Source organism: Pseudomonas syringae group sp. J254-4 (assembly GCF_032586855.1).
In the GTDB taxonomy this organism is placed as follows: Bacteria; Pseudomonadota; Gammaproteobacteria; order Pseudomonadales; family Pseudomonadaceae; genus Aquipseudomonas; species Aquipseudomonas amygdali.
On sequence record NZ_JAWHOO010000009.1, the window covers coordinates 57,863 to 115,033 of the forward strand.

General features: G+C 57.9%; 52 protein-coding genes and 1 pseudogene (2 of these 53 only partly in view). 34 read left to right on the forward strand and 19 right to left on the reverse strand.

Features of this window, described 5'->3' with window-relative positions:
• A protein-coding gene (locus tag RYB09_RS13220) for a hypothetical protein (RefSeq protein ID WP_057402539.1) crosses the window boundary here: on the forward strand, positions 1-25 show its 3' portion. It extends 320 nt beyond the left edge of the window; only the last 25 of its 345 coding nucleotides appear in the window; its start codon lies off the left edge, out of view; it ends in the stop codon at positions 23-25.
• A 70-nt stretch (positions 26-95) separates the two neighbouring features.
• Here RYB09_RS13220 and RYB09_RS13225 read toward each other — a convergent pair whose 3' ends face one another.
• Positions 96-1,013, reverse strand: a complete 918-nt coding sequence (locus RYB09_RS13225) for a LysR family transcriptional regulator (protein ID WP_005731822.1) — start codon at positions 1,011-1,013, stop codon at positions 96-98.
• Between the two features lie 157 nt (positions 1,014-1,170).
• On the opposite strand from RYB09_RS13225, the gene RYB09_RS13230 reads away from it, so the two are divergent.
• The 3 genes from RYB09_RS13230 to RYB09_RS13240 all read left to right on the forward strand — a co-directional run bounded on the left by RYB09_RS13230 (position 1,171) and on the right by RYB09_RS13240 (position 3,856).
• Entirely contained in the window at positions 1,171-1,926 is a 756-nt protein-coding gene (locus tag RYB09_RS13230; RefSeq protein ID WP_057402540.1) for a 5-oxoprolinase subunit PxpA, read from the forward strand.
• Positions 1,927-2,012: 86 nt separating this feature from the next.
• Complete coding sequence (locus tag RYB09_RS13235) at positions 2,013-2,885, forward strand: 5-oxoprolinase subunit B family protein (protein WP_058409491.1); 873 nt, start codon at positions 2,013-2,015, stop codon at positions 2,883-2,885.
• Positions 2,882-3,856: a biotin-dependent carboxyltransferase family protein gene (locus RYB09_RS13240; RefSeq protein WP_316888827.1), complete on the forward strand. Its 975-nt coding sequence runs from the start codon at positions 2,882-2,884 to the stop codon at positions 3,854-3,856. Before RYB09_RS13235 ends, RYB09_RS13240 begins: the two co-directional genes overlap by 4 nt.
• A gap of 6 nt (positions 3,857-3,862) precedes the next feature.
• On the opposite strand, the gene RYB09_RS13245 is transcribed toward RYB09_RS13240, so the two are convergent.
• On the reverse strand, positions 3,863-4,435 hold the full coding sequence (locus RYB09_RS13245) for a TetR/AcrR family transcriptional regulator (protein ID WP_058409492.1): 573 nt from the start codon (positions 4,433-4,435) through the stop codon (positions 3,863-3,865).
• Positions 4,436-4,642: 207 nt separating this feature from the next.
• Between RYB09_RS13245 and RYB09_RS13250 the strand changes: the two genes are divergently transcribed.
• The 3 genes from RYB09_RS13250 (at position 4,643) to RYB09_RS13260 (ending at position 7,482) form a co-directional block, all read left to right on the forward strand.
• Complete coding sequence (locus RYB09_RS13250) at positions 4,643-5,650, forward strand: aldo/keto reductase (RefSeq protein WP_316888829.1); 1,008 nt, start codon at positions 4,643-4,645, stop codon at positions 5,648-5,650.
• A gap of 312 nt (positions 5,651-5,962) precedes the next feature.
• A complete protein-coding gene (locus RYB09_RS13255) occupies positions 5,963-7,147 on the forward strand; it encodes an L-dopachrome tautomerase-related protein (protein ID WP_316888831.1) in 1,185 nt (394 codons plus the stop codon).
• Between the two features lie 26 nt (positions 7,148-7,173).
• Entirely contained in the window at positions 7,174-7,482 is a 309-nt protein-coding gene (locus tag RYB09_RS13260; RefSeq protein ID WP_122281004.1) for a putative quinol monooxygenase, read from the forward strand.
• Positions 7,483-7,578: 96 nt separating this feature from the next.
• On the opposite strand, the gene RYB09_RS13265 is transcribed toward RYB09_RS13260, so the two are convergent.
• From RYB09_RS13265 to RYB09_RS13280, 4 genes are all read right to left on the reverse strand, one after another.
• Positions 7,579-8,052 (reverse strand): hypothetical protein, encoded by a 474-nt coding sequence (locus RYB09_RS13265; protein ID WP_316888834.1) that lies wholly within the window; start codon positions 8,050-8,052, stop codon positions 7,579-7,581.
• A gap of 126 nt (positions 8,053-8,178) precedes the next feature.
• The gene (locus tag RYB09_RS13270) at positions 8,179-9,510 is read right to left on the reverse strand and encodes an OprD family porin (RefSeq protein ID WP_016981677.1); all 1,332 of its coding nucleotides are present in this window, start codon (positions 9,508-9,510) and stop codon (positions 8,179-8,181) included.
• Between the two features lie 72 nt (positions 9,511-9,582).
• The gene (locus RYB09_RS13275; protein ID WP_316888925.1) at positions 9,583-11,181 is read right to left on the reverse strand and encodes an MFS transporter; all 1,599 of its coding nucleotides are present in this window, start codon (positions 11,179-11,181) and stop codon (positions 9,583-9,585) included.
• A complete protein-coding gene (locus RYB09_RS13280; RefSeq protein WP_044318788.1) occupies positions 11,153-12,361 on the reverse strand; it encodes an aspartate transaminase in 1,209 nt (402 codons plus the stop codon). The genes RYB09_RS13275 and RYB09_RS13280 overlap by 29 nt, the downstream gene beginning before the upstream one ends.
• 276 nt (positions 12,362-12,637) lie before the next feature.
• Here RYB09_RS13280 and nac point away from each other — a divergent pair, with 276 nt between their 5' ends.
• The 13 genes from nac to RYB09_RS13345 all read left to right on the forward strand — a co-directional run bounded on the left by nac (position 12,638) and on the right by RYB09_RS13345 (position 24,198).
• Positions 12,638-13,549 carry a nitrogen assimilation transcriptional regulator NAC gene (gene nac / locus RYB09_RS13285; protein ID WP_058402878.1) on the forward strand — a complete coding sequence of 304 codons (912 nt, stop codon included), beginning with the start codon at positions 12,638-12,640 and terminating at the stop codon, positions 13,547-13,549.
• A 115-nt stretch (positions 13,550-13,664) separates the two neighbouring features.
• Entirely contained in the window at positions 13,665-14,111 is a 447-nt protein-coding gene (locus RYB09_RS13290; RefSeq protein WP_316888837.1) for an acetyl-CoA carboxylase biotin carboxyl carrier protein subunit, read from the forward strand.
• A gap of 54 nt (positions 14,112-14,165) precedes the next feature.
• Positions 14,166-15,518, forward strand: a complete 1,353-nt coding sequence (accC, locus tag RYB09_RS13295; RefSeq protein ID WP_316888839.1) for an acetyl-CoA carboxylase biotin carboxylase subunit — start codon at positions 14,166-14,168, stop codon at positions 15,516-15,518.
• Complete coding sequence (gene pxpB, locus RYB09_RS13300) at positions 15,515-16,180, forward strand: 5-oxoprolinase subunit PxpB (RefSeq protein WP_316888841.1); 666 nt, start codon at positions 15,515-15,517, stop codon at positions 16,178-16,180. Before accC ends, pxpB begins: the two co-directional genes overlap by 4 nt.
• On the forward strand, positions 16,177-17,148 hold the full coding sequence (locus tag RYB09_RS13305; RefSeq protein ID WP_057402549.1) for a biotin-dependent carboxyltransferase family protein: 972 nt from the start codon (positions 16,177-16,179) through the stop codon (positions 17,146-17,148). The genes pxpB and RYB09_RS13305 overlap by 4 nt, the downstream gene beginning before the upstream one ends.
• Positions 17,148-17,555, forward strand: a complete 408-nt coding sequence (locus RYB09_RS13310; RefSeq protein ID WP_057402550.1) for a biotin/lipoyl-containing protein — start codon at positions 17,148-17,150, stop codon at positions 17,553-17,555. The genes RYB09_RS13305 and RYB09_RS13310 overlap by 1 nt, the downstream gene beginning before the upstream one ends.
• A gap of 4 nt (positions 17,556-17,559) precedes the next feature.
• Positions 17,560-18,330 carry a LamB/YcsF family protein gene (locus tag RYB09_RS13315; protein ID WP_122259938.1) on the forward strand — a complete coding sequence of 257 codons (771 nt, stop codon included), beginning with the start codon at positions 17,560-17,562 and terminating at the stop codon, positions 18,328-18,330.
• Positions 18,331-18,457: 127 nt separating this feature from the next.
• Positions 18,458-19,210, forward strand: a complete 753-nt coding sequence (locus tag RYB09_RS13320; RefSeq protein WP_005731845.1) for an SDR family oxidoreductase — start codon at positions 18,458-18,460, stop codon at positions 19,208-19,210.
• Positions 19,211-19,331: 121 nt separating this feature from the next.
• Complete coding sequence (locus RYB09_RS13325) at positions 19,332-20,033, forward strand: amino acid ABC transporter permease (RefSeq protein ID WP_060411793.1); 702 nt, start codon at positions 19,332-19,334, stop codon at positions 20,031-20,033.
• Between the two features lie 6 nt (positions 20,034-20,039).
• Complete coding sequence (locus RYB09_RS13330; protein ID WP_316888848.1) at positions 20,040-20,780, forward strand: amino acid ABC transporter permease; 741 nt, start codon at positions 20,040-20,042, stop codon at positions 20,778-20,780.
• A 19-nt stretch (positions 20,781-20,799) separates the two neighbouring features.
• The gene (locus RYB09_RS13335) at positions 20,800-21,528 is read left to right on the forward strand and encodes an amino acid ABC transporter ATP-binding protein (protein WP_193601305.1); all 729 of its coding nucleotides are present in this window, start codon (positions 20,800-20,802) and stop codon (positions 21,526-21,528) included.
• A 65-nt stretch (positions 21,529-21,593) separates the two neighbouring features.
• A complete protein-coding gene (locus RYB09_RS13340; RefSeq protein ID WP_057420497.1) occupies positions 21,594-22,427 on the forward strand; it encodes an ABC transporter substrate-binding protein in 834 nt (277 codons plus the stop codon).
• Between the two features lie 106 nt (positions 22,428-22,533).
• Entirely contained in the window at positions 22,534-24,198 is a 1,665-nt protein-coding gene (locus RYB09_RS13345) for an intermembrane transport protein PqiB (protein ID WP_316888849.1), read from the forward strand.
• 16 nt (positions 24,199-24,214) lie between these two features.
• Here the strand turns inward: RYB09_RS13345 and RYB09_RS13350 are convergent, their stop codons facing one another.
• Both RYB09_RS13350 and RYB09_RS13355 read right to left on the reverse strand, forming a co-directional pair.
• The gene (locus RYB09_RS13350) at positions 24,215-25,489 is read right to left on the reverse strand and encodes a glucarate dehydratase family protein (protein WP_058402886.1); all 1,275 of its coding nucleotides are present in this window, start codon (positions 25,487-25,489) and stop codon (positions 24,215-24,217) included.
• Positions 25,490-25,507: 18 nt separating this feature from the next.
• Entirely contained in the window at positions 25,508-26,851 is a 1,344-nt protein-coding gene (locus RYB09_RS13355; protein WP_193601306.1) for an MFS transporter, read from the reverse strand.
• Positions 26,852-26,990: 139 nt separating this feature from the next.
• On the opposite strand from RYB09_RS13355, the gene RYB09_RS13360 reads away from it, so the two are divergent.
• A complete protein-coding gene (locus tag RYB09_RS13360) occupies positions 26,991-27,890 on the forward strand; it encodes a LysR substrate-binding domain-containing protein (protein ID WP_058402888.1) in 900 nt (299 codons plus the stop codon).
• A gap of 138 nt (positions 27,891-28,028) precedes the next feature.
• The gene (locus tag RYB09_RS13365) at positions 28,029-28,721 is read left to right on the forward strand and encodes an ATPase (protein ID WP_219169023.1); all 693 of its coding nucleotides are present in this window, start codon (positions 28,029-28,031) and stop codon (positions 28,719-28,721) included.
• A gap of 18 nt (positions 28,722-28,739) precedes the next feature.
• Here RYB09_RS13365 and RYB09_RS13370 read toward each other — a convergent pair whose 3' ends face one another.
• A complete protein-coding gene (locus RYB09_RS13370; RefSeq protein ID WP_058402889.1) occupies positions 28,740-29,738 on the reverse strand; it encodes a nucleoside hydrolase in 999 nt (332 codons plus the stop codon).
• Positions 29,739-29,986: 248 nt separating this feature from the next.
• On the opposite strand from RYB09_RS13370, the gene RYB09_RS13375 reads away from it, so the two are divergent.
• On the forward strand, positions 29,987-31,957 hold the full coding sequence (locus RYB09_RS13375; RefSeq protein WP_058402890.1) for a putative bifunctional diguanylate cyclase/phosphodiesterase: 1,971 nt from the start codon (positions 29,987-29,989) through the stop codon (positions 31,955-31,957).
• Positions 31,958-32,030: 73 nt separating this feature from the next.
• Positions 32,031-32,741 (forward strand): GntR family transcriptional regulator, encoded by a 711-nt coding sequence (locus RYB09_RS13380; protein ID WP_058402891.1) that lies wholly within the window; start codon positions 32,031-32,033, stop codon positions 32,739-32,741.
• Here the strand turns inward: RYB09_RS13380 and RYB09_RS13385 are convergent, their stop codons facing one another.
• The 3 genes from RYB09_RS13385 to RYB09_RS13395 form a co-directional block, all read right to left on the reverse strand.
• Positions 32,742-33,692, reverse strand: coding sequence for a PDR/VanB family oxidoreductase (locus tag RYB09_RS13385; RefSeq protein ID WP_058402892.1), 951 nt, complete (start codon positions 33,690-33,692; stop codon positions 32,742-32,744). It abuts the gene before it with no gap.
• A 73-nt stretch (positions 33,693-33,765) separates the two neighbouring features.
• Positions 33,766-34,830, reverse strand: a complete 1,065-nt coding sequence (locus RYB09_RS13390) for an aromatic ring-hydroxylating oxygenase subunit alpha (protein ID WP_058402893.1) — start codon at positions 34,828-34,830, stop codon at positions 33,766-33,768.
• Positions 34,831-34,977: 147 nt separating this feature from the next.
• The gene (locus tag RYB09_RS13395) at positions 34,978-35,865 is read right to left on the reverse strand and encodes a LysR family transcriptional regulator (RefSeq protein ID WP_058402894.1); all 888 of its coding nucleotides are present in this window, start codon (positions 35,863-35,865) and stop codon (positions 34,978-34,980) included.
• Positions 35,866-35,992: 127 nt separating this feature from the next.
• On the opposite strand from RYB09_RS13395, the gene RYB09_RS13400 reads away from it, so the two are divergent.
• Together RYB09_RS13400 and RYB09_RS13405 are read left to right on the forward strand one after the other, a co-directional pair.
• Positions 35,993-36,748 (forward strand): gamma-glutamyl-gamma-aminobutyrate hydrolase family protein, encoded by a 756-nt coding sequence (locus tag RYB09_RS13400; protein ID WP_058402895.1) that lies wholly within the window; start codon positions 35,993-35,995, stop codon positions 36,746-36,748.
• 127 nt (positions 36,749-36,875) lie between these two features.
• Positions 36,876-37,424, forward strand: a complete 549-nt coding sequence (locus RYB09_RS13405) for a cupin domain-containing protein (RefSeq protein WP_002553494.1) — start codon at positions 36,876-36,878, stop codon at positions 37,422-37,424.
• A gap of 56 nt (positions 37,425-37,480) precedes the next feature.
• On the opposite strand, the gene galE is transcribed toward RYB09_RS13405, so the two are convergent.
• Complete coding sequence (gene galE, locus RYB09_RS13410; protein ID WP_058402896.1) at positions 37,481-38,509, reverse strand: UDP-glucose 4-epimerase GalE; 1,029 nt, start codon at positions 38,507-38,509, stop codon at positions 37,481-37,483.
• A 418-nt stretch (positions 38,510-38,927) separates the two neighbouring features.
• On the opposite strand from galE, the gene RYB09_RS13415 reads away from it, so the two are divergent.
• The 5 genes from RYB09_RS13415 (at position 38,928) to RYB09_RS13435 (ending at position 45,565) form a co-directional block, all read left to right on the forward strand.
• Positions 38,928-40,112, forward strand: coding sequence for a glycosyltransferase family 1 protein (locus RYB09_RS13415; protein ID WP_058402960.1), 1,185 nt, complete (start codon positions 38,928-38,930; stop codon positions 40,110-40,112).
• A complete protein-coding gene (glf, locus tag RYB09_RS13420) occupies positions 40,100-41,281 on the forward strand; it encodes a UDP-galactopyranose mutase (protein ID WP_316888855.1) in 1,182 nt (393 codons plus the stop codon). The genes RYB09_RS13415 and glf overlap by 13 nt, the downstream gene beginning before the upstream one ends.
• A gap of 2 nt (positions 41,282-41,283) precedes the next feature.
• Positions 41,284-42,441, forward strand: coding sequence for a beta-glucosidase (locus RYB09_RS13425; protein WP_316888857.1), 1,158 nt, complete (start codon positions 41,284-41,286; stop codon positions 42,439-42,441).
• A gap of 126 nt (positions 42,442-42,567) precedes the next feature.
• The gene (locus tag RYB09_RS13430; protein ID WP_057402378.1) at positions 42,568-44,172 is read left to right on the forward strand and encodes a hybrid sensor histidine kinase/response regulator; all 1,605 of its coding nucleotides are present in this window, start codon (positions 42,568-42,570) and stop codon (positions 44,170-44,172) included.
• Between the two features lie 373 nt (positions 44,173-44,545).
• Positions 44,546-45,565, forward strand: a complete 1,020-nt coding sequence (locus RYB09_RS13435; protein WP_058402899.1) for a hypothetical protein — start codon at positions 44,546-44,548, stop codon at positions 45,563-45,565.
• 273 nt (positions 45,566-45,838) lie between these two features.
• Here RYB09_RS13435 and RYB09_RS13440 read toward each other — a convergent pair whose 3' ends face one another.
• From RYB09_RS13440 to RYB09_RS13455, 4 genes and pseudogenes are all read right to left on the reverse strand, one after another.
• Complete coding sequence (locus RYB09_RS13440; RefSeq protein WP_058409519.1) at positions 45,839-46,915, reverse strand: YncE family protein; 1,077 nt, start codon at positions 46,913-46,915, stop codon at positions 45,839-45,841.
• A 6-nt stretch (positions 46,916-46,921) separates the two neighbouring features.
• A pseudogene (locus RYB09_RS13445) lies at positions 46,922-49,391 on the reverse strand (TonB-dependent siderophore receptor).
• A gap of 62 nt (positions 49,392-49,453) precedes the next feature.
• A complete protein-coding gene (locus RYB09_RS13450; protein WP_316888863.1) occupies positions 49,454-50,434 on the reverse strand; it encodes a FecR domain-containing protein in 981 nt (326 codons plus the stop codon).
• Entirely contained in the window at positions 50,431-50,976 is a 546-nt protein-coding gene (locus tag RYB09_RS13455; RefSeq protein ID WP_316888865.1) for a sigma-70 family RNA polymerase sigma factor, read from the reverse strand. Before RYB09_RS13455 ends, RYB09_RS13450 begins: the two co-directional genes overlap by 4 nt.
• A 292-nt stretch (positions 50,977-51,268) precedes the next feature.
• On the opposite strand from RYB09_RS13455, the gene RYB09_RS13460 reads away from it, so the two are divergent.
• On the forward strand, positions 51,269-52,570 hold the full coding sequence (locus tag RYB09_RS13460) for a HAMP domain-containing sensor histidine kinase (protein ID WP_316888867.1): 1,302 nt from the start codon (positions 51,269-51,271) through the stop codon (positions 52,568-52,570).
• Here RYB09_RS13460 and RYB09_RS13465 read toward each other — a convergent pair.
• Positions 52,563-53,366, reverse strand: a complete 804-nt coding sequence (locus RYB09_RS13465; RefSeq protein ID WP_122259924.1) for a phosphatase PAP2 family protein — start codon at positions 53,364-53,366, stop codon at positions 52,563-52,565. The two genes, RYB09_RS13460 and RYB09_RS13465, sit on opposite strands and share 8 nt — an antisense overlap.
• A gap of 259 nt (positions 53,367-53,625) precedes the next feature.
• Here RYB09_RS13465 and RYB09_RS13470 point away from each other — a divergent pair, with 259 nt between their 5' ends.
• The gene (locus RYB09_RS13470; protein WP_316888929.1) at positions 53,626-54,300 is read left to right on the forward strand and encodes a histidine phosphatase family protein; all 675 of its coding nucleotides are present in this window, start codon (positions 53,626-53,628) and stop codon (positions 54,298-54,300) included.
• Positions 54,301-54,419: 119 nt separating this feature from the next.
• Here RYB09_RS13470 and RYB09_RS13475 read toward each other — a convergent pair whose 3' ends face one another.
• Positions 54,420-56,351, reverse strand: a complete 1,932-nt coding sequence (locus RYB09_RS13475; RefSeq protein ID WP_316888871.1) for an LTA synthase family protein — start codon at positions 56,349-56,351, stop codon at positions 54,420-54,422.
• Between the two features lie 326 nt (positions 56,352-56,677).
• Here RYB09_RS13475 and RYB09_RS13480 point away from each other — a divergent pair, with 326 nt between their 5' ends.
• Positions 56,678-57,171, forward strand: partial view of an ArnT family glycosyltransferase gene (locus tag RYB09_RS13480; protein WP_316888873.1) — the 5' end (the start) only. The gene runs 994 nt beyond the window's last position; 494 of the gene's 1,488 nt are visible here — the first part of the coding sequence; it begins with the start codon at positions 56,678-56,680; its stop codon lies off the right edge, out of view.

A 57,171-nucleotide genomic window follows, 5' to 3' on the forward strand; every position in this document is an offset into this window, starting at 1 on the left:
CGTGGTACCGATCCGCAGCAGCTGAGCTACCGGCTAGTTGCGTGCAGTTTCCGGCAATCTGGCAATCACCTTGATTTCAATAATTCCTGCCCGGCTCAACGCCGCGCCGACAGCTGCTGCGGTGCCAGAAACGCATCGTGAAAATAGTTACGAAACGCTTGCATCGCCGGGCTCAACTCGCGCTCGCGGTGCCAGGCCAGGCCGACGCTCATTGGCGTTACCGAGTCGGTGACAGTCAACGTTTCAATACGTTTGCCTTCAAGCGACCAGGGACGATGCACCAGGTCGGAGAGAATCGCCACGCCGCTGCCGTTGGCGACCATGCTGCGCACTGCCTCCACGGAGCTGGTGCGCACTCTGACATTGGGTCGTTGGCCGGCCAGTTCCCAGTAGCGCATTGCACTTTGCTCCGCTTCGTCGACGGTCAGCAGGATATAGGGCTCTTGTGCTACATCGGCAAGGCTCACGGCGGCGCGCTGGCACAGCGGGTGATGGCTGGACAGCCATAGACGGCGTTCGGAGTTGAACAGTGTCTCCGAAACGATATCCGGGTGAGTGATGTTGGCTGTCAGCACCACCGCCATATCGAAGCGCCCCTCCAGCAGACCCTGTTCGATGGCTTGCCGTTCGCGTTCATGAACCTCGATGGCTACATCGGGGTGCCAATGTTCCAGACGTTGCAGGTGGTGAGGCAGAAAGTAGCCAATCACGGTGTAGCTGGCGGCCAAGCGCAATACGCCGCTGGCGCGAATATCGGGTAGCGGGCTGTTCAGCGCATCATCGACGCTGCGCAGGATCACGTAGGCGCGGTTGAGAAAATGTCGACCCGCTTCGGTCAGGCTCATGCCCTGAGCCGAGCGCTGGAACAACAGCGTGCCGAGCATGCTTTCCAGTTCCTTGATTGCCGTGGTCACCGCAGACTGGGAGATGTTCAGGTGAATGGCCGCCTGCGAGATTTGCCCGATCTCGGCCGTTGCCACGAAATAACGAACCTGGCGCAACGTCAGGGACATAAGCACTCCAATTGGTGGGTATCTGTTTTTCAGAAGATGATGTATCTGTAAATAGATCTACCCAAGGGGTGCGAGCGAATCTAACGTGTTTTGCAGGAAGCCGGATAGCTTCTTTTCCGGATTGACCCTTGACTCGATAGCCTCAGGAGCAAACGCCATGCAGGTGGATTTCAACTCGGACATGGGTGAAAGCTTCGGCGCGTGGACCATTGGTGACGGCGTCGATAACGAATTGATGGCCTTCATCAGTTCCGCCAACGTCGCTACCGGTTTTCACGCGGGTGACCCCGGCACGATGCGCCGTACCATAGAACAGGCGAAACAGCTGGGCGTTGCCATTGGCGCGCACCCCGGGTTCCGCGATCTGGTCGGCTTCGGACGGAGGCACATCAACGCAGCGCCGCAGGAGCTGGTCGATGACATGCTCTACCAGCTGGGTGCATTGCGTGAGCTGGCGCGGGTTCAGGGCGTGACATTGCAGCATTTCAAACCCCATGGGGCGCTGTATATGCACCTTGCCCGGGATGAAGCCGCTGCCCGTCTGCTGGTGGAAAACCTTCAGCGCCTGGAGCCTGAATTGCTGCTTTACTGCATGCCCGGTTCGGTTATCTGCAAGATCGCTCAGGAACTCGGTCAGCCGGTCATTCGCGAGTTCTACGCTGATCGCGACTACGACTTGAGCGGCTCCATCGTCTTCACCCGTAATGTGCGTGCGCATGACCCGGCCGAGGTCGCGGCACGCGTGGTTCGCGCGTGCCAGCAAGGTCTGGTGCGCACCGTTGAGGGCGAGGACCTGAGCATTGAATTCGATTCGATTTGCCTGCACAGCGACACGCCGGGCGCTCTGGCCCTTGCCGAAGCGACCCGCAAGGCGCTGGACGCTGCCGGGATCACGGTGCGTAAGCCGCGCTGAGTCAAATGGCATCGTGTGCACAGACACAGGAGCCACGTTACTGATATTCGCCTGCCGTTCTACAACAAATTCAACAAGGAACAGACATGGCTGATCCGATTCGCTACAGCTTTGGCGCTGATGAACACCTGTTCGCGGAGGTCAGCGAGAGTATGTCGCTGGAGGCCTTTTTCAAAGGGCTGGCGGTGACCCGTGCGGTCGAGCGTCTGGAACTGGACGGTGTACTGGACGTATGCCTGGCCAACGCGTCCTTCCAGATTCGCTTCGACCCGGACCGTATTGCACCGCATGCCTTGCTTGAGGCAGTGAGAGCGGCCGAGGCCGATGCAGTGGCCGAACGTACGCTGCAAACCCGCATCATCGAGATTCCGGTGCTTTACAACGATCCGTGGACCCATGAAACCCTGATGCGTTTTCGTGACCGCCACCAGGATCCGGGTTCGACGGACCTGGAATACGCTGCGCGCATCAATAACCTGGCGGATGTCGATGCTTTCATTGCTGCTCATAGCGGCGCGCCGTGGTTCGTCTCAATGGTCGGTTTTGTGGCTGGTCTGCCATTCATGTTTCAGATGGTCGAACGCGAGCGCCAACTGCAAGTGCCCAAATACCTGCGGCCACGTACCGATACACCCAAGCTTACGCTGGGTCACGGCGGCTGCTTCGGCTGTATCTACTCGGTGCGCGGAGCGGGTGGCTACCAGATGTTCGGCGTTACGCCCGCGCCGATCTACGATCCGCAGCAGGGTCTGGCTTATCTGAAAGAGCACATGGTGTTTTTCCGGCCGGGCGACATCGTCCAGTTCAAACCGGTTGATCGGGACACCTATGATGCGGCCGTTGCAGAGGTCGAAGCCGGGCGCTTCGATTTGCGGATTCGTCCGGTCGAGTTTTCCCTGGATGCCTTTCTGGCTGATCCCGCTGGTTATCCCAAGTCGTTGCAGGAGGTGCTGGCATGATCAAGGTGCTCAAACCCGGTCTGGCGACCTCGGTGCAGGATCTTGGCCGCGAAGGCTATTACCACCTGGGCATTCCGCCCTCCGGTGCGCTTGACCAGTACGCGCTCAGCGCTGCCAATCAACTGGTTGGCAACCCACCCGGTGCCGCCGGGCTTGAATGCACATTGCTGGGGCCGGAGCTGGAGTTCCAGTGCGATACATTGGCGGCGGTCTGTGGTGCACACATGGCGGCGCGCCTCGACGGTGTGGAAATGCACCACGACACCGCCTTTGCGGTAAAAGCCGGACAGGTGCTGCGTTTCGACTTCCCCAAGGACGGCGCGCGCACCTATCTGGCGGTTGCCGGGGGGATTGATGTGCCGCTGGTGCTGGGCAGTCGGTCGACTTACACGCTGGGTGCGCTTGGCGGTTTTCAGGGCCGCCGACTGATGGCTGATGACCAGTTGCCAATAGGCATTCCCGGCGGCAAGGGGCGGGCTGGGGCGAGCTTGCCGATGGCTTTGCGCCAGTCTTTGGGTGGGGAATTGTATTTGCGTGTGGTGCCGGGCCTGTATTACGAACGTCTGACCGAATTCGCAGCCACCAGCTTTTTCTCAGAGTCCTGGAGCGTAGGCTCGGAAGCCGACCGCATCGGTTATCGCTTCAAGGGGGGCAGGGCGTTGACGTTCCAGCCCAGGGAGCAGCCTTTCGGGGCAGGCTCCGATCCATCGAATATCGTCGACAGCTGCTACCCGATCGGTTCGATTCAGGTGCCTGCCGGGCTGGAGCCGATTGTCTTGCACCGTGACGCGGTGTCTGGCGGAGGCTACGCGATGATCGGCACGGTGATCAGCGCCGACCTCGACCTGATCGGTCAGATGCAGCCCAACCAGAAGGCTCGATTCGTGGCGGTAACGCTGGAGGAGGCTCTCGAAGCGAGAAAGTCGTACAAAAAGAAGTTGGCGTGCCTGAGCAAACTGTTTCCTTCATAGAAGCGGTCAAAGAGCCTGCAGTTGCTCAAACATTTTCGTACGGCACACATCGAGTATTTCGTCTGCCAGTGGCGAGTCGTTCGGGCAACTGCGCGATAGCAGCAGCGCGCCCAGTGCATGGGCAAACATATCGATGGTGTTTGCCCGCGCCTGTTTCCATTCGTTGTCGCCAGGAGACGTGCCTGCCGGAGCCAGGGCGGCAAGTATGCTCTCGATACCCTCGGCGAAGGTTGCCTTGACGTCGTCTGACTGACGTGCGGCATCAGCGCTGAGTGCGGCCATCGTGCAGCCGGTGCCTGGGTTGTCCCGGTGCTCTCTGGACAGGTAGTACTCGATGAACTGCGCAGGATCGACGTCTTTCGATTGCTCCACGGTGCGCGAGATGGCGCAGGCTGCCGATTCGGCCATCAGGTCGGACTTGGAGCCGAAGTGCTTGTAGAACCCGCCGTGGGTAAAGCCCGCCGCGGCCATCAGGTCTGCCACCCCGACACCGTCAAAGCCGTGCTCGCGAAACTGAACGGATGCCGTCTCGACAATGTGTGCCCGGTTGGCCTGGGCCTGCGCCTTGGTGACTCTCATGTGGTTTGCCTCTCTTGCCTGCTTGGTTTTTTCCCGTCCGGGTTCGGCAGGGTGTGAATATAGCATTGATGCTGACCGTCATCAAAATCGTTGACAGTTAAGATGCTGATCGTAATCATAACCGCTCAAAGCTACTGATAGCTGTCCACCTTGTTTCTCAGCAACAGGATCGCACCACGGGCGATCCTCAATCGGCAGGAGAAAACCATGAAATACAGAACGTTTGGCAAAACCGGGCTCAATGTTTCGCAATTGGCGCTGGGCACAGGAAACTTCGGCACGGGCTGGGGCTACGGTGCCGACCCGGTTGCCAGCAAGGCAATTTTCAACGCCTATGCAGAGGCGGGTGGCAACTTCATCGATACTGCAGACATTTATCAGTTCGGTCAGTCCGAAGAGTTACTCGGTACGCTGCTGGAAGGCCGACGCGATGATTTCGTGCTGGCGACCAAATTCACCAACGGCGCCTCGGCCAATCCCGGCCGACTGGCGATCGGCAACAACCGCAAGGCAATGGTCAGCTCTGTTGAGGCAAGTCTCAAGCGCTTGAAGACGGACCGCATCGACATCTATTGGGCGCACCACCCAGACGCTGTTACACCCATCGAGGAAATTGTCAGAGGGTTTGAAGATCTGGCGCGTGCAGGGAAAATCCTCTACGCAGGCCTGTCCAATTTCCCTGCATGGCGGCTTGCTCGCGCGGTTACGCTGGCCGAAATCAGCCGTGCATTACCGATTGCAGCCGCTCAGTTCGAACATAGCCTGGTGCATCGCGAGCCTGAGGCTGATCTTTTTCAGGCTTCTTACGCGCTTGGCCTTGGCGTCGTCACCTGGTCACCTCTGGGGGGTGGCATGCTGACCGGCAAATACCGCAAGGGGGAGAGCGGGCGCGCTGAGGGGTTTGGCGGCAAGGTGTTCCAGCCTGAGAACTCGGCGCAGCGCACCCGGATTCTCGATACTGTTCTGGCTGTTGCCCATGAGCTTGGTGTCAGCGCTGGTCAGGTAGCCATTGCCTGGGCAGGTTCGCACGGCGCTGTTCCTATCATCGGGCCCCGTTCGCACGAGCAGATTGCCGATAATCTGGGCGCCTTGTCGCTGACGCTGGCTGACGAACAGATTCAACGGCTCGATGCGGTCAGCAGTCTGGATCCCTCCGCTGGGCCAAGGTCGGCGGCTGATTGGTCGGATGAGACTCGCGCAAGGGGAGTGGCCTGAGTTGTTGGCCTGGCTCGGACAGTTGGTTGCCAGCCGCCAAATGAGCGGCTGGAGTCCTTCCAGGCGCAGCTTCGCCGTATGAATGCGGTGCTTGCGTGCCTTGGCGAAAGTGGTGATCTTCGCCTCAGCGTTGAAAGTGTTAGCGTATTCCCCGCGTTTTTCTTTGTAATGAGAAAGACCAAAATACCCGCAGTCTTGTCTATTCATCGTCCTTGAGCCTCGTAGGGTGATGAACGCCATCACCTTCCGTGCGCACAGCCCGTATTACTGAATGCCGATGAGCAGCCCTGGCTGTTCCATCAGGAGAGCACCATGCATCGAAAATTAATTTGCGCAGCACTGGCCATCCTGTCCGCCGCCACACTCACCACCTCCCTGGCCTACGGCGCGACCATCACCGAGCTCCCTGCAAGCGCCCCTGCCGACAGACCGGTAGGCAAGCTTGAACAGGTGCATGCCTTTTACGATGCGATGCCTACCGGTGTGACAGTTACTGAAGCCGGGCGAATTTTCGTCAACTTCCCTCGCTGGGGCGACAAGGTGCCTTTTACGGTGGGCGAGATTCGTGATGGCAAAGTGGTTGCCTACCCGGATCTGGCGGTCAACCGCGAGAATCCGAAGGACCCCGGCGACGGGCTGATCAGCGTGCAGAGTGTGGTGGCCGACGGCAAAGGACGCGTCTGGCTTCTGGACACTGCCGCACCGCAGTTTGCTGCTCCGCGTCCGGGTGGTGCCAAGCTGGTTGCGGTAGACCTGGCCACCAACCGAATCGTCAAGCGGCTGGTGTTTCCCGATAACGTCATATTGCCCAGCACTTATGTCAACGATATGCGCTTCGACTTCCGCAAAGGATCGCAGGGGACTGTCTATGTGACTGACTCTTCGGTAAGCGGTCCGGGTGCAATCATTGTCATGGACATTGCCAGTGGGCATGCCGTACGGCGCCTGAGCGGCGCGAAGTCGACGTCTGCCGACCCGGCTTTCGTGCCCGTGGTCGAGGGCGTGCCGGTGCTGGGTGATGGCCCGGACGGATCGCGCAAACCGGTTCACGTAGCCGCAGACGGCATTGCGCTGTCGGCCGATGGCAAGACGCTTTATTTCTCGCCACTGTCCAGCCGCCACCTGTACTCCGTCGCTACCGAGCTGTTGAACGACAGCGGTGTAAGTGAGCAGCAACTGGCCGCGGCTGTTGAGGACCTCGGTGAAAAGGGCGCCTCCGATGGTCTTGAGGCTGATGCAGACGGTGCTGTGTATGCAGGTGACTACGAGCACAATGCAATTCGCAAACGCCTGCCGAGCGGTGTATGGCAAACCGTGGCGCACGATCCTCGCATGCTGTGGCCTGATACGTTGTCTATCGGTCCGGATGGCTACCTGTATTTCATCGTCAACCAATTGCACCGTCAGGCCGGTTTCAATTCGGGCCACGACAAGCGTGCAAAACCTTATAGCCTGCTACGCGTGAAAGTCGACGCTGCGCCTGCACCCACTCATTGATCGAATTGAATACCGGAGCATTGATAATGAATACACCTGCAAAGCCGTTGGCCTTGATCGCCGTTCTGAAAGCCGTTGTGGGCAAAGAGTCCGCATTGAAAGAAGCATTATCAGCACTGGTGGAACCGTCCCGATCAGAGCCGGGCAATATCGAGTACACACTGTTCGAGGCGCGCGATGAGCACGGCACGTTTTACATGCGTGAATGCTTCAAGGATCAGGCAGCACTGGATGCGCACGTTGCCACGCCGCATTACCAACAGTTTGCAGCTGCAAGCGGCGAGTGGCTGGCAGAGCCACCGCAGCTGATATTTCTGGATCAGGTGTCTGGCTGATCTGGATAAGGGGCTCGGCACGTTCGAGCCCCTGTACGGCTACCCCAAACACGCTCTAACCCATGATGGGCACCATCTCTCAAGAGACAGGTATCATCATCCGTCATTGATCAAGGCAGACAATACCCCGGACATCACTATTATCAGTTGAATGCCTAGCAATACTGTCAGCCACTTCGGGCCTCTGCGAATAAACCAGTAGGCTGCATTGAGCACTGTCGAGATCAGGTTGGCGAACCACAGCACAGTAATCGCCAGCACTTTCTTCACCTGAAACCAGTCACTTTGCAGGCTTAGGAAAAAGAGGGCGAAACCGATGCCGATCACAACAACTGCGATGGACGCAAAACCGATGTATCTGCTTCGATAGAACCAGCTGAAAGGCATGCCCGTCTGGTTTTCCATTACGGGGTAAAGGTCTGCTGGTGTGTCATTGAAGTTCGGATGAGTTGCTTTTAACGGCGTAGCGGGGCCACCGATGACTTCAGGCTTGCCAGGATCGGTTTCAACAACCAGTAAGACATTGGGGCGGTCGTGGTCGGTGGGGGGGTTCGGGATCTTTTTATCCATTGTTTTCGCTTCCTCTGCAAGGTGCAAAGGTTATAACGAATGTTGTGACCAGCACGAGCGCTTGTGCACGCCGTCAACCAACCCTCAGGCAGCAGATACACCCCGTATCTGCCACCCACTCGGGTTTTAAAAGATATTGATCGGATAGCTGACAATGATCCGGTGCTCATCGGCATCACGCTGGCTGGCAAACTCGGTACGAAGTTGCGCATGGCGCAGTGCAACGCTGAGGTTTTTCGCCGGGCCGGACTGCACCACGTAACTCAGGGTCACGTTGCGTTCCCATTCCTTCTTGTCGCCGTCGGATGTCTGGATGTTCGAACCGCTTTCATACATGGCCAGGAAGTTCAGCCCGGGAACGCCAAGCCTGGCGAAGTCATAGCCGTAACGGACCTGCCAGGTGCGTTCTCCGGCGCGCTGAAACTTGCCGATCATGGATTCGGTCATGAAGTAAGCGGTTGATCCATCGCCCTGATTCAACCATACCGCGTCGCTGTCGCCGGTCACTGCCTGATAACCGGCAGCAAAGGTATGACCGTTGATGAGGTAGGTGAACTGGGCGCTGGACAGGCGGCTGTCGACTTCACCCTTGGTAACGCCGTTGCCGTAATAACCTACCGTGTAGAACGCCGGATCGTGACCGTTTGCACCGTCCGAGCGGTTGTCGAAGTGGCGCAGGTCGGTGCGCAGGGTGCCCGGGCCGAGTTGCATGTCGTATTTCAGTCCGAGAAAGTTCTGTTTGTAGAAGTTTTCCAGATTGCCGTAGTAATACTGCAAGGTCAGGTCTTTGGTCGGTTTGTAATCGACGCCTGCGTAGTAGAACTTGTTGACGAATTCGCCGGTCAGCGGGTTGTTGGCACCCGGAATCGACATGCCCATCTGGTTGGTCGAACCGCGGCCCATGACATGTTCCAGCTGGCCTGCGGTGAAAGTGAAGTCCTTCAAGTCGCCAGACTGAATCTGGCCGCCGCGAAAAGTTTGTTGCAGCATGCGATCAGTGGACATGACCACCGGCAGCATCGGCACCAGCGTGCCGTATTTCAACTCGGTTTTTGAAACGCGTGCCTTGAGCGTTGCGCCCAGGCTGCTGAACTCATCGACCGCGCGGCCGTCGCTGTCAGTCGGGAAGATATTGCCGTTGAACGCCGTGCTTTGCGGGTTGTAATGGCGGCCCTTGCCCGAGTCCAGGCGGATGCCCAACTGGCCCAGCGCATCGACGCCAAAGCCGACGGTGCCGGGCGTGTAGCCGGACTGGTAGTTGAGCATGAAGCCCTGGCCCCACTCCTGCGTGTAGTTCGGGTCGGCAGCACCGCTGCGGTTGTCTGCGTTGCTGAAGAAGTTGCGCGCCAGAATGCTGGCCTTGCTGTCTTCCAGAAAACCTTCGCCGAAGCTCTGCTGCGCGATCAGCAGGCCACAAAAGCCCGCAACGAAAGGGGTGGCGCGATTGATACGCTCCATCGGGTTCATCCTCATGCTGTCATTAAGTGTTGTGAGAGGCAGGGTCGGGCGGCAGTCAGGTTTCTTGTTGTTTTAAGAGGCGTGTTTTGCAGCTGAATCCGTTTCAGGTGTCGTTGTGCGAGGCGCTTGATACAGCGCGACGCGAGGTAAACGGGAAAGAACCACCAGTGCGAGTACGCCCAGTGCGGCGCAGATCAACAGCCCCGTACCGACTGCATGGGCGAGGGCAGTGCGAGCCAGCTGCAACGTGGTGTCGATATCTGTGGGCATGTGCTGCAGCAGGACCTGAGGGTCGGCCAGACGCGCTATTGCCTGCATCTGGCCTGCCGAGGCCAGTGCATGTTGCAGATTGGCGACGTACAGCAACTTGACCAGCACACCCATTGCGGCAGTGCCCAGCAAGCCGCCAACCAGTCGCAACGATTGAGTGAGTGCTGTGGCGATACCGAGAAATTGCCGCTCGGCAAGCGTCTGGGTGAATACAGTGAGGTTGAGCAGAATGAACCCCAGACCCAGCCCCGCCAGCAGAATCAGTCCCAGCAAGGTCGTGAACCCGGCGTGCAGTCCGACCAGTGCCAAGGCGATGCAGGCAATCGACAGGGCAATAAATCCGCCAATCGGTAACCAGTTGGGGTTTGCCAGACGCGTGACGATGCGACTGTTGACGATTGCGCCCAAAGTGATACTCAGGGCCAGCGGAGTGAGCAGCAGCCCGGCGTCCTGCGGCGAGTAGCCGTAGCTGCCCTGCAACAGCAGAGGCAGGTAAAACAGCAGGGTGAACATGATCGCACCGGCCAGCAGCGACATGATGAACAGCAGGCGGATGCTGCGATTGGCAAACAGCCCGGCGGGCAGCAAGGCGAACGCGCAACGGCGCTCTCTGAACCAAAGGCCGGTCAAGGCAATAACAGTGATAGCGCCGCACAGCAGGCTGATCGCCAGAGAGCGCTGACCGAGCCATTCAACGAACAATTGCAGGCTGCCCAGGCTCAGGACAATCAACACTGCGCCGATCCAGTCGAGCCTGATCGCACCGGCTGTTGGCGGGCGATACCAGGGTAAAAAGCGCCAGGCAAAAAACAACGCAATCACGCCCAGCGGCAGGTTCAGCCAGAACACCGAACGCCAGCCGAACTCGCCGGACAGGTAACCGCCCAACCCTGGGCCGATGGCATTGACCACGCTGAACATCGCACTCAGCAGCACCTGCCAGCGCAGCCGCTGACGGGTGTCGGGAAACAGCTCCGGCACACAGGCAAATGCCGTACCGATCAGCATCCCGCCACCGACGCCTTGCAGGGCCCGGCCAATGACCAGCACCAGCATGCTGTCGGCCAGCGCGCAGACCAGCGAAGCAACGGTGAAAATGACCGTAGCGGCCAGCACGAAAGGTTTACGCCCGTAGAAATCGCCCAGTCGGCCAAAGATCGGAATGGTCACAATGGACGCCAGCAGGTAGCCGGTGGCGACCCAGGCATACAGCTCGAAACCATCGAGTTCCGCGACGATGCTTGGCAATGCGTTGCCGATCACTGTCTGGTCGAGTGCGGACAGCATCAGCACCAGGGAAATGCCGAGCATGGCCAGCAGGGCCTGTTTGAAGGTCAGGGCCGGGTGGCTCGGCGTGGTCATGGCCAGGCGCTCAGCGCAACGCAGCGACAGCAGTCGCAATGCGTGTGCAACCGGTTTCAAGGGTTTCGAGGGCCGTCGCCGTAGACATCCGGAAGAACGGTGCCAGGCCATAAGCGGTGCCTGCTACAACCGCAACACCCTGACTTTCCAGCAGGTACAGAACCACATCGGTGTCGGCTTCCAGTACCGAGCCTGACGGGGTGGTTTTGCCGATCAGCGCTGCGCAATTGACGTAGAGATAAAACGCGCCTTGTGGCTGGATGCAACTCAGGCCGTCAATTGCGTTGATCAACTCCAGGCAGCGGTCGCGGCGCTGTTTGTAGACCTTGACGCTCTCGCCGACAAACGACTGGTCGCCATTGAGGGCCGCCACTGCGGCGGCCTGGCTCACCGAGCAGGCGTTGCTGGTGGATTGCGATTGCAGGGTAGCCATCGCGTTGATGATATCGCTGGGGCCTGCGGCATAGCCGATGCGCCAACCGGTCATGGCGTAGGTTTTTGATACACCATTGATGATCAGCACACGCTCGCGCAGGGCGGGTTCGACAGTCAGCAGATGGCTGAGCGGGGTGTCGTCATAGCGAATGTGTTCGTAAATATCATCGGTCATGACCAGCACGTCCGGGTAGTCGAGCAGCACGTCGGCCAGTGCCCGCCATTCAGTTGCGCTGTAGGTCGCGCCGGTCGGATTGCTCGGCGAATTGAGCAGCAGCCAGCGGGTACGCGGCGTGATTGCGTGGCGTAGTTGCTCGGCGGTGAGCTTGAACTGATTGTCTTCGGGGCACGGTAAGGTCACCGGGCGACCATCGCAGGCCAGCACCATGTCCGGGTACGACACCCAGTACGGCGCGGGGATCAGCACTTCGTCGTCAATGCCCAGCGTCGCTGCGAAGGCATTGAAGATCGCAGCCTTGGCACCGCTGGTGACTACGATCTGGCCGGGGGCGTAGCTCAGGCCGTTTTCGCGCTGGAGTTTGGCGGCAATCGCGTCGCGCAGCGCTGCAGTACCCGCATTGAGCGTGTAGCGGGTTTCACCGTTTTCGATGGCGGCAGAGGCGGCCTGACGAATGTGGGCAGGCGTATCGAAGTCGGGTTCGCCAACCACCAGATTGATGATCGACTTGCCTGCGCGCCGCAGTTCATTGGCCCGATCGGCAGCAGCGCTGCTGGGCGATGGTTTGATGCGGAGCACGCGGGCAGCGATGCGAGATGCGGTCACGTTGGCATTCCTCGTTGATGGCCTTGACGGGGAATACGTTACGAGCCTGCAGAGTGCAGGCCATAAGACGAGTTTGTTCTGGGTTGATAGGCAGCGCTTATGACCGCAGATGAACCAGTGCCGCACCAAAAGCGGGCGAGCAATGCCTGCGGGGGCATCCATGCGTTGCGAACACGCTCGGCAGTTGCTGACATAGCAATTGCTTATGTCTGGTTTTTTCAGAGCTGGCCTGTGTCTTGCTGAAGCATCGGGGTCGTGACTCTGGAGTGCAGCACCTTGAACCTTCGCCGCTTGAAATACTTTGTGAAAATTGTCGACATCGGTAGCCTGACCCAGGCCGCCGATGTACTGCACATCGCGCAACCTGCGTTAAGCCAGCAACTGGTGACGCTGGAAGCCGAGTTGCAGCAGCAGTTGCTGATTCGCACCAAGCGCGGCGTTACCCCGACCGAGGCGGGCAAGGTTTTGTATGGCCATGCTCAGGTCATCCTGCGTCAGTGCGAGCAGGCGCAAAGTGATGTCAACGCCAGCGGCCTGGCGTTGTCGGGGCCGGTGTCGGTAGGGCTGGCCCCGGGCACCGCTGCGTCAACCTTGTCGCTGCCGTTGCTGAAACGGGTGCGCGAGCGTCATCCGGGTATCCTGCTGTACCTCAACGAGAACTTTGGCACCACGCTGAGCGAACTGATAATGAACGGGCGCATGGACATGGCCGTTCTTTATGGCGGACGTGAGGTGCATGGCCTGAGTTTTGTGCCGTTGATTCGCGAGCAACTGTATCTGGTCAGCGCCCAGGACACGCTTCAGGGCTGCGAGGAAATAGCCCTCGCCGAGCTGGCCGATATCGACCTGCTGTTGCCGCGCACCTACAACACCATCCGCCGTCTGGTGGATGAGGCATTTGTGCGCATCGAGCGCAGTGCCCGGGTGGTGGCAGAAGTCGAATCATCGACGACTCTGGCTGCCGCAGTAGCGGATCGATTCGGCTCGACCATTCTTCCCGAGTCTGCTGCGCGGGTGCTGGCCGATACGCATGCGGTCAATCTGAGCCGGATCGTCGAACCCGAGATCGAAGCGCCGCTGGCCCTGTGCCTGTCAGGCCACTTGCCGCTTTCGGTTCCGGCCCAGGCGGTCAAGGCCATCCTCCTGGAACTGGTCGCAGAGATGCGCGGCAATCGCCGTACACAGTAACCCCGGCGTCATAAGGGGCGCTTATCACCCCACAGTCAAACCGTCTTGGCGGTCAAAAATCGCTCTCGTTACATTGCCCTCAGCCACATTTCTTTTGCCAGGCAAGGGCTCTTGCATGAAACCGGAACGTATCAAAGCACTTATCGACCTGATGGCCGAATCGGACCTGAGTGAACTCAGCCTGTCTGAAGGCGATACGCAGTTGCGCTTGCTGCGTGAGTCGGTCGAGGCCGCCAGCGGCGTCAGTCCATCTGCATCAACGTCGCTGAAAGCGCCTGCAACCGACGCTGCTGCTTCCTCTCAGGCAAGTGCAACTGCCAATGCGCAAGAGGCTCAGGCGTGCGCCTCGCTGTATGGGGTCTTGCACCTGACCCCGGCGCCCGACCAGCCGCCCTTCGTTCAAGTCGGCACGTCAGTCGAAGTGGGACAGACCCTGGCAGTGGTTGAAGCCATGAAGATGTTTCATCCGGTGACGGCTGAAAAGGCAGGGGTCGTGACCGCCATTCTGGTTGCCAACGGCGAAGAGGTTCAGGCCGGACAAGCGCTTTTCAGCATCGGTTGAAGGTCTTGGGTGGCCGTGCGGCTGCCTTCCGGGTTCACAGATCAGGGGTTTTTGATGTTCGATAAAGTGTTGATCGCCAACCGCGGCGAAATTGCCTTGCGCATCCAGCGCGCCTGCAAAGGCCTGGGCCTGAGTACGGTTGCGGTCTATTCCGAAGCGGATCGCGATGCCAGCTATGTACGCCAAGCCGATGAGTCACTGTGCATAGGTCCGGCCGCGCCGGGGCAGAGTTATCTGAATCAGGCTGCCGTGCTTTACGCCGCGCAGTTGACCGGTGCTCAGGCGATCCATCCCGGTTACGGGTTTCTGTCTGAAAACGCCGCGTTCGCCGAGCGCATCGAACAGGCTGGCCTGACCTTCATCGGCCCCAGTGCCGCCTGCATCCGGGTGATGGGCGACAAGGTCGCGGCCAAGCGGGCAATGCGTGAGGCCGGCGTGCCGTGCGTGCCAGGTCCGGACACCAGCATGCCTGCCGATCCGCAAGGCATCCTGAAAATTGCCCGTGACATCGGTTACCCGGTCATCGTCAAGGCCGCTGGCGGTGGCGGCGGGCGGGGCATGCGCGTGGTTCAGGAAGAGCAGCAGTTGCTCGCTGCAATTGCGCTGACCAGCGAAGAAGCCCGCCGGGCCTTCGGTAATCCCGAGTTGTATATCGAGAAGTTTCTGGGGCAGCCGCGCCATGTCGAGATTCAGGTGCTGTGCGATGCCTATGGCAATGCCGTCTGGCTCGGCTCGCGGGATTGCTCGATGCAGCGGCGACATCAGAAGGTGCTTGAAGAGGCGCCTGCACCGGGCATCGACCCGGCACTCATGGCCAGAGTGGGCGAACGTTGCGCACTGGCCTGCCGGCAGATCGGTTATCAGGGCGTCGGCACGTTCGAATTCCTGTTTGAAAACGACGAGTTCTATTTCATCGAAATGAATACTCGCCTACAGGTCGAGCACCCGGTCACGGAAATGACTTCCGGAATCGACATCGTTCAGCAGCAGATTCGCATGGCGATGGGCGAGCGCCTGAGTTTCAGCCAGGCCGACGTCAGCGTGTCGGGCCACTCGCTGGAATGCCGGATCAACGCCGAGGACCCACGCAGCTTCATGCCGACGCCGGGGCAGGTTACTCGCTGGGAGATTCCAGGTGGTCTTGGCGTACGGGTCGACTCGCATGTGAGCCACGGTTATCGCGTTCCGCCTTATTACGATTCGATGGTGGCGAAGGTCATCACTCACGGTGCCAGTCGCGATGAGGCCTTGGCACGTATGCGCTTGGCGCTGAGCGAAATGCACGTTGAGGGAATCTCTACCAACATCGCGCTGCATCGCGACATTTTGCAGGACCCGGTGTTCTGCAAGGGTGGCATGGACATTCACCACCTGGAGCGCTGGTTACAGACAAGGAGCCAGCCATGACCCTCCAGCAGTTGCCGCCACGAATTACCTTGCTGGGAACCACCGCCTTGCTGTTCGAAGCACCCGGCGAGCTTGAGCTGGCAGCGCAGCAACGCATATGGGCACTGGCCATTCTGAGCAAGGACTGGCCGCAGGTGCGCGAAGCGGTGCCCGGCATGAACAACCTGATGCTGACCTTCGCAGCGCCGCCACGCGACCTGACCGGCTTGAAAACCCGCTTGCTGGAGGCCTGGGAGCAGTGCCAGCCGCTGCCGTTGCAAGGCCGGATCATCGAATTGCCGGTGGTGTATGGCGGCGACGGCGGGCCGCACATGGCCGATGTCATCGCCCATACCGGGCTGGATATCGAGACCATCGCCAATCTGCACTGCGAACCGCTTTACCCGGTGTATGCCTTGGGCAGCCATCCCGGCTATTGCTATCTGGGCGGCATGGATCAGCGTCTGGCGACGCCTCGGCGCAAAGTGCCGGTACTCGATATCGGTGCCGGCTCGGTTTCCATCGGCGGTGTGCAGACGGGTATCTCCGCTTCAGCCGGCCCCAGTGGCTGGAACACGATAGGGCGCACGGAAATGGTGTTTTTCGACGCTGATCAGAACCCTCCGGCGCTGATGCAGCCCGGCGATCAACTGCGCTTGCGTATCGAGAGGATCATTCGATGATCGAAGTTATCAGCGCCACCGCACTGGCGACGGTCCAGGATCTGGGTCGGCATGGCAGCCTGGGCTACGGCGTCGGCACCTCCGGCGCAATGGACACGCTGTCATTGCAGCTCGGCAATTTGTTGCTGGGCAACGACGAAGACGCGGCAGGCATCGAAATTCCACTGTTCCCGTTCGAAGTGCGTTTTGTCGAGGACTGCACTTTTGCTATCACCGGTGCTGCCTGTTCTGCACGGCTGGATGGCGAGCGACTGCCGGGTAACTGGGTCGCTCAGGCGCGCAAGAATCAGGTGTTGAAGCTGAGTTACCCAACGACGGGCAGTCGCGCCTATTTATGCCTGGCGGGCGGTGTGGATGTGCCGCAGGTTCTGGGCTCGCGCAGCACGCAATTGCGCGGTGCATTTGGCGGCTGGCAGGGCCGTGCCTTGCAGCAGGGCGATCTGATTCCTGCCGGTGCGGCGAATCAACCGCGCGCCGGTGATTTTGGTCTGCAATCTGCTGCGGCGGCCTTGCCGTTGATTATCGACGAGCTACCGGCCATACGCGTACTGCCTGCCGCCGAGTTCGACTGCTTCAGCGTTGAAGCCCAACAAACATTTTTTGCCGGCGAATGGAAAATCACCACGCAAAGCAATCGCTACGGTTACCGCATGGAGGGGACGCCCTTGCTGCCACGGGAGGCGCTGGAAATCCGCTCTCACGGCATTGTGCCTGGCGTGATTCAGGTGCCCCACGGCGGCCAGCCGATCGTGCAGATGCGCGATGCCCAGCCCAGCGGCGGCTATCCAAAGTTTGCCACGGTTATCGAAGCCGACCTGTGGCGTCTCGGTCAGGCCCCCATTGGCAGCAAGGTGCGCTTCGTGCAATGCAGTTACGAGGAGGCCGTCGAGGCACTGGACACCAATCACGCCTTCATCGAAGACGCCCGGCGCTTGCTTGCGCTGCGCGGCCTGCAAGGAAATCGCTGATGAACATCAATGAAATTCGCCAACTGGCAGGCTGGATTCGTGATGCCGGGCTCACGGTTCTTGAACTGAAACGACCAGGGTTCGAGTTGTTGATCCGACGCGGTATACGTGCGGATAGCCATGCATCGCGAGCTGACCTGGACGTCGCAGTCGAACAGCCGCCAGCCACTGCGCTTGTAATAGCTGCGGATAACCCCGGCGTTTTTGTATCGAGACACCCCGACGAAAAAAACAGCTACGTAAAACCCGGCGACACCGTTGCAGTCGGGCAGTTGCTGGGCCTGTTGCGCATCGGCCTGCTTTATCTGCCGGTGCGCAGCCAGCAGGCAGGGCGTGTGACGCGTTTTCTGGCTGCCGAGCATGAACGGGTCGGTTACGGCCAGCCGCTGATTGAACTGGAGGAGTGACACGATGCGCATCGATCTGAACGCTGATCTGGGTGAGGGCTTCGGCCCCTGGACCATGGGTGAGGATGAGGCACTGATGCAACTGATCTCCTCGGCCAACGTGGCCTGTGGTTTTCATGCCGGTGATCCATTGATCATGAACAACACCGTGCACCGCGCCAAAGCCTTGGGCATCGATCTCGGCGCACATGTCGGTTTTCCTGATCTGCAGGGGTTCGGGCGGCGCAGAATGAACATCGAACTCAACGAGTTGTGCAGCATGGTGGTGTATCAGCTGGGCGCTCTGGCAGGCATTGCAGCCGCTGCCGGTTACCGCGTGACGCACATGAGCTTCCACGGCGCGCTGGGTAATATGGCCGCGGCCGATGCCGAACTGGCCAGGCCGCTGGCCAAGGCGGTCGCCAGTTTCGATGCGCAGATGATCATCAGTTCATCCAGCAGCACGGCCATCGAACAGGCCGCCGAAGCGTGCGGCCTGAGAGTCGCGACCACGTTTCTGGCCGACCGTGCCTACGACGAAAACTGCCTGCTGGTGCCGCGTGGCATTGCCGGGGCGGTGATCAAGGACCCACAGCACGTCCGCGCCAGGGTTGCGCAACTGTTGCAGGACGGTACGGTTACGACCCTGGGCGGCAAGCGCGTGGCGGTCAATGCCCAATCAATCCTGTTGCATGGCGACACGCCGGGGGCGGTGGAGCTTGCGCGCAGCATTCGCCAGAGCATCGAAGAGCAGGGCGGTGTCATCACCCCGGTTTCACAGCTGCTCGGGTCATAAGCGCAGCTTATTGCCACAAAACCATTGTGTCTTGGTCGCTGCCCATGACGCTCGTTAAAGTCCAGTACAAGGCGATCAGCATTAACAGCCAAGCGGCTGATCGACGCTTATTCAAGGAAACCCCGACATGCCTTTTTCCGATTACAAAACTGCGCTGGTGACCGGCGCTTCTTCCGGCATTGGCGAAGCCGTCGTCGAACGGCTGTGTGCCGAAGGTCTGCAGGTTCATGCGCTGGCGCGCAGTGCAGACAAGCTGGCGGCACTGGCGCAGCGCACCGGCTGCATCGCGCATGCTATCGACGTGACTGATCTGGCCGGTCTGACGGCACTGTTCCAGGCCCATCAGTTCGATGTTGTGGTCAACAATGCCGGAGTCGACCGGCCCGGTTCGCTGCTCAAGGCCGACGCAGAAGGGATTGATCTGCTGGTCGATGTGAACCTGCGCGCGGTATTGCAGATCGCCAGGCTTTCGTTGCCGGGTATGGTCGAGCGTGACAGCGGGCACATCATCAACATCAGCTCGATTGCCGCCGCCTACAACTTCGGCGGCAACTCGACGTACCACGCCACCAAGGCTGCCGTGAGCATGCTTTCTCGCCAGTTACGTATCGATGCGTTCGGCAAGCGCGTGCGGGTGACCGAAATCTGCCCCGGGCGTGTGGCCACGGATATTTTCGCCCATGTGCATGGCGATTCCGAGGAAGTGCGCAAACGCTTTATCGAGGGCTATGAGCTGCCTGTGGCCAAGGACATTGCCGATGCAATCGCCTACGTGATCGCTGCGCCCATCGCGGTCAACATCGGCCATATGGAAATCACCCCGACGTTACAGGTACCCGGCGGGCTGTCGACCGCGCGTCCGCAGGACTATGAAGGCTGAGACTGCGCCTCGCTGCAAGCGCTGTACCCATCACGAGAGCGGCACCAGCCGCCACGCGACACTCGCGCCAGTACCTCTGGCGCCTTGCTTCTGCCCTGGCTGAATGTCTATGGGAACAACCATGACGAGTAAATTCGATCTTTCAGCGATCCTGCAGGGCGAGTACGCCGAGCTGATCGTCAAGGGCATAGAGACAACCCTGCAACTGGCATTCGTTGCCTGGTGCATGGCCATGGCGGTGGCCCTGCTGCTGGTGTCGATTCGCCTGACCGGCAACAAATACGCCGAGCGTCTGGTGGCGGGCTATGTGTCCTACCACCGCAACGTGCCGACCCTGGTGCAACTGATGCTCTGGTATTTCGGTATTCCGACGCTGCTGTCCGAAAGCACGCAGATCTGGCTGGCCAATTACAGCACCGAATACCTGTTCTCGGTCATTGCACTGGGCCTTTGCCAGGCGGCTTACTTCAGTGAAGACATCCGCAGTGGGTTACGCGCGATTCCGGCCGGGCAAGTCGAGGCGTCGCGCGCGCTGGGCCTGGGTTATGTGCGCTCGATGCGTTACGTGATCCTGCCGCAAGGGGTTCGCAACTGCCTGCCGTCGCTGATCAATCACACGGTCCTGCTGTTCAAGAACACCAGTCTGGTCATGGCCATCGGCGTGGTGGAGCTGACTTATGCCACCCGTGAGGTCGAGAACTATACCTTTCGCACCTTCGAGGCGTATCTGGTTGCAACTGTGGTCTACCTGGCCATTTCACTGATGCTGATGGGCCTGGGTGCGTTGCTGGCCCGGCATTTCAGCAAAGCCATGGCGAGGTAGGCGGCGATGTTCGATGTGTTCACGATTGTTCGCGATAACTGGACCTTGCTGCTGGTCGGCCAATATCCTCACGGCCCGATGGGCGGGCTGGTTTCAACACTGATGCTGGCGGCGCTGGCGCTATTGCTGGCCTTTCCGCTGGGGCTGCTGCTGTCGCTGGCGCGGGTTTCGCCGTGGCGCTGGCTGCGTTACCCGGCCACGGTCTGGGTCTATGTGATGCGCGGCATTCCGCTGCTGATGGTGATTTTCTGGACCTACTTTCTGGTCCCGCTGCTGATCGGCCATAACATCACCGGCTTCACCACCATGCTCTGCACGCTGGTGGTCTATCAGAGCGCCTACCTGTGCGAAATCATCCGTGGCGCCATTCAGGCGCTGCCTACGGGTCAGTACGAAGCGTCCCGCGCACTGGGCATGGGCTATATGCGCACCACGGTCTGGGTGATCTTGCCGCAGGCGCTGTACAACGCTTTGCCAAGCCTGATCAGCCAGTTCATTTCGATCATCAAGGAAACGTCGCTGGGCTACGTGATCAACGTCCAGGAAGTGACCTTCGCCGCCAATCAGATCAACAACCAGCTGCTGACCAAGCCATTTCAGGTGTTCTTCATTCTGGCGATCACCTACTACGTGCTGTGCTACGGCCTGACCCGGCTGGCCGCAGTGGTGGAACGGCGGATTGCCCGCAAACGGGAGGGCAACGTGTCGCCTGCAGCCGTTCCCCTGCCTTTGACTACCGATAATTGAGGGTTGCCCAATGCATCCGATGATCATGTTTTCCAGGATCAATAAGTGGTATGGCGAGTACCAGGCCCTGACCGACATCACCGCTGAAGTGCAGCGCGGCGAGGTGGTGGTGCTGTGCGGGCCGTCGGGCTCGGGCAAGTCGACACTGATCCGCACCGTCAACCGTCTTGAAGATGTTCAGCAGGGCCAGATCCTGTTTGACGGCCACGACGTGAACGGCACCGACGCCAACGTCAATCGCTTGCGCAGTCGGGTAGGTTTTGTATTCCAGAGCTTCAATCTGTTCCCGCATCTGTCGGTGCTCGACAACATCATCCTGACGCCGACCAAAGTGCGCGGCCTGAAGAGCGGCGAGGCGCGCGCCAGGGCCATGGAACTGCTGGATCGGGTGGGGCTGGCACACAAGGCCGGCGCTTACCCGGCGCAGTTGTCCGGCGGCCAGCAGCAGCGCGTGGCGATTGCCCGGGCGCTGGCCATGGAACCGCCCGTGATGCTCTTTGACGAGCCCACCAGCGCTCTCGACCCGGAAATGGTCGGCGAGGTGCTCAGCGTCATGAAAGGCCTGGCCAAAGAGGGCATGACCATGATGTGCGTCACCCACGAGATGAATTTTGCCCGTGAAGTGGCCGACACCATCTGGTTCATGGATGCGGGGCAGATCCTTGAAAAATCCAGTCCTGAGGCATTCTTTCAGCAGCCTGAACACCCGCGTGCCCAACGCTTCATTTCCGATCTGCGCAGCCACTGAGTGCAGGCCCTTTTTTTCAACGAATGTTTCAGTGAATCCCTCAATTCATTTCCAGGAGTCTCACCATGCGTATGAAGTCTTTGCTGGCTGCACTGGCGTTGTCGCCACTGGCTGTTGCGGTTGCCCACGCTGATCAGCTCAGTGATGTGATGAGCAAGAAAAGCCTGAGTTGCGGCGTCTATGCCGATGTGCCGCCGTTCTCGGCACCGGACCCGAAAACCCGTGAACTGGTAGGCATGGACGTCGACCTCTGCAAGGCGCTGGCCAAACACATGGGCGTCGAGCTGGAGCTCAAACCGTTGTCTGTCGAAGCGCGTATTCCGGAAGTCAAAATGGGCCGCGTTGACGTGATTTTCGCCAACCTGGCCTATACCAAGAGCCGCGCCGACCAGATCCAGTTCAGCGATCCGTACTACATTGCCAAGGAAACGCTGGTGGTGCGCGCCGCCAATGCCGATCAGCCAAAATCCTTTTTCAAAGGCAAACGCATCAGCTCGACCAAAGGCTCTACGTCCGAACAGTCGATTCGGTTGGCTGATGCTACGCCTGTGACCTTCCAGGACACCGGTTCTGCCTACATGGCGCTGCAACAGAACAAGGTGGTGGGCCTGGTGACCAACACCATGACCGCGATCAAGCTGGTCGGGCAGGCCAAGGCCAGTGGTGTGGAGCTGGCAATTGCCAAGGAACCGATGGCGCTGGAGCCTATCGGTGCCGGTATGCGTCAGGGCGAGCCGGCATTTCTGGCCAAGGTCAACGAATCGCTACGCGCGATGGAAGCCGCAGGTGAAATCGATGCGATCTGGGCGCAGTGGATCGGCCCGAATACCGAATACAAAATGGTTCGTGAAGACAAGGTGCAAAGCCTCAGCGAATTGAAGTTCGACCCGCTGCCTTGATCAAATCTTGATATTTCCTTGAGGGTTTATTGATAGTCGACGTTCAGAGTTCTGCCGACAGTATTAACCGTCGGCATGACCCCGTGTGGGCGCCTCAGAGGAAAAAATGTCTGATCGCTCAGGTTCTGTTTCTGCATCGGCAATTGGCGCTTCAATCACCAGAAAAAGGCGATTCGGTGCCTCGCCGATATGGCTGATTCCGGTGATTGCTGCCCTGGTATGCATATCGCTGTTGATCAGCAGTTCACTGTCGAAAGGGCCGAGAATCTTCATCAGTTTTCAAAGCGCCGAAGGGCTTGAAGCGCATAAGACCAAGGTCAAGGTCAAAAATGTCGTGATCGGCGAGGTGTCGGCCGTCGCTCTGAGCAAAGACCGTACGGGTGTTGTGGCGACAGTGGATCTGAATGCCGACGCCCGTGCCTTCACTGCCGAGGACTCCATGTTCTGGGTGGTGCGCCCGCGTATCGGGGCCAAGGGCGTGTCCGGCGTGGATACCCTGCTTTCCGGGCCGTTTATCGCAGCAGACAGCGGGACGTCCGAGCACCCGAAAAAACACTTTATTGGTCAGGAAAGCCCACCACCCCTTACGTTTGGCGCAAAAGGCACACGTTTTACCCTGCACGCCGAGGACATGGGCTCACTCGATGTCGGTTCTCCTGTCTATTATCGGCGCATTCAAGTCGGCCAAGTGGTTGCCTGTCATTTGTCCGAGGATGGCAAAGGTGTGGATGCGGAAATTTTCATCAATGCACCCAACGACCGGTTTGTGACCACCGATACACGGTTCTGGAACGCCAGCGGTATTGGCCTTACGGTTGATGCAGATGGGCTGAAGATAAAGACTGAATCGGTTTCGACGTTACTTGCCGGAGGTGTGGCCTTCGTTGAGCCGGGATACGGTTCGAGCGCGCCAAGGGCTGCAGAGCATGCACGTTTCAAGCTGTTCGAAGATCAGCAAAAGGCGCTGTCACCGCCCGATGGCGAGCCGGGTTATATCCGCATGATGTTCAAGCAGTCCTTGCGTGGCCTTGAAGTTAATTCGCCCGTCGAGTTCATGGGCATAAATCTGGGGCGAGTGGTCTCTGTCGATCTTGACTACGACGCGGCCAACAAGTCTTTTTCCAGCATTGTGGGGGCGGTTATCTACCCGGACCGCCTGGGGCAGGCCAACGAAAAGATCGTAGAGACATTGGGCACACCCGACGATTCGCGTACCGCGCAGTTGATCGCCGACTTCGTCAAACAGGGCCTGCGCGCGCAGCCTCGCAGTGCGAGCCTGCTGACCGGCCAGCTTTATATTTCTCTGGGTTTCTTTGCCAACGCTGCGCCGGTTCAATTCGATGTCAACGCACGGCCGCTGATAATCCCCACCGTACCGGGAGAACTGGAGAAAATGCAGGAGCAGGTACAGCTGATCGTTGAAAAGGTCAGCAAATTGCCGGTGCAGGAGATCGCCGGCAATCTGAATGGCAGCCTTGACGAAGCGCACAAGACGTTCAAGCTGTTCAACGCGGACGTGATGCCCGAACTTCACACTGTTCTGGGGCAGTCCCGAAACACGATGGAGATAGCCGGGGCGGCCCTTGCAGAAGACTCGCCGGTACGTCAGCAAGTCAACCGGACGATGGACGAAGTTCAGCGTACGGCTCGTTCGGTGAGGGTCCTGACCGATTATATAAGCCGCAACCCCGAAGCCTTGATCCGTGGTCGCACCCGGCAGGATGCGCCGAGTATCTACCCGCCGGCCAGTTCTGCGCCACGGTCTGACTGACGCTGCCAAAACGTGCTCAATACCTTGGTTTTACGGCCTTCCATTGCGGTTGGTACTTCTGCATCTGCTTCACGTCATCGCGCTGACGAATGCCACAGCTGTGGTACTGATCGTTGAGCTTGCCAAGCTGGTCGTAATCCAGCTCAAGGCCCAGGCCCGGCGCGCGGGTGATGCTGACGCAGCCGTCGACAATCGGCAGCTTGCCGCCCTTGATGACTTCCTCATCCGGTTCCTGCCACGGGTAGTGCGTATCGCAGGCGTAGTCCAGATTGGGCACGGACGCAGCGACGTGGGCCATGGCCATGAGGCTGATCCCGAGATGCGAGTTGGAGTGCATCGACACACCGAGGCCGAAGGTGTCGCACATCTTCGCCAGCGCCTGGGTGTCGCGCAGGCCGCCCCAGTAATGGTGGTCGGCGAGTACGATCTGCACGCTGTCGAGGGCCACGCTGCGTCGAAATTCATCGAAATCGGTCACGACCATGTTGGTCGCCAGCGGCAGGCCGGTGCGCTTGTGCAATTCGGACATGCCCTCCAGGCCAGGGGTTGGGTCTTCGTAGTACTGCAGGTCATCGCCCAGCAGCTCTGCCATGCGAATCGAGGTTTCCAGCGACCAGTTGCCGTTGGGGTCGATACGCAGCGGGTAGCCGGGGAAGGCTTTTTTCAATGCCTTGATGCAGGACACCTCATGTTCCGGCTCCAGCGCACCGGCCTTGAGCTTGATGCTTTTGAAGCCATAGGCTTCGATCATGCGCCGTGCCTGGGCGACAATCTGTTCTTCGCTGAGCGCTTCACCCCAGCTGTCGGGCGGGTAAGGCGCATCGGCATGCTGCGCGTACTTGAAGAACAGGTAGGCGCTGAAGGGTATCTGGTCACGAATGGCACCGCCGAGCAGGTCCACCAACGGCAGGTTCATGGAACGTGCCTGCAGGTCCAGAAACGCTACCTCGAATGCTGAATAAGCGTTGCTTACCGCTTTGCTGGCGTGCGAACCCGGTGCCAGTTCAGCACCGGCGAGGCTGGCAGGTTTGTGTGCCGCAACCGTCGCCTGAACGATGCTGCGCAGTTGATTGAGGTTGAACGGGTCGAGCCCGATCAACTGGTTCTGCACCTGTTGCTGAATGGCCAGCGCCGGGGCGTCGCCATAGCTTTCGCCGAGGCCGATGTAACCGTTGTCGCTTTCCACTTCGATGATTGAGCGCAGGGCGAAAGGTTCATGGATACCGCTGGCGTTGAGCAGCGGCGGATCGCGAAAGGCGATTGGCGTTACGGTCACACGTATGATTTTCAAAGGGCGGTCTCCCGGTGATCAGGGTTTGAGGCTGGAAGGGGTGCCAGGCACGACGGCGCGGTGCGGTGTGGCTGGCTCATCTCTGGACGGGCGGCGCAGATCCCCACGCGGGGTGGTGCGAGCAAAGAAAATCACGACGGCAGCCAGTAACGAGGTGGCAGCCAGCCCATAAAGACCACCCTGAATCGAACCGGTGGTCTGCTCCAGAAAACCGAACGTAGTGGGCGCGACGAAGCCGCCGAGGTTGCCGATGGAGTTGATCAGCGCAATGACCGCTGCGGCAATGCGCGCGTCCAGATAGCCCTGAGGGATCGGCCAGAACAATGCCGATGCGGCCTTGAAACCGATTGCTGCGAAACAGATGGCGACAAAAGCAAACACCGGACCACCAATGGTGGACATGAACATGCCGACGGCGGCGATCACCAGCGTGACAGCGACCCAGGCCTGTTGGTGCTTGAAGCGTGCCGCCAGTGCGGCAAAGCCGTACATGGCCACAATCGAGATGATCCACGGCACCGAGTTGAACAGGCCGACCTCAAAGTCGCTGAAACTGCCCATCTTGCGGATCATGCTTGGCAGCCAGAAGGTAGCCCCGTAAATGGTCAGCGCCACCGAAAAGTAGATGAAGCAGAACAGCAGAATCTGCTGGTCCGCCAGCAAGCGGAACACCGACGGCCTGACGGTCTGAGTTGCTTCGCGCAGACGTTGCTCTTCGGCTATGGCGGTGCTGAGTGCGGCTTTTTCTTCGTCGCTCAGCCAGGTGGCTTCATGCGGGTGTGATTGCAGCCAGAACCAGACGAATCCACACAGCACTATGGAAGCGAAGCCCTCGATCAGGAACATCCACTGCCAGCCGTGCAGACTCAGGCCTTCGATGCCCAGCAGAGCGCCGGACACCGGTCCGGAAATCACCGAAGCGATTGCCGAGCCACTGAGAAACAGCGCCATGGCCTTGCCGCGATCGCTGGAAGGCAACCATTGGGTGAAGTAATAGATGATGCCGGGAAAGAAGCCAGCTTCGGCGGCACCCAGAATGAAACGCAGCACGTAGAAACTGGTTTCACCCTGAACAAACGCCATGGCCATCGCGGCCGCGCCCCAGGTGAACATGATGCGGGTCAGCCAGGCACGGGCACCGTAGCGCTGCAGCAGCATATTGGAAGGCACTTCGAACAGGGCGTAGCCGACAAAAAACAATCCGGCGCCCAGCCCGTAGGCCGCCGCACCGATGCCCAGATCGGTTTCCAGATGGCTGCGTACAAAACCGATATTGACCCGGTCTATGTAATTGACGATGAACATCACCACAAACAGCGGCAATACGTGGCGTTTCACCTTGGAGGCCGCACGGGCAAGCACCGTGGGGTCCGTAGTGCCAGAGACGGTATTCAAGAGGCGACTCCCATTCATTGTTTTTTTGGGGATGAGTCGATCATGAGGGGGTGTATTATTCCCGTCCAATCCAGTTAGTGACTTGATTGATACCGGGAGTGGATCAATGTTCGAGCTTTCTCAGCTGCGCTGCTTCACCACGGTGGCCACAGAACTCAATTTCCGGCGCGCCGCCGAACGGCTCAACATGACCCAGCCGCCGCTGAGCCGGCAAATCCAGATACTCGAGCACAATCTGGGGGTCGAGCTGTTCACGCGCAGCACCCGCAGTGTGGCCCTGACCGCAGCGGGCAGGGCGTTCTTCATTGAAGCGCAGACCTTGCTGGAGCGTGCGCAGCAGGCAGCCATCTCCGCGCGGCGCTTTGCCGAAGGCGATATTGGTTCGGTGACCATCAGTTTCGTCGGCAGCGCGGTGTACGAGTTTCTGCCCAGAGTGATCGCCGAGGCGCGGCTCAAGCAGCCACAGGTGAAGATTTCCCTGACTGAAATGAACACCTATCAGCAGCACGAAGCACTCAGGGCGCGACGCATTGACCTGGGTATCGTGCGAGCGCCGCTGTTTCAGCCGGGCTACGAGAGCGAATGCCTGGTGCGAGAGCCATTCGTGCTGGCGGTGCCGGGCAATCATCGGCTGGCTTACGCTGATTCAGTTACGGTGGCTGATCTGGAGGGCGCGCCATTTCTGATGTATTCGCATTCGGCCTATCCACCGTTCAACGAACTGCTGACCGGTATGTTTCGCTCCGCACGAGTGGCCCCGGAATATGTCCAATGGCTTGGGTCGTCACTGACTATTCTGGCGCTGGTCAACGCCGGTATGGGCCTGGCACTGGTGCCGCGCTGTGCGACCAATGTGGTGTTCAAGGACGTCGTTTTTCGTGACATTGATCTGGGCGAAGGCGTGCAGAGCGAGTTGCATCTGGTCTGGCGTGCCGATAATGACAATCCGGCGTGCCGGATGCTGCTCAAGGCCATTCGCGCGGCTGTCAGGGCGGATGAAAATTGACGCGAAAAACCTTGCAGTGCGTTGGCATCAACTATCATTCATTCAGTCGATAGTCATCATCAAGCAAGGCAAGTTCTGTTTTTCCGGCAAAGGAGGAGGATGGCGCCATAGCCACCTGCTCCAAAGGGAGACGACGCGATGAGAATGTTTAACCTGTTGACGTTTGCTGCCGTGCTAAGCACCAGCATGATGCTCACTGCGCCAGCCAATGCTGCCGTCTCGTCAGTCTCTACGGTCTCCGAACAGTCTTGCCATTTCATGCCGGTGGCCGACAGCGCCTCCAGTCTGCAACACACTCAGTCAGTGGGCGTGTTGTACAGCGAAAACACCGTCAGTAACCTCCAGTACCTGAACAACTATCACTCGGTAGCACTCAGGAGTGGACAGAACGGCGCGCTCGATTCGCGTATCCGCAATGCATTCATCAGCAGTTCGGACCCGAAACTCGCAACCGACTGGCTGGTAGGCTCATTGCAGAAAGAGTTCGCTTCGGTGACCGTTTACGACAACCTCGACGCGCTGATGAAAGCGCGCCCCGACGTGGTGGTGATGCTTGAAACCTATAACCGTCTGGTGAGCAAGCGCAACAGTCAGGTCGAAGCGCGTTTCATGGCCCGTTTTTACGACACCAATCTGCAATACATCGGTAAGGCAGAAGGTGAAGTGGTCAAGGAAATGACCTCGGTCTGGGTGCAGGGCAAAGCTGCTCCGGAAATTGCCGCACAGATTGACCAGCAGCGTGAGCTGCAAGTGAATGCGCTGAAACAATTCGATGCGTCGCTCAAGGCGCTGGTCATGCAGGCCGACCGCGCTCAGGTGGCGGCGAACTGAGCCAAGGTCATGCCTGGTTCAAACCTGGTTGTTGATTACTTGAGCAAAGTTCTTGCTGAACGCGAACTGCGACACACCCAGCACGGAGGTGATGGTTCGTGAACCGCTGCCTTGTAGTTGTATCTGTCCGCAGTGATTGTCCTGCGGCGTGATGTTCGTATTTACGGACAGAAACTGCTCATCAACTTTCGTCGCTTCAATGCCGCCTGCCATCAGCATGGTTGCCAGCGGATCGAATATCGGTACCGGGTAACCTTCGGCGTGCGTGCCTGATTTGGTTTCAAGCACTTGCCTGACCAGCGTGGCGACAGGGTCGCTCGCCGTAATCTTTTGCGAGTAGCTGGCGTCGAGAATGACCTGGTTGCAGACGTCCAGCGGAACCAGGGTCAACGGCAGGCTCGACTGAAAAACGGTATTGGCCGCGACAGGATCGACGAACACATTCCATTCTGCATAGTGGTTACTGCTGTAGGCCTCACCCTGATCCCACTCCTTTTGAGCGCCGTTCAAGGCGGCGACGTTGCCGTCAACATAGACAGCGCCCGCCATGGCGACAATCTGCTCGATCATCTGGAAGTCTGCGGGCTGATTACTCAGTGAAAGCATCTTCGCAATATTGGTAAAGCCACCCAGTGAAAGAACAGTGATTTTATCCTGGCTGTTCTTCACGGTCTGGTACATGAACTCCCACGCGGGAAGGTTTGATAACGCCGGCAAGGCAGCCGGATTGAGCGTTCCCAGAAGGCCCATGATGTCATTCATATCGTTTTTGAATGGTTGAGGAAACCGGTTGTCGTACTCAAGTGGTGTATCGGTGCCTTTTGCCACAACAGTATTGAGACGGTTGCCAATGCCCAGTAAATGCTGCGCGATGATGACGCCCCAGCCGAGATCCGTTTCGCCACATCCAGTGACCGTGATACCGACGATGTCGATGTCCGGTCTTTTCATCAGGTAGGCGATGGACAGTACGTCGTCCCAGCCCATGTCCGTATCGATAATGACTTTCCTGTTCATGGTAATGCTCCCTGCCCGTAGCGGACTATTGAAAAGAGGGGGGTTGCAAGCGTTCTGGATATACCCGAGCACCTGCTCGAAAAGAATATCGCCTGTTTATTTCCATTAAACCGATGCATGGCTCGGTTTCACCGTAAAGAATTAATCACACCTGCCGAGAGCATGACAAGTGGGCCGATTATTAATCGGCTCGCATGATAAGCAGCAAGCCACGTGTGCTTTGACTGTAGTGACAGAGAAGCCTTGCGATGCTGAAAAAACTAGTGAGTGCCTTGCGCACCCTGATGTCTGTACCCGCTGATAATCCCAGGCTGTTGCAGGCTCAATACGTTGCGTTGTCCCGCCAACTGCCGTTGATGTATTTCGTGCTGCTGGTCAACACCTGGGCGTTGGCATTCACCCATTGGGCAACTGCTCCGATGTGGCTGACGCTGCTGGTTCCGGCGCTGCTCACGGTTGTTTGCGCCATTCGTGCGCGCAAGTGGCTGCTCACGGTAAACCGGCCGCCACCCGCGCCAACCACCATTCTGGCGACGCTGCGTGGGACCAACGGACTGGCAGGCGTGATAGCTGCCGGTTTTGCCGCGTGGTCACTGTCGCTTTACCCCTATGGCAATGCCTATGCCCAGGCGCACGTGGCGTTTTTCATGGGCATCACCGTGATTGTCTGCATCTTCTGCATGATGCACCTGCGGCCTGCGGCGTTGACCACTGCTGTAGTGGTCAACACCGCGTTCGTTATTTTCTTCGCGTCGACGCACAACGTTACTTTCATCGCCACAGCCGCGAACATCGTGCTGGTGTCGATTGGTATGCTGATCATTCTTCAGTATCAATACCGCGATTTCACCAGCCTGGTGAACGTACAGGTAAGAACCGAGCAATTGAGCAATGAGAACCTGCTGCTGGCCAATCAGGACAGTTTGACGGGGTTGCCCAACCGCCGACAGTTCTTTCAGACACTGGACGCGGCCATGCAGGAGGCGCTGGCGCAGCAAACCGGGCTGGCGGTCGGTGTGCTGGATCTGGACGGGTTCAAGCCAGTCAATGACCTGTATGGGCATCGTACCGGCGACCGCCTGCTGATGCTGGTAGCCGAACGCCTGACCAGTGCCTCCAGCGATACAGTGCATGTGTCGCGACTGGGCGGTGACGAGTTCGCTCTGGTTATCAAGGGTAATATCAGCAACGACGCATTGCTGGCGTTTGGTAAACACCTGTGTGAACTCATGCATGAAAGCTTCGAGCTGTCGGACATGCCCATCCAGATTGGCGCAACTCTGGGGTTCGCTACGTTCCCGGCCACCGCAGACAATGCCACCCAACTGTTCGAGTTTGCCGACTACGCGCTTTATCAGGGCAAAAACCATAATCCCGGAACTACCTGCCTGTTCTCCGCCAGCCACCGCGAGCAGTTGCACGCCGATGGCGTAACCGAGCAGGCATTGCGCCGCGCCAATCTGGAGACCGAGTTCTACGTGCTGTTTCAGCCGATCATTGAAAGCTGCACACGCGAAACGGTGGCTTTCGAGGCTTTGGCCCGCTGGAACAGTCCGGAACTGGGTTCGGTATCGCCTGCGCATTTCATTCCGATTGCCGAGCGAATCGGCATGATCAACAAACTTACCGCACCCTTGCTGACTCATGCATTGAAGAGGGCCTTGTCATGGCCGGCGCCCATCAGACTGTCGTTCAACCTGTCGGCGCACGACTGCGCGACCTGGGAAAGTGTCAGTACCATTGTCGAGATCATCGAAAACAGCGGCTTTGATGCCTCACGGCTCGATCTGGAAATCACCGAAACGGCGGTCATGCAGGATATCACCCAGGTTCAGCAGGCCATTGCGCAGTTCCGGCAACTGGGTTGCGGTATCTCGCTGGATGATTTCGGCACCGGGTACTCCAGCCTCAGTCAGTTGCACGCGCTGGCGCTGACCAAGCTGAAGATTGACCGCAGTTTTGTAACCGGTGTGCATGACAATCCGGCGAGCTACAAGATCGTGAAATCGCTGGTTGCCTTGAGTCTGGACATGTCTCTTGGCTGCGTGATTGAAGGCGTCGAGACGCAGGATGAGCTGAATGCACTGACCAGCCTTGGGTGCACGATGGTGCAGGGTTATTTCTACAGTCCACCGATCAGTTTTGAACAAACCCTGGTGTGGATCGAAACGCCGGATGAAGAGCGCACCTTCGGTTATGCAGCCTCGTGCCGGATCTGATCGACTGCGCTTGAACCATTCCCCTGTGTACGTGGAGTAAGATGCGTTTTTCGATCTCCACGGAATCCTGTCAATGAGCAAACCCGGGCAGACCATTCTTGTTGCGTTGCGCAAGATGATTGCGTCAGGCGAGCTGGCGGCCGGCGAGCGCTTGATGGAAGTGCCGACCGCCGAGCTGTTCGGCGTGTCGCGCATGCCGGTGCGTATGGCGTTTCGTACCCTGGAACAGGAAGGCCTGCTGGTGCCCTTTGGCGGGCGCGGTTTTCAGGTGCGCTCGATCACGCCGATGGAAATCGCCGGTGCGGTCGACGTGCGCGGTGTTCTGGAAGGGCTGGCGGCGCGGCAGATGGCCGAACGTGGCTTGACGCAGGAGGCGCGGGACGAGCTTGAAGCCTGCCTGGTGCAGGGCGATGCCTTGTTCGAAAAGGGTTATGTCACTGAAGATGATCTTGAGGTCTATCACGACATGAACATGCGCCTGCATCAAGTGATCGTGGCAGGCAGCGGGAACCGCGCAATTGCCGATGCGCTGGCGCGCAACGACCATCTGCCTTTTGCCTCGGTGACGGCGTTGGCAGTGGATCGCGATAACCTGATTCGCGAATACCGGCGCTTCAATTTCGCCCACATGCAGCATCACGCGGTGGTGGATGCGTTAGTGAGCGGGCAGGGCGCTCGTGCCGAGGCGATCATGCGTGAGCATGCCAATGCGACCCTGCGCTATGCGGAGATTTTCGGTGCCGGCGTGAACGAGCGCATGAAGGTCATTCAGCGCTCGGACTGATCAGATGTCGAGCACCAGCAATGGAGTTTTCGAGCGTGAGCAGCATGGCGTGAACTGATCGTTGAGCGCCTGCTCGTCTTCAGTCAGAAACAGATCCCGATGATCCGGAATGCCCTTGAGGACGCGCGTCAGGCATGTGCCACACACACCTTGTTCGCACGACAGCGGAATATCGATGCCGTGGCTTTCGAGCACCTGAGCGACCGTCTTGTTGGCAGGAACGGCAATCACCTGACCGGTGCTGGCGATCTCGATAGAAAAGCTGCCGTCGTTGCTGGTGTCCACCGGCGCTGCGGAAAAGTACTCCCGGTGCAGATTGTCTTCAGGCCAGCCGGCAGCACGGGCGCTGTCGAGGATGTGTTGCATGAAGCCACCCGGTCCGCACACATACAAATGGGTATCGGGATGTGGCTGGGCGAGCACATTGGCGGCATCCAGCGCGGTAGCGGGCTGTTCATCAAGGTGCAGTGTGACCCGGTCGGCAAACGGCGAGTGCTTCAGGCGCTCGATAAACGCGCCACGCTCGACGGAACGAACACAGTAGTGCAGCTCGAAATCGGCACCGTCCAGCGCAAGCTGTTCAGCCATGCACAGAATGGGTGTGATGCCGATGCCGCCGCCAAACAGAAGCGTGCGACGGCTGTTCCCGGCCAGGGGAAACAGGTTGCGTGGCTCGCTGATGCGCAATTGCGCACCTGACTGAATCTGCTCATGCAGGCTGCGCGACCCGCCGCGTGAAGCCGGATCGTTGAGGACGCCGATCAGATAGCGATGACGCTCGTTCGGTGCGTTGCACAGCGAATACTGGCGGATCAGCCCGTCAGGCAAGTGCACGTCAATGTGTGCGCCTGCCGTGAAGGGCGGCAGCAGCTCGCCATCGGCTCGCACCAGCTCGAAACTGCAGATATCCAGCGCTTCATCGTTACGTGATAACACGGTCACGTCGATCATGGTATGTCCTCGGGTGACCGCAGCACGGGTCACTTCTGATTGTTTTCAACGCATTCGGGCTGGCAGCAGGCGGTCATTTAGTGGCCATTACTGGAATCTGTTCAGCTGTGCTGGCTCGTTCGGCAGCGATCAAGCGTTCCAGAATTTTACGCGACTGCACACCGCCGGCGTCGATATTGAGCTTGAGCAGGTTGCGCTGCGGGTGCTGAAGCAGGTTCTGTTGCTGGCGTTCAAGCATCTCCAGGTCTTCGCTGAAGATCTTGCGCTGCCCCTCGCGGATGGTGGCCGTCAGTTGCTCGTCAGCCGGGTTGAAGTTGCGCGCCATGCCCCAGAAGTACCAGATCGAGGTGTCGGTCTCTGGCGTGATGAAGTCGACAACGATGCTCGAGGCCTTGAACTCGTGAGGCGCGTGATAGCCACCTTTGCCCGCGTGGGCTACGCCTACCTCGATCAGTACATGGCTGGGCGGGGTGAAGCGGCAGATCTGCCAGCGATCGACTGGCACGTCATCGGCCAGGTTGTTGCCACGCAGCGCCATCTGCCAGAACGGCGGCGGCATGATGTTTTCCATGTGGCGTGCGGTAATGACTTCCTCGCCCTCGACCGTCGTGACAGGTGCCGCTTCGTCGATTTCCTTCTGACCGATGCTCGACGCATGCACGTAGGTTTCGTGGGTGAGGTCCATCAGGTTGTCGATCATCAGGCGATAGTCGCACTGAATATGAAACAGGCCGCCACCGTAGGCCCATTCGTCGCTGACCGCCCACTCCAGATGATGGATGAGCGCCGGATCGGCCTTTTCCCGGTCGCCAGGCCAGACCCATATGAAGCCGTAGCGCTCGACCGCGGCGAAGGTCTTGTTGCAGGGGAAGCCTCGAACACGCTGGCCGGGCATCGCGGCGGTCTTGCCATCGCCGCCCATCACCAGCCCGTGATAACCGCATACCAGTTGGCCGTTCTCGACATAACCCAGCGACAGCGGGGCACCGCGGTGCGGGCAGAAATCTTCTACGGCGACAACCTGCTGGTTCTGGTCGCGATAGAAGACCATCTTTTCGTTGCAGATTTGCCGACCCAGAGGCTTGTCGGCGACTTCATCTGCTGTACAGGCGACGTACCACGCATTCTTCGGGTGCATGACGGTTCTCCACGGTTCGATTATTGGTCTTATGGATCCACAGAATGAATCATGTTGTTTTCCTCGTGATTATTAATGCCACAGGATCAAGATTAATCCAATGATTAATTTAATTAACTATTATTTAATGGATCCACAGACTGGCCATCAGGCGGATCTGGACGCCAGCAGTGCTGCTCGCAGACGGGGGGCGAGTGCTTCCAGAAGGGTCTGCACAGAGCGCAATGCCCGGCAGTCGGGACGCGTCAGTAGCCACAGATCGGTGCTGCACCCCTGCAGTGGTTCACTCAACCTTTCCACTGAGCCAAGGCCCTGAATCGTGAAGTCGGTCAAGGCCGCCACGCCCAGACCGGCAGCGACCAACTGAGATACCGCCGACATGTTGCTGCAGCGATAGCGTGGGCTCACCGCCGGGAATGCCTGTTTACGCCAGATCACCGAAGGGTGGTCGGGCATTGAGTCGTCCGGGCTGATCCAGGGAATGGAGGCAGGGCTGTGTGTCAGCGCATCGCGGTATTCTGGGCGACCACAAATGAAGTAGTCCGCGCTGCCCAGGCATCGTCCGATCAGGTGTTCGGGCGGGGTATTGGTCAGGCGCAGCGCGATGTCGGCATCACGACGGCTGAGGTTGGCAAACGCGTTGGAGGTGGCCAGTTCCAGCGTGAGGGCAGGGTACTGCGGCATGAAGTCCGCGAGCGTTGGTAACAGCAGGCTGTGCAAGACCGCGTCAGTGCACGTCAGGCGTACCGTACCGCTGACCACCTGTTCGCCTTGCTGCAAGGCGATGCGGGCAGCGGCGAGTGCCTGTTCGGCGTGTTCCGCCTGCTCGGCCATGGCCTGGGCAGTATCCGTCGGAATGTAGCCGCGTCGGTTCTTTTCAAACAGCGCAGCTCCGAGGGCTGACTCCAGACGTCGGATCGAGCGGAACACTGTCGAAATATCAACGTGCAGCAGATCTGCAGCACGCGCCAGGGTCCGGCCGCGTACCAGCGCCAATACCAGAGAAAGATCGGCATGGGTGATTTCATATTGCATCGCTGCATTGTTCCTTTGCCTGAATGCCTATGTTTGTTGCGTAGATGACTATCCTAGACTGGTTTTATCCCGGCTGGATAGCGTCATATCGACGTGCTGGCTCACCAGATTTACAAGGACTCAACGTATGTCACGACCTCCCTTGATCGGCGTTACTGCCTGCCGTCAGCAGTTGGGCAAGTATTCCTCCCATACCGCAGGCGATAAATATGTCGAAGCGGCGGCGTTTGCGGGTGTCCCGGTCATTCTGCCCGCGCTCGACGTGCCCACCGAGCCTGCGCAGTTGCTGGCCTCACTGGACGGTTTGCTGTTTACCGGCTCGCCGTCCAATGTCGAGCCGCATCATTACAACGGCCCGGCGAGCGTGGAAGGCACTGCCCACGACGTGTTTCGGGATCGCACGACATTACCGCTGCTCAGGGCCGCCATCGCCCAGGGTGTGCCGGTGTTATGCATCTGCCGTGGTTTTCAGGAGCTGAATGTTGCACTGGGCGGCAGCCTGCATCAGCGGGTCCAGGAATTGCCCGGTTATCTGGATCACCGTGAGCCGCAAAGCGATGTGCTGGCCGTGCAGTACGCGCCGCAACACCCGGTGCAGGTGCAATCTGGCGGGTTGCTGGAGGCGCTCGGGCTTGCGCCGGGGTTCGAGGTCAATAGCCTGCACAGTCAGGGAATCGATCGTCTGGCATCGGATCTGCGCGCGGAAGCACTGGCACCCGACGGTCTGGTGGAAGCGGTTTCCCTGCCCGGTGCGCCAGGCTTTGTGCTGGGCGTGCAGTGGCACCCGGAGTGGGAGTTCATGAACAACCCTGTGTCGCTGAGCCTGTTCACGGCATTCCGTGAAGCCTGCCTGGCGTATGCCCGGAACCGTCAGGGCAGGTAGTGCGATGAGCTGCTGAGTGTTGCTGACAAACGTGATTTAATATCCGGCTTTGCGGCCTTGGGCGATGGACAATCCATTCCTTCTGGGCTTTGCTTCACTCATCGGATATCTTTCGCACAAGGCCATTATGGATACGGGAGCACGACTCAAACTGGTGCGTGAAAGCTACAAGCTGTCACAACGTGAACTCGCCAGACGCAGTGGTGTGACCAATGCCACGATTTCCCTGATTGAGCAAAATCGTGTCAGCCCCTCTATCAGCTCGTTGAAGAAGCTGCTTGAAGGCATCCCCATGACGCTTGCGGATTTCTTCACCTTCGACCAGCCGCCGGGGCAGGATCAGTATGTATTCCGCGCCGGTGACCAGCCTGACCTGGGTCGTAACGGTGTTCGCCTGCTGCTGGTCGGCGCAACCCTGCCGAGCCGCCAGATGCGTTTTCTGCGCGAGCAGTACGCGCCTGGCGCAGACTCGGGTGAAGAGCCCATCGTCCACAGCGAAGGCGAGGAGTGCGGGTTGGTGACGCGCGGCACCGTGGAGCTGACCATCGATGGGCAGGTCAATATTCTCGGTCCCGGGGACGGTTATTACTTCCCGACCACCTTACCGCACCGCTTCCGCAACATCGGCCAGGACGAGGCCGAGATCATCAGTTCCAACACGCCCGCCAATTTTTAGCGCACAGCGCCTGCAACGACGATAATTTCCGGCCGCCTGGCACCTCTGGCTGCACCTCAACTGACCAAGGCTGTCGGCATATAACCCTGGGGGTTCATGCACTGCCAGCGCCAGGCGTCAGTGAGCATCGAATCAAGGTTGAACCTGGCACGCCAATCCAGCTCACGCAATGCTTTCCCCGGATCCGACCAGCACACCGCAATGTCTCCGGTCCGGCGCGGCTGAAAGATCAAAGGCACGGTTTTGCCGGAGATACGTTCGAAAGCGTGCACCACCTCGAGGACTGAATAACCCTGCCCAGTCCCCAGATTCCAGACGGATACGCCTTGTTCGCTACGTATTCTGTCCAGCGCCTTCAAGTGGCCCTCAGCCAGATCCATTACGTGAAGGTAATCACGCACACCTGTGCCGTCCGGCGTCGGGTAGTCGGTGCCAAAAATGTGCAGGGCAGGGCGTCTTCGATTGGCAACCTGCAGCAGGAAGGGCAGCAGGTTATTAGGCGTGTTGCAGGGCGACTCGCCCAGCAGGCCGGACGGATGGGCGCCAATGGGATTGAAGTAGCGCAGCAGCCCGATGGACCAGCGTGGATCCGAGCGGGCGACGCTTTTCATCACATGCTCGGCCATCAGTTTGGAATGCCCGTAAGGATTGGTCGGCAAACCCAGTGGGCAGTTCTCGTCCAGCGGCATTTGCTCACGGTCGCCGTATACAGTCGCTGATGAGCTGAACAACAGGTTGAACACGCCTGCCTGCGCCATCGCCTGACACAGGTTTACGCTGCCACTCACGTTGGTCTCGAAATAGCGCAACGGCTCTCTCACGCTTTCGCCCACCGCCTTGAGCCCGGCGCAATGCACCACAGCGTTCACTGGGTGGCGAGCGAATAGCCGGTTCAACGTCGCTTTGCTGCGTACATCGCCGTGGATGAACTCCACCTGTCGCCCGCTGAGTGTCTCCACCCGGCTCAATGTCTCTCGTGAGCTGTTGCACAAGTTATCAAGCACCACGACATCGTGGCCCTCTTCAAGCAATTGAAGCGCAACGTGAGCGCCAATGTATCCCGCACCACCGGTAACCAGAATCATGATTATCCTTCCTGGATGTTCGCCGCCTCGGCAAGAGGCGTGCTGAGGGCTCGGCGTCGTGACCTTTATCAACAGGACGACAGAGGAGCCTTGCTTGCGAAAATCAGGACCAGACCACCGCGTGGGGAAAACGTACCGCAGGTGCCAAAAAACATTCGCTCAAGACTAGGGGCGTATTTGTTCCGCCGAGTTCAACGGTTCATTCCCGACGGCACATACCCTTTATCGGAATCAGCGAACAGCGGCCCGGGCGCATGCTCGAAACTGATGAGAATATCTATAGTTATTCCATGCACGTGATTGTTCCATGCATGCAACAGCCGCCAACGCACATCCTCATCATGAATGCCGTCGAAGTTCAGCCCTTTTCAGAGCCCTTCAGTTTCATCCAGGACTTTTTAGAAAAAAGGGAGACTTCATGAACGGTGTCCAGAAAATCCAATCCGCAAGGTCGGCTTCAGCCAGCGTCGAGGCAGCCGTCAGACCGCTGCTGCTGTGCCTGTCCCACCTCAGGTGGGGGTTTGTGTACCAGCGTCCGCAGCACATCATGTCGCGCATGGCGCAGGATTATCGGGTGTTGTTTCTAGAGGAGCCTGTTTTTTCAGACTCGCCTCGCATCTGGCTTGAGTCACTGCCGCAAGCATGCGGTGTCACCGTATTGGTGCCGCACCTGCCTTCGCAGATGCAGCCTGACCAAGTGATCACTGCACAGCGCACGTTGCTGGATGGTTTTATGGATGCGCAACAATTTGGGGAGCTGCTGTTGTGGTATTTCACCCCGATGGCCCTGGCGTTTACCGACCACCTGCGCGCGCAAGTGACGATCTTCGATTGCATGGACGAGCTGTCTGCGTTCAAAGGTGCGCCGCCAGAGCTTGTCGAGCAGGAGCAAGCGCTGATGAAGCGCGCAGATGTTGTCTTTACCGGCGGCTTCAGCCTCTGGGAGGCCAAGCGCCTGCAGCATACAAATGCACACGCCATGCCCAGCAGCGTCGATATCGGGCATTTTGCAGCCGCTCGCAACATGCTTGCCGCCCCGAAGGATCAACACTGCATCCCCCACCCAAGGCTAGGCTATTTTGGCGTCATTGATGAGCGTTTCGATATTGAACTGATTCGAGAAGTGGCGGAATCACAGCCCACATGGCAAATCATTTTGATCGGTCCTGTTGTGAAAATCGATCCGGCAACCCTGCCGCGCATGGCCAACGTTCATTATCTGGGCAGCAAGCCTTATGACGATTTACCTGCCTATCTGTCTGGCTGGGATGTCGCATTGATGCCGTTTGCCCTGAACGATTCCACACGCTTTATCAGCCCGACCAAGACGCCGGAGTACCTGGCTGGCGGTCGTCCAGTGGTATCAACCCGGATTGCCGACGTTGTCAGAACTTACGGTGAGTCTGGAGTCGTCGCAATTGCCGATGATGCCGACGCGTTTGTGCGCGCGATTCGCGAAGCTCTGGCGCATAAGGATCCTGCTGATTTTCTGCGTAAGGTTGACGCAGTGCTGGTCGGAGAGTCCTGGGACAACACGTGCGCTGCCATGAAGGCGCAAATCGGCCTGGTAACGACTGGGGAGCAAACCCAATGCCTCGGATAAATCCTCAATCAGCCGCGTTTGCAGAGACGCACTATGATTTCCTGATCGTCGGTGCAGGTTTTGCGGGAAGTGTAGTGGCGGAAAGGCTGGCAGCCGGATTGGGTAAACGTGTTTTGCTGATCGACCGACGTCCACACATTGCGGGTAACGCTTACGATCACCTGGACAGCGCCGGGGTGTTGGTCCATCAATACGGGCCGCATATCTTCCACACCAATGCCGAGCGCATTGTGGAATACCTATCGCGATTTACCGAATGGCGCGACTACCAACACCGTGTGCTCGCCAGTGTGGACGGCCAATTGCTGCCTATTCCGATCAACCTCGATACGCTCAACAGCTTGTACGGTTTGCAGATGAATGAGCAACAAGCCGAAGCCTTTCTCGCCAGCCGGGCCGAGCCGGTAGAGTTGATAAGAACCTCCGAAGACGTTGTGATCAATCAAGTAGGCCGGGAGTTGTACGAGAAGTTTTTCCGTGGCTACACCCGCAAGCAATGGGGGCTGGACCCGTCGCAACTGGACAGGTCGGTCACCTCTCGAGTGCCTACCCGTACCACTTCGGACAGTCGCTACTTCACGGATACCTTTCAGAAAATGCCGCTGCATGGCTATACGCACATGTTTGACCGGATGCTCGATCACCCGCTTATCGACGTGGCGCTGGGGGTCAACTTTGCCGATGTACGCGGGGCCTTGCAGTATCGGCACCTGATCTACTGCGGGCCAATCGATGAATACTTCGATTATTGCTATGGCCGTCTTCCATATCGGTCCTTGCGTTTCGAGCACAAAACCGTTGATCAGGCACAGTTTCAATCCGTGGCCGTGGTCAACTACCCGGATGAGGCCATTGCTCATACGCGAATCACAGAATACAAGCACCTCACCGGTCAACGGCATGCCAGGACCAGTATCAGCTATGAGTTCCCGAGTGCCGAGGGCGACCCTTACTACCCCATTCCGCGACCGGAAAACACTGAGTTGTACAAGCGTTACAAGGCGTTGGCCGATCAGTCGGATGAGGTGACTTTCCTTGGGCGGCTGGGTACTTACAAGTATTACAACATGGACCAGGTTGTCGGTCAGGCATTGGCGCTGTTCCAGCGGCTGGCTCATGAGTTGCCGGAGCAGATTGCCGAACCGATTGAACAGCCTGCGCGAGGCTGAGCATGGGTCTTCTGTTCGACAGCTTCTTCATAGGCGGATTCGAGTGTGCCAGCCATCGACGACGCGACGGCGTGCGACTCGATCTGCTTCACTCCACCGGGCACGACCGTTGGGCAACCGAAGATTTTGCCGCAATGGCGACGCACGGAATACGTACCGTGCGTGACGGTTTGCGCTGGCACCTGATTGAAACCAGCCCGAACTGTTACGACTGGAGCAGTTTTTTGCCTATGTTACGAGCCGCGCGGCGTCAGGGCACTCAGGTGATCTGGGACTTATGCCATTACGGTTATCCTGATGACCTGGATATCTGGCGGCCGGAGTTTGTCGAGCGCTTTGCGCGTTTTGCCGCTGCGGTAGCTCAGGTAGTCAAAGACGAAGGGGAGACCGCCCCCTTTTATTCGCCAATCAATGAAATTTCGTTCTGGAGCTGGGCGGGAGGTGAAGTTGCTTATTTCAACCCCGGTAGTCAGCAGCGCGGCATGGAACTCAAACAGCAACTGGTCCGGGCCAGCATTGCGGCGATAGAGGCGATACGCGCAATAGAGCCCGGCGCGCGTTTTATTCAGGCCGAGCCATTGATTCACGTCGTACCGGCTACGCGCGGTAGTGCGGAGATAGCGGCAGCAGAGTGCTATCGGCAGGCGCAGTTTGAAGCCTGGGATCTTTTATCCGGGCGTCAATTGCCTGGGCTGGGCGGCCGCCCCGAGTATCTGGATGTGTTGGGCGTCAACTTCTACCCACATAACCAATGGCAGTTCAACGGTCGAAAGCTCACCCAGGACGACCCGCAATACAGGCCATTTCAGGGCATGTTGAGCGAGCTGCATACGCGGTACGCAAGACCGCTATTGATTTCTGAAACCGGTGCCGAAGACGTACAGCGTCTGCCCTGGTTCAATTACATCTGTGCCGAGGTCAGTAAGGCTGTCAGGGCAGGCTTACCTGTGGAAGGTATCTGCTGGTACCCCATTCTCGATTATCCGGGCTGGGACGACGCCCGATACTGCCCGACGGGCCTGTTGGGTTATGCAGACGGGCAGGGTAAGCGGGCCGCCTTTCACCCTTTGCAGGTGGCGTTACGCGAGAGTGCGAGTGAATTTGCGGCTCTCATTCGACAAAAGGACGAAAAATCGGCTCTCGGCGTGAACGCTTTTTGAGTGTTTAGCCCCTCATATGAATATAATTCGTTTTTTGTCCAAAATCTGAGAACCCTTTCAAGGCTCCGCCAGTCCTAGCTTTGAGAACGTGAATTACACCCAACCAATATGTGTGGAGTTTCTGGAGTGTCGGAAGAAAAAGCCCGTGTCGACAATGCTGCAACGGGAGATATCCAGCATCAGGGAAAAGATATCTTTTTTGCGGCGGTGGAAACGACACGGATGCCAATGATCGTGACGGACCCCAACCGTGCGGACAACCCGATCATTTTTTCCAATCGCGCGTTTCTGGAAATGACGGGCTATTCGTCAGAAGAAATCATCGGTACCAACTGCCGGTTTCTTCAGGGGCCGGAAACGGATCGGGCCGTGGTGCAGTCCATTCGTGAGGCGATTGACGAGCGCGTCGATATCTCTACCGAAATTCTTAACTATCGCAAGGACGGTTCTACCTTCTGGAATGCCTTGTTTATTTCTCCGGTTTATAACGATGCCGGAGACCTGATCTATTTCTTTGCGTCGCAACTGGATATCAGTCGACGTCGGGATGCTGAAGAAGCCCTGCGTCAGGCGCAGAAAATGGAAGCTCTGGGGCAGCTTACCGGAGGCATCGCTCATGACTTCAATAACCTGCTTCAAGTCATGGGCGGCTATATTGATTTGATCGGCAGCGCTGCTGAGAAACCCACTATCGATGTGCAGCGTGTCCAGCGCAGCGTTTATCACGCCAAGTCTGCTGTCGAACGCGCGAGTACGCTGACCAAGCAATTACTGGCATTTGCCCGTAAGCAGAAGCTGCAGGGACGAGTGCTCAACCTCAATGGTCTGGTTTCCAGCACAGAGCCCTTGATCGAGCGTACGTTCGGGCCGCATGTGACGATCGAAACCGATCTGGACCCGGCCTTGAAAAACTGCCGTATCGACCCGACCCAGGCAGAAGTTGCCCTGCTGAACATCTTCATCAACGCCAGGGATGCGCTGATTGGCAGGCCTGACCCGAAAATATCCATTGAAACCCGCAATCTGGTCGTCGATGAGTTGGCCAACATGTCTCATGACGGCTTGCTGCCTGGTCGCTACGTCAGTATTGCCATAACGGACAATGGCATTGGCATGCCATCGAGTATTCGTGACCGTGTGATGGACCCGTTTTTTACCACCAAGGAAGAGGGCAAGGGTTCAGGGCTCGGTCTTTCGATGGTCTATGGCTTTGCCAAACAGTCGGGCGGCGCGGCGCGGATCTATACCGAAGAAGGTATTGGCACAACGCTGCGCCTGTATTTTCCGGTAGACGAGGCAATGCTGACCCACTCGGAGCCACCAAAAGCTGTCGACAGACGCATTGGCAGCTGCGAGCGGATTCTGATTGTCGAGGACCGGCCTGACGTCGCCGAGCTGGCGAAGATGGTGCTGGATGACTACGGCTATGTCTGCGAAATCGTACTCAACGCTCGCGAAGCGCTGAAGAAATTCGAATCCGGCAGCAGGTATGACCTGCTGTTCACTGACCTGATCATGCCGGGCGGCATGAACGGCGTGATGCTCGCGCGGGAAGTGAGGCGCAGGTATCCGAAGATCAAGGTGCTGCTGACCACCGGCTACGCTGAAAGCTCGATCGAACGAACCGATATCGGCGGTTCCGAGTTCGATGTGGTATCCAAGCCCTGCATGCCTCAAGACCTCGCCCGGAAGGTCAGGCAGGTGCTGGACGGACCTAACGGCATCGCTTGATTGTCCCGCTACCGAAGACCTGAAGGCCTGACTGTTCTCGGTCAGGCTGACGAGTATGTGGTTATACCCATTATTGACTGTGCCTTATGGGGTGCCATTGTTTATTAATGCCTGTCGAGTATTAACAGACATCAGACAACCTCACTTATAAACATAGAAGCGATAATGAGGCCGCGAAGTTGTAAAGCGCTTGGAGCGTTACCGTCTCTTTCCGTTCCATTGATAGAGATCACTGTTCGTCGCCTTTTTATGTGGTTTTGCAGCCCCGAAAAAAGTCTATAAAAGTTTTAAACTTCTTGAGTGTCGCCCGGGTCATTAAAGTGTACGCCACACATTTCAGCGTTCACTGCCAATGACTCAAAGGACTCTTATTATGATTCGCGACGACCGCATCGCTCCAGGCTCCCCTGTGTATCAAGACACGCATGCCATGGCTCCTCTGCTTAAACGAATTTCCTGGAGCGCTATTCTGGCCGGTGTTGTATTGGCCATGGTTGTTTCGCTGTTGTTGAACCTGTTGGGCACGGCCATTGGAAGTGCCAGTATTGATCCAATGCAGGAAGCCAATCCGTTGTCCGGAATTGGTACAGGTGCGGGTATCTGGGTTGTTGTCAGCTCGGTAATCTCGCTGTTTGTCGGTGGTTGGGCGGCTGGCCGTCTGGCTCAGCGTGAAGGCGCTTTTCATGGTCTTCTGGTATGGGCGAGCGTATCGCTGATCACGGTCTATCTGGTGTCCAGTGCCGTAACAGGCGTGGTACGCGGTGGCCTTAATCTGGCAGGCAGCGGTATGTCGGCACTGGGCAGCGGTATTGCTCAGGTAGCGCCGGCCGTCGGCAGCAAGATTCAGGATCAATTGCGCGCTCAGGGCATTGATTTCAATCTGGACGATATCCAGGGCGAAATCGAAACGGCCATGCGTCAGACCGGCAAGCCCGAGCTGAACCCGGACAACGTCAAGCAGGAAGCTCAAGCGACTCAGCAGGATGCGCAGAATACTGCAAAGCAGAGCGCACAGAATCCTCAGCAAGCTGATGAGCAATTGGGTGGCCTGATGGACCGCATCAAAGCCAAAGGCGACCAGGCGTGGGATGCTGCTGACCGTCAGGCGCTGGTTAATCTGATCAAGGCGCGTGGCAACAAGACTGATGCCGAAGCCAATCAGATCGTCGATCAGGCTCAGGCCAGCTATCGTCAGGCTTATGCCAAGTATCAGGAACTGAAAGCTCAGGCAGAACAGAAAGCCCGTGAAGCAGCTGAAGTGACTGCCAAGCGCGTTTCGCAAGGTGCCTGGATTCTGTTGATCACTCTGGTGATCTCGGGTCTGGTCGCAGCGGGTGCGGGTGTACTGGGTCGTCGTACTCAGCCGCCAGCCAAAGTTGTCGCTGCGATCTGAACCAACGCAGCAAGACTGAACTGAAGTACCAGACGGGGAGCGTTGATCGCTCCCCGTTTTTATTTCAGCGGTTCGATATCGTGTCAGTGCCGATCCGACTTCGACAACACGTTGGTAAAGTCCATCCCTTAATTTTTTACCTTATCATCGTGCGGCTCTACAGCTTGCGTAACAGGGCAACTTTCAAAGAGCAAATACTCTAACAGCGTGCTGCGGGATATATATTCGATCTCAACGGTGGCACCTGTGCCATTGATGTTGCCAAGTCTATATTCACTGGGTTTTAAGGGTTGTTACTGTGAAGGTGTCCGGGTGGAATATCGGGTCGGGCTTTGGCTGTTCGGCAGTGGGCTCAGGCTGGGTGAATTCGGCACTGAGCAAGTACGCTTGTGAGCGTGCAGAATCAAATGTCATGTTGTGCGCCCACAAACGGGTGCTGACACTTCCTTTGGTCCGATACTGCCCGTCCGGGGCACGTTCAACCACGGTCAGACTGGCATCTGCACCACTGGGTATCAACAGGCGATCGTTTTGGCGGTCGTACGCCATGCTGTTGACAGCGCGGGGGGTGGGCAATGCTGCGAGGCGTTTGCCGGTCATCAAGTCGGCAATAATCAACTGAGGGCTTGCGCCACGACAGGCAATGAACAGACGTTGTCGCGATTCATCGGCGGCGACCGCGCTGGGTTTGTTGCAGCCCTCGAACGTCCAGTACTGATGTTTCTCCAGCAGTTGGCCTGAAAGAACGGCCACTTGATTCTCGTCACGCATCGGCACTATCAGCGTGCTGTCGCCAAGGATGATCGGCGCGTCGAGTTTCTGTGCCGGAACCTGCCGGGAACCAACGAGTGCGTCGGTACGTGCGTCGATGAAATACAGTGTGGAGTGGTCGCCGCGACGGCCGCTGGTAACGATCACTCGCTGATGCCCGGCATCGTAGATGACATTGTTCAGGTTGCCTGAGTCCAGTTTGAGCCGGTTTTGCACGGTCATGCGGTCCAGCGCGACGATGCCTAATGTCCCGTCCATGTTGGCGATATAGGCGCGATTGTGCTCGGGTGCAAAGGCAACGGCATTGGCACCGGTCGAGTTGTCCAGGGTCTTGATCAAAACCTGCCGTTCGACGTCGAACACGGATAAACCGTTCTCGCGGCGTGCGATGTACAAATGAGGCTGCGCCGGCTGCAATGCCGCGAACCCCCAACTGTAGCCAGCGCCTGGCAGCACGGTTGCTGCGCGGGTGGTGTACAGCAGCGAGTCATCCGCCTGAACCGAAAGAGGTGCCAGCAGCGTGAACACACTGGCAAAAATCTGTAATCCCGTCACCTTGAGCCACCTGATCAACGACATATCGGCTTAAAACTCCAGAGTGGTGGAAAGAATGAACTGCCGCGTATCACCAACGGACACGAAGTAACGGTTGGCGCTGGAGGTGTAATACGTGCGGTCAAACAGGTTCTTCACATTGAACTGAATGTTGAGCTTGTGCTCATCGACTTTTGTATCGTAAGACGCGAAGGCATCCGCCACGGTGTAGGCGGGCAGTTCGAATGAGTTGGCAGAGTCTCCCGGGCGCTCTCCGACGTAATGTGCGCCAGCGCCGGTGCGCAAGCGGTCACCGCCGCCGATAATGCTGCCCCAGTCGTATACCGCAGACACTGCCGCTGTGCGCCGGGCCACGTTCCACAGCTCGTTGCCCTTGTAGAGCGGGTCCTTGGTGATCTTCGCATCCAGTAGTGCAAAGCTGCTGATCACGCTCCAGCGATCGGTCAATTCTCCAGCCACGTCCAGTTCTATGCCTCGCGAGCGGGCTTCTCCGGATGTCCGCCAGTCGGTGAGCTTGGTCGCATCGTTGAACTGGGAGACCAGAATGTTTTTCTTGCGAATATCGAAGACCGCTGCGGTAGCCGTAATGCGTCCCGGAATGTCCAGTTTGGCACCCAGTTCGTAGGACCTGGCTTGCTCAGGCAGCACGGCAGAGTCAATGACCACGCCACTGCTTAACGGCGCAATGGTTGAGCTGGGTTTCAGTGATTGCGTGTAGCTGCCGTAGAACGACAGCACATCGTTGTATTTGTAGACGACGCCACCGCGCGGCAGCCATTTCTGCCCATTGATATTGGTGTTTGCCACAAAGGGGCGACCGCGTCCGGCTATTTGATCGTAGGTTTGGTAGCGCGCACCGGCCACCAGAATCCACTGCTCGTTGAGGTGGAACGAGTCCTGAGCAAATAACGAGGTGGCGCGTAGTTTATCGGTCTGGTCACTGTCGCTGGCCGATACCGTGCTGGACGGCGATTCCCGGCCATAGACAGGGTTCAGATAATTGAAGCTGGACCGCGCCGTTTGACGCAGCAGGTCCGAGCGGAAGATTTTGCGTTTCTCATCATCGACGCCGACCTGCAAGTTATTCTGGAAGCCTGCGATCTGAAAGGTGCCTTCCAGGTCGGCAATTGCAAAACTGTCGGTACTCACAGCACCATGGGTTGCATCGTTACTGCGCGTCACTGCGCCCGTGGCAGCATTGAGGGCATTGATTCGCAGTTGGTTGGCATCGTAGGTTTCACGGTTCCAGCTGTAGCCGAAATGAGATTTCCAGTTGTCGTTGAACTGATGGTCGACGCTTAGCTGCGTGAGGTCCGAGCGACCTTCCATTTCATTGAACGGTTCGTCCAGGCGCCGGGTTCTGGGAATATCCAGCGGGTGGTTGGTACGCGGGTCCAGTGCCGTGCCGCGGTCGAAAGGGTAAAGAAATTCCCTGTGCTCATATGAAAGCACCACTTGTGTCGTGTCGCCGTACCAGGCAAGCGATGGTGCGACCAGCGATTCTCGATGGGTGCCGAAGTTACGCCAGTAATCCTCGTCTTCATAATCCACCACCATGCGATAAGCCAAACGGCTATCGCCCAGCCCGCCGGTGCTGTCAAAGCTGCCACCGCTACCGTCGCGGCCATGCGCATAGGCGGAGGCGCGACCACTGATTGCGTTGTAGCTCTCCAGCTGCGGGCGTTTACTGACGACGTTGACTACGCCACCCGGGTCCATGATGCCGTAAAGCAGCGATGCCGGACCTTTGAGCACTTCCACGCTGTCAGCAGTAGCGCTCAGACCACGTCCCTGAACGATGGGCATTCCGTTGTGCATGATCGAACCGTCGCGATTGCCGCCAAAGCCACGCTTCATCAAGGTGTCTTGCGTCGCCGCCAGGGTGTTGCCCTGAGTGATGCCACTGGTATTGGCCAGCGCATCGTCCAGATTGCGCGGCTTCTGATCGCGCAGAACTTGCGCAGAAACCACGTTCACGACCTGGGGCACTTCCAGCGTCGACCTGTCGCTGTGCAGGATCGAACTCGCACCGGTTGGCTGGTAGCTGGTACTGCGATCGGAGTTGGCTTCAACCTGTGTCGCGCGCAACTCCATCGACTCTGAGGCAACCAGCGTGTAGCTGCCGTTGCTTTGCTGCGCGGCAAAGATGCCGCTGCCTGCGAGCAATGCGGTCAGTCCTTCAGTGACCGAGTAGTTGCCGTCAAGGCCCGGTCCGACCTTGCCGTCGGTATACGCCGCATTTCCGGCCAACTCGATACCTGCCTGCTGGGCAAAACGGACGAGTTGCCCGGTGAGTGGGCCTTTCTCGATGCTGAACCGGTGAGTCAACGCGCTTGCATCGGTGGCAGAGGCGGTTGAGACCCACGATGCACTTACACCGCCCACCGTCAATGGAATGATCATGGCCAGCGGCGTCAGGCTGAGATAAAACGGGCGTCGTTTATGGAAATGCATAGTGCTGGCGTCCACGCTGATGAAAGGAAAAAATATTGGCTTTCATCTACACCGGACGAGCAGGGCAAAAGGGGAACCACCGCGTGCAAAAAAATCAGGACCGCGCAATTATGCCCGCGCCTCGACAGTGACCCACCAGGGCAGCGTGCGCTTGATCGCCACGGGCAGTACCGACGCGAGGGCAGCCAGTGCCCTGTCTGTATCCTTGATGGAAAAGGTGCCGACCACTCGCAGCCCTGCAATTTTCTCGTTACAAGCAAGGTAGCCATGCCGGTAGCGGGACAGTTCATTGACGAACTGCAGGAGCGGCATACCTTCAGCGACCAGAATGCCGGACGTCCACGCGCGGCCAGAGGCAGGAGCGGGTTGCGGGCTGTCGAGTCGATCCCCATAAAGGGTTATCTGCTGTCCTGCATGTACATCGCAGCGTTGATCGGCTGCCATGACCGACACCTCGCCTGAATAGACCGTGATGCAGGTGGCGTCATCATTCAGTAGCCGTGCGCTGAATTCTGCGCTGTATGCCTGCGCTTTCCCATGAAGGGTTTTTACCTCCGTCCGCTTGTTCCGCGAGCGGGTAGCGTCAATCAATACTTCGCCTTTCAGCAGTTGCAACGCTTGAGCATCAGGGGCGACAGTAACGTTCAATGCGCTGGCGGTGTTGAGCCAGATTCGGGTGCCGTCAGCCAGCGTGAACTCTCGTGTTTCGCCCGTTGAGGTGGATACATCGGCCCGAATAGAAGCAAACAGCGAGCCGTTCTCACCGTTGTTCAGCAGTTGCCAGCCCAATGCCCCGCCCAGTGCGAGAACGCCCATTGAAAGAAGAGTCTGGCGACGACTCATCAATGAAGAGCTGGTGGACTGTAGAACCTTGTAAGCGCCATTTCTTTCTAGCGGATCCTGAAACTGGGCGAAGCGTCCACCTATCTTCTCCACCAGTGTCCAGGCCTTGCGGTGTTCCTCGTTCTGGCTCAGCCAATTCTGCCACTTGCGTCGCTCGGAATCGCCAGCATCCTCTGCACCCAGACGCGCATACCATGCCGCAGCTTGCTGGAGAACAGCATAGTGATCACTGCGAGGACTGTTCATGGTCGACACTCATCGGCACGTGCGGACAGTTCACGCACCATGCACTGATACATGACCTGTGCCATGTACTTTTTCACCATGCGCTCGCTAGTGCCAATCTGTTCGGCAATCTCGCGGTAAGTGTTGCCTGACAGTTGCGCCAGCAAAAAGGCGGTTCGCGCCTTGTGCGGCAAGTCACGCAGCATGGCGTCGATTTCATGCAGTGTCTCGAGAAGAATGGCAACGTACTCGGGGGAGGGGTGCAGGTTCTCGGGCCTGTTTGCCAGCTCCGTCAGCCATGCCTGCTCGATCTGCCCCCGGCGCCATTGATCGATGCACAGGCCGCGTGCAACGGTACATAGAAACGACCGCGCTTCACCGGGCAGCCTGAATGCTCGAGGCTTGAGCAACAGACGCAGGAAGGTATCGTGAGTCAGGTCCGCTACGTCGGCAGTGTTGAACGAGTTGCCAAAGCGCCGGGTCAGCCACTGACGTAGCCAGCCGGAGTGCTGTGCATAAAGGTCGTCGATGCGGGTCTGATCAGGAGCGCTTGAGCAGGTCATGAGAAAGCAGTCGTTCCGAAGTTATAGAGAATCATACGCATACAATAAACAATCTCATTGATAAAGCACAGAACAAGCGTGCCAATTGTCTTGTTGACTGACGTATGCCTTGCTGGCGTGTTCTGGCGTTGCCGCTCAATACGCTCGCCGCACGTGGGCAGGCGCTGTCGCAGATTCTCATCCTGCGTGCTATACCGATAAGCTATCGTCGATTTGAACCGGTTGCGTAAAGTGTCCAGCGTCGCGATATCCCGCCCGTGCGTGATGCACAAACGTGTCGTTTTGGTAAGCCATGAATATAAAAACCAACCTGAGACGTCGTATTGTGGTGGTGTTTGCGCTGATGAGCGCATTTGTGGCGGCCATGTTTGGCATTGGTATATACATGACCGAGCACTTCGTTGAATCCAGGCTCATTACCATTGATCTTGAAAACGATCTGCACCGTCTCTTGAATGCGCAAAGTACCAATGAGTGGAGTCATCGGCCTGAGCGCGAGGAATTGTTCTACGTCGAAGAGGGCGCAGGCGATTTGGCTGTTCCGCAGGATCTGGAATATCTGCATCCGGGGTTTCAGGAAATCACCCGTCAGGGCAAGGAGTATTACGCGCTGGTGAGTACCGTCGCCGACCGTCGCTATGTATTGTTGCGAGATCAAAGTGGTTTCGAAAAGCGCGAAAGGATGTTGCTGGCCATTGTATTTGTCGGTTTTGTGCTCAGCGTGCTGCTTGCCGTGTTGCTTGGGCGTGTGCTCGCCACACGCGTCATCGCTCCGGTCGCGCGTTTGTCGCGTCAGGTTCGACACCGTGATCAACTGTTGTCTATTGCGCCGCCGTTGTCTCCAGACTATGCCGATGATGAAGTGGGTGAGCTGGCTGTTTCTTTTGACCATACGCTCGGGCAATTGCGAGCGGCACTGGGCCGAGAGAAGTTGTTTACCAGTGATGTCAGTCACGAGTTGCGTACCCCTTTGATGGTACTTGCCTCGTCCAGTGAGTTACTGCTTGAGAGCCCCTGCCTGGATGAGTTGGGGCGAGCGAAAGTCTTGCGTATCACCCAGGCGACGTCCGACATGCGCCAGCTCGTTGAAACATTTCTCATGCTGGCCAGGGACAATGGAGCCCATGCGCGCAATGGTCCCCGGGCAACCGTACATGAAGTGGCGTGCGAGCTGATTGAGGTATGGCGAAAGCCGATAGAAAAAAAGGGGCTGGAGTTGATTTTCAGTCCTGGCGCGAACGCAGGTGCGTCTTACAACGCGACCCTGTTGCATTCGGTAATGGGGAATCTGCTGCGTAATGCCTGGCATTACACCGATACGGGGTATATCAAGCTGTCGCTGTTCAAGACCGGGTTTTGTGTAGAGGACAGCGGCTCGGGCATTTCCGACGACACGCAGAATGCGTTGTCCCGACCCTTCGTACGGGGTGAGGAACAACGTGGTGAAGGGCTGGGAGTAGGGCTGTCACTGGTTAATCGGATCTGTGCCTATCAGCGATGGCAGGTGACATCAAGCAACCTGCCTGGCGGTTGCAGCTTCCGTGTGGAACTGCAACCGCAGGATGCGGACAGCGAGCCCGTCAGAGTCAGTTGAGTGGTTTATGCGGGGTGGTTTCAAGCGGTTGCGCCAACTGCCGCCAGCCATAAAAGGCGAGCGCGGTAAGCAGCGCACTGAGCCAGACAATCACACCAGCCCAGAATGTGTGGGACATGAAATGCCAGCCCTGAACAACTCGTGTGGTGCCATAGATTGCACCCAGTACGGTCGATGCGTAGAGGATTGCCTTGGCATGGCGCCAGCAGTAACGGCGTGCAACGAAATACAGTGCCACCATGGTAAATCCCCCCGAAGCATGGCCTCCTGGCCAGCAACGACCCGCACCTGCTTCATGGAACAGGCTGAAGTTTTCGAACCACTCCTTTTTCTCCATTGTGCCGCCATACAGAGTGGTTTCCACAGGGCAGTAAATGCTCGTGTGACTTTTGAAAAAGTGGATCATGCCGGTGATCACCGCGAAAGAGACCACGATAAACAGCAGGTCGCGACGGTGACGAGCAGTGAAGCGTAACAATGGGGCTACCCGAGCAGTTTCCAGCAAGCCAATCATTCGGTCATTGCGCCCGGGTTTCAGCAGTGGCCATATAAAGGACAGCAACAGCCCGATTACTGCGGCTTCTCCCGTCCAGTCGGGAATGATCCTGGGCCAGCGGTGGGTCAGATTTTCAAATAGGCGGTCATGCTCAAACGGAAATACCTGAAGCGGATAGTAAAGCCAGTTGCTGATCGCTTCGTCGAGCGAAGTAAGATCAAAAACGACAAAGGTCAGCAGCGCTATTGCAATCGGCACGCCGAAGTTCCAAGCATAGAATCTTGATTTTTCGCTTTGCACTCTTTTTTATTCCGTAGTCATTTGCGTGGCTTGAGAGTTCAGGTCGATGTGCCCAAGTCTTCTGCGAGGCAGAATATACGTAGCGGCCTGTTCAATTCCTAGCAGGACTTTCATGAAAACCGTTTCATTCAGCTTTGGCATTTTTTTCACATGTCATTGACCCGACGATGACGTGTCCTTGATCAAGCTGGCGGCCTTAAAAGGACAGAGCCAGCGTGTTCGGTTTTCCATTGAACAGGCAGGCATACGGGGCAACTTGATGAAAAGTTATGGTAAATCCGCGTTCAGGGCATCTTCGCTTCTGGGCGGCAGGGTAAATGTTGTTCTGATGGCGGCCGCCATTGTGATTTCTTTGCTCGTGTTGACGGGTTACACCTATTGGCCGCGTTCGCCAGTTCGGCTTGTTCAGGGCGAGAATCTGGCCATGTCCGGTTTGTATGCCAGCTGGAACAAAGGTGATGTGATGGTACTGGTTCGCCACGGCGAACGCTGCGACCGCTCCAGCAACGAGTGCCTTGGTGCAAACGACGGCATCACTCGCTACGGCAGTTCCGTTTCGACAGATGTCGGCCGGTCGTTCAGCGAACTCGGGCTTGCACACACCGATGTAATAACCAGCCCCTTGACCCGCACCGCTCAGACCGCACAAGCCATGTTTGGCCATCCGGTGGAGGCCCAGGAATGGTTGTACAACTGTGACGAGACGATGCTGAATGAGGTGGTGGCGCACAAGTCTCTGAATCGAAATCTGATTCTGGTGACGCACAGCGGTTGTATCGGTCAGTTGGAAAGCCTGCATGGGTATCCTCATGCAGCCACCAGCGAGTACGACAGTGCGCTTTTCATTTCTCTCGACAGTCAGGGTAAACCCGTTATCCGGGGGATTATAAACCCGGAGGACTGGGCGCACCTGGCGCAGCAGAAAAGCCGCTGAGTTGCCAGGTACTTGGTGAAACTTGGCAGTGACTGAGGGCGGCGCGCATCGAAGAGGGTCTGCTCGGATAGAGGGCAAGTCGTGGCTTGCCCTCTATAGGCGGCGATGTTGCGTTACGGCTATGGCTTGGCGTTTTCAGGCTTCCAGCCGAGCAACTTGTGTTTGAACCCGTAACTGGCAACCTGGTAATAGGCGATGGCACGAGTGATCAATGGATCATCGCTGGTCGCCTTGCTTTCGACACTTTCTCCCAGCGCATTGTCGTGACGACGCAGACCCTGGCGAGGGCTGAGGATCGCAAGGTTGTCGCCGTCAAACAGGCCCAGGTGCTGGTAATTGCCGACTACCACGCGAGGCGGCAACGAGGTGTCCAGAAACAGGTTGCGGCCGAAGAACGTCGATTGATAGTCCAGGTTCAACAAACCCAGCAAGGTGGGCGCCAGGTCGATCTGACTGGCCAGACGGGATATTTCTGCCGGCTGGATCAGCTTGGGGGCGTAGATGAACAGCGGGATAGCATAGTTATCGATAGGCAGGTCTTCCTTTCCGGCGCTGCCCGCGGTGTGGTCAGCGACGAAGACGAATATTGTGTTGTCGAACCATGGTTTCTGGCGCGCGTCCGCCAGGAACTTGCCAATGGCGTAATCGGTATATTTCACTGCGCCATCACGGCCGTTACCCGACGGGATGTCGATACGTCCTTCGGGATACGTATAAGGGCGATGGTTGGACGTCGTCATGAGTTGCAGCAGGAACGGTTTTTTTGCCGCAAAATCGGCATCCGCCAGGTTCAGTGCCTGACGATAAAGGTCTTCGTCAGCCATGCCCCAGGCATTCTTGAAGTGAATGTCCTCTTCTTTGACGCTGCTCTGATCGACGACTCGATAACCGTTGCCGCTGAAAAAAGCATTCATGTTGTCGAAGTAACCACGCCCGCCATAAACGAAAACGCTGTCATAGCCCACATGGGCCAATTGCTGACCCAGGCTGGCAAAACCACTTTCGCGACCCACGCGCTTGACCACCGAGCGCCCTGGCGTGGGCGGAATGGAAAGGGTTATGGCCTCCAGACCACGGTCGGTGCGTGTACCTGTGGCGTAGAAGTTGTTGAAGTAAAGACCCTGTTTGCGTAGCGCATCGAGATTGGGCGTCAGGTTGCGTGTGTCTCCATTGCTGCCCAGGTATTTGGCACTGAGACTTTCGATGGTGACCAGTACGATGTTAGGCGTGCGTGGCGTTCCCGGGTTGTTGATCGACCGTCGAATATCCAGAGGGTCGTTGCCAGTGAATTGGCTGGCGGGCTCGGCAAGCTCCTGGCGCATTTGACCGGCGACCTGAGCATCGGGGAGGGTGGCGTAGAACTGTTGATAGTCCAGTTCATTGTTGCGGAACGCGGCAAAAAACTGATAAGGCCCGTTACTGGCGAGTTCCCGCTGATAGGCATTGCCGCCCATGCCGCGTGGTGTGTCCTGATCGACCCATTGCAGGCTGATACCCGCGAACAATAGCAATAATGCACTGGCGGCAAGACGACCACGATAGGACGGCAGAGGCGCTTTCACTGCTGCGGCTACTGCTCGACTGATCAGCAGACTAACGACGATAGCAACCAGCGCCAGAATGCCGAGCAGTTTACCCACAGGGTAGGATTCGAGAATGTTATTGAGTACTTCATCGGAATAGACCAGGTAGTCCACCGCGATAAAGTTGAACCTCACCCCGAACTCATCCCAGAACAGCCATTCGGCGACTGATACAAACAGCATGACGAATATACTTAACGTCATGACTCCCTGAAGGAACCAGCGGTGCCCGCGGGCACGCCACAACACCGGCGGGCAGAGGAAGACGTAAATGCCCAGAGGGACTGCAGCGTAGCTCAGGAAGGCAAGGTCGTAGAGAAGTCCCGTTGCGAAGGTGGCGAAAAACTGCGTTCCTGCTTCGTCCATATGAGTCGAAAATAAAAAAAGGCGTGTCAGAAAGAAAATGATCAGCCATGTACCAGTCGCCAGCAGCAAGAATCGGGCTGGGGCTGTTGAATAAATCCGCATTTGTCAATTCCTTGGACGGGAAAAATCTGAAATTTCAGGGTGAAATGTTGAGCATCAGCGTCTACTGCTGCGGCATGAAAGTTAGATGAGTTTTTCGCGTTGTCAAATTTCTGTAATCATAAACACACGCGGAAAGACAGTGCGTCCTGATGCTCTATTAATTAGTGTTAGCCAATTATTTATACACAAGAGTGAGTATTTGGTTGCGCAGGCGTGAAAAAAATGTTTAAGAGCTGTTCAACAATTATTCAACAACTCACTGTTTATAATTTGTCGTCCTGTTGCCTGTCGGTATCCTCTTTCTCGTCAAATCGGTATCTCCCTTGATGACTTCTCGTGTGCGTTCGCCGTTGCTGTTACTGCTGGGTGTCTTGCTGTTTTTTCTCGCACTGGGAAATCACCAGTTGCAAAATTCGACGGAGCCACGCGTGGCTGGCATTGCCATGGAAATGCACCTGAGTGGCAACTGGATTACGCCGAAACTGAACGACCAGCCTTTTCTGGAAAAGCCGCCGATGAGTGTGTGGCTGGATGCGGCGGCTATTCGGGTGTTCGGTCCTGCCCCATGGGCGGTAAGACTGGCTTCTGCCTGCGCTGGCCTGCTTAGCGTGTTGCTGCTTTACAGCATGCTGCGACTTTTCGGGCGGCCGGCATCCGTGGCCTGGGTGGCTGCTTTCATGCTGGCGACCCAGGCCAGCTTCTGGAGCAATTCGCGGCAAGTGGGCGAGGATGCCTTGCTGGCGTTGGGGGTAACCACCGCTTTGCTGGCATTCTTCCATGCCAGTAATCGCCTGCGTAGTGATGGGCTCTCTACAGGGCC

Excerpts from the sequence above, each read along its gene's own strand:
- RYB09_RS13225 (WP_005731822.1), bottom strand. The coding sequence starts at position 1,013 with ATGTCCCTGACGTTGCGCCAGGTTCGTTATTTCGTGGCAACGGCCGAG.
- RYB09_RS13230 (WP_057402540.1), top strand. The coding sequence starts at position 1,171 with ATGCAGGTGGATTTCAACTCGGACATGGGTGAAAGCTTCGGCGCGTGG.
- RYB09_RS13235 (WP_058409491.1), top strand. The coding sequence starts at position 2,013 with ATGGCTGATCCGATTCGCTACAGCTTTGGCGCTGATGAACACCTGTTC.
- RYB09_RS13240 (WP_316888827.1), top strand. The coding sequence starts at position 2,882 with ATGATCAAGGTGCTCAAACCCGGTCTGGCGACCTCGGTGCAGGATCTT.
- RYB09_RS13245 (WP_058409492.1), bottom strand. The coding sequence starts at position 4,435 with ATGAGAGTCACCAAGGCGCAGGCCCAGGCCAACCGGGCACACATTGTC.
- RYB09_RS13250 (WP_316888829.1), top strand. The coding sequence starts at position 4,643 with ATGAAATACAGAACGTTTGGCAAAACCGGGCTCAATGTTTCGCAATTG.
- RYB09_RS13255 (WP_316888831.1), top strand. The coding sequence starts at position 5,963 with ATGCATCGAAAATTAATTTGCGCAGCACTGGCCATCCTGTCCGCCGCC.
- RYB09_RS13260 (WP_122281004.1), top strand. The coding sequence starts at position 7,174 with ATGAATACACCTGCAAAGCCGTTGGCCTTGATCGCCGTTCTGAAAGCC.
- RYB09_RS13265 (WP_316888834.1), bottom strand. The coding sequence starts at position 8,052 with ATGGATAAAAAGATCCCGAACCCCCCCACCGACCACGACCGCCCCAAT.
- RYB09_RS13270 (WP_016981677.1), bottom strand. The coding sequence starts at position 9,510 with ATGGAGCGTATCAATCGCGCCACCCCTTTCGTTGCGGGCTTTTGTGGC.
- RYB09_RS13290 (WP_316888837.1), top strand. The coding sequence starts at position 13,665 with ATGAAACCGGAACGTATCAAAGCACTTATCGACCTGATGGCCGAATCG.
- accC (WP_316888839.1), top strand. The coding sequence starts at position 14,166 with ATGTTCGATAAAGTGTTGATCGCCAACCGCGGCGAAATTGCCTTGCGC.
- pxpB (WP_316888841.1), top strand. The coding sequence starts at position 15,515 with ATGACCCTCCAGCAGTTGCCGCCACGAATTACCTTGCTGGGAACCACC.
- RYB09_RS13305 (WP_057402549.1), top strand. The coding sequence starts at position 16,177 with ATGATCGAAGTTATCAGCGCCACCGCACTGGCGACGGTCCAGGATCTG.
- RYB09_RS13310 (WP_057402550.1), top strand. The coding sequence starts at position 17,148 with ATGAACATCAATGAAATTCGCCAACTGGCAGGCTGGATTCGTGATGCC.
- RYB09_RS13315 (WP_122259938.1), top strand. The coding sequence starts at position 17,560 with ATGCGCATCGATCTGAACGCTGATCTGGGTGAGGGCTTCGGCCCCTGG.
- RYB09_RS13320 (WP_005731845.1), top strand. The coding sequence starts at position 18,458 with ATGCCTTTTTCCGATTACAAAACTGCGCTGGTGACCGGCGCTTCTTCC.
- RYB09_RS13325 (WP_060411793.1), top strand. The coding sequence starts at position 19,332 with ATGACGAGTAAATTCGATCTTTCAGCGATCCTGCAGGGCGAGTACGCC.
- RYB09_RS13330 (WP_316888848.1), top strand. The coding sequence starts at position 20,040 with ATGTTCGATGTGTTCACGATTGTTCGCGATAACTGGACCTTGCTGCTG.
- RYB09_RS13335 (WP_193601305.1), top strand. The coding sequence starts at position 20,800 with ATGATCATGTTTTCCAGGATCAATAAGTGGTATGGCGAGTACCAGGCC.
- RYB09_RS13340 (WP_057420497.1), top strand. The coding sequence starts at position 21,594 with ATGCGTATGAAGTCTTTGCTGGCTGCACTGGCGTTGTCGCCACTGGCT.
- RYB09_RS13345 (WP_316888849.1), top strand. The coding sequence starts at position 22,534 with ATGTCTGATCGCTCAGGTTCTGTTTCTGCATCGGCAATTGGCGCTTCA.
- RYB09_RS13360 (WP_058402888.1), top strand. The coding sequence starts at position 26,991 with ATGTTCGAGCTTTCTCAGCTGCGCTGCTTCACCACGGTGGCCACAGAA.
- RYB09_RS13365 (WP_219169023.1), top strand. The coding sequence starts at position 28,029 with ATGAGAATGTTTAACCTGTTGACGTTTGCTGCCGTGCTAAGCACCAGC.
- RYB09_RS13370 (WP_058402889.1), bottom strand. The coding sequence starts at position 29,738 with ATGAACAGGAAAGTCATTATCGATACGGACATGGGCTGGGACGACGTA.
- RYB09_RS13375 (WP_058402890.1), top strand. The coding sequence starts at position 29,987 with ATGCTGAAAAAACTAGTGAGTGCCTTGCGCACCCTGATGTCTGTACCC.
- RYB09_RS13380 (WP_058402891.1), top strand. The coding sequence starts at position 32,031 with ATGAGCAAACCCGGGCAGACCATTCTTGTTGCGTTGCGCAAGATGATT.
- RYB09_RS13385 (WP_058402892.1), bottom strand. The coding sequence starts at position 33,692 with ATGATCGACGTGACCGTGTTATCACGTAACGATGAAGCGCTGGATATC.
- RYB09_RS13390 (WP_058402893.1), bottom strand. The coding sequence starts at position 34,830 with ATGCACCCGAAGAATGCGTGGTACGTCGCCTGTACAGCAGATGAAGTC.
- RYB09_RS13395 (WP_058402894.1), bottom strand. The coding sequence starts at position 35,865 with ATGCAATATGAAATCACCCATGCCGATCTTTCTCTGGTATTGGCGCTG.
- RYB09_RS13400 (WP_058402895.1), top strand. The coding sequence starts at position 35,993 with ATGTCACGACCTCCCTTGATCGGCGTTACTGCCTGCCGTCAGCAGTTG.
- RYB09_RS13405 (WP_002553494.1), top strand. The coding sequence starts at position 36,876 with ATGGATACGGGAGCACGACTCAAACTGGTGCGTGAAAGCTACAAGCTG.
- galE (WP_058402896.1), bottom strand. The coding sequence starts at position 38,509 with ATGATTCTGGTTACCGGTGGTGCGGGATACATTGGCGCTCACGTTGCG.
- RYB09_RS13415 (WP_058402960.1), top strand. The coding sequence starts at position 38,928 with ATGAACGGTGTCCAGAAAATCCAATCCGCAAGGTCGGCTTCAGCCAGC.
- glf (WP_316888855.1), top strand. The coding sequence starts at position 40,100 with ATGCCTCGGATAAATCCTCAATCAGCCGCGTTTGCAGAGACGCACTAT.
- RYB09_RS13425 (WP_316888857.1), top strand. The coding sequence starts at position 41,284 with ATGGGTCTTCTGTTCGACAGCTTCTTCATAGGCGGATTCGAGTGTGCC.
- RYB09_RS13435 (WP_058402899.1), top strand. The coding sequence starts at position 44,546 with ATGATTCGCGACGACCGCATCGCTCCAGGCTCCCCTGTGTATCAAGAC.
- RYB09_RS13440 (WP_058409519.1), bottom strand. The coding sequence starts at position 46,915 with ATGTCGTTGATCAGGTGGCTCAAGGTGACGGGATTACAGATTTTTGCC.
- RYB09_RS13450 (WP_316888863.1), bottom strand. The coding sequence starts at position 50,434 with ATGAACAGTCCTCGCAGTGATCACTATGCTGTTCTCCAGCAAGCTGCG.
- RYB09_RS13455 (WP_316888865.1), bottom strand. The coding sequence starts at position 50,976 with ATGACCTGCTCAAGCGCTCCTGATCAGACCCGCATCGACGACCTTTAT.
- RYB09_RS13460 (WP_316888867.1), top strand. The coding sequence starts at position 51,269 with ATGAATATAAAAACCAACCTGAGACGTCGTATTGTGGTGGTGTTTGCG.
- RYB09_RS13470 (WP_316888929.1), top strand. The coding sequence starts at position 53,626 with ATGAAAAGTTATGGTAAATCCGCGTTCAGGGCATCTTCGCTTCTGGGC.
- RYB09_RS13475 (WP_316888871.1), bottom strand. The coding sequence starts at position 56,351 with ATGCGGATTTATTCAACAGCCCCAGCCCGATTCTTGCTGCTGGCGACT.